This window comes from Pseudomonas sp. DVZ6, from assembly GCF_024259445.1.
In the GTDB taxonomy this organism is placed as follows: Bacteria; Pseudomonadota; Gammaproteobacteria; order Pseudomonadales; family Pseudomonadaceae; genus Aquipseudomonas; species Aquipseudomonas peradeniyensis.
Genome location: NZ_JANCLM010000015.1, coordinates 1 through 57671 on the forward strand (window position 1 = coordinate 1; position 57671 = coordinate 57671).

The following is a 57671-nucleotide window of genomic DNA, read 5'->3' on the forward strand; positions in this document are numbered from 1 at the left end:
CTGCTGTCAACTGCCTTTTTCACCGCTGCCGATCGTGAGACCGAAGCACCTCCGCCACCCTCTTCAACAATCAACTCTTTGATATTCAAGGAGTTTTTCGTTCCGATGTCGCTGGAAGTGGGGCGCATTATAAGGGGATCTGACAGGGCGTCAACCGTTAATTTCATTAAAGTGAAATATCGGGGGAAAAGACCGTGTCAGGGCCTCCAGGTGTTCGCCACAACCCTTGCAGCGCCTATGAGACCGAGCGCCGCCCGCGCGGCGCATCGCGGCACAAGGCCGCTCCTACATCTGTTTCGGGCCAATTATGCCTGTGAAAGTATCGGCGCCTGCCTTGGTGCATGCCTCGAGTCGTGCGCAGCGGCAGTGGTGACCACGCTGAAAACGCGTCGTACCAACAAGGCGGACCAGGTAATGGCACAGGATTGACTGGCCCGAAACAAATGTGGGAGCGGGCTTGTCCCGCGATGCGCCGCGCGGGCGGCGCTCGATCTCATAGGCGCCAGAGAATCTTCGGCGAACACCTCTGAGACACAACGCAATCCCACGGCGAACACCTCTGGAACACAACGCAACCCCAAGGCGAACACCTCGCACACACAACACAATCCCAAGACAGGCACCTAACAACACCAACCCCATTCCCAACCGACCCTCAAGCCGCCCTCCCCCGCCCGACCAATCGTGGAACACGCCGCCACACCGGGGGAATGCGCAGCACCAGAAGGAAAACCCCAACAGCGGCATACACCGCCCACTCCTTCAGGTCCGAGCGCACGATCCACAGGAAGTGCAACAGCCCCAACCCGAGAATCACATAGACCAGGCGGTGCAGCTTCTTCCACCGCGCGCCAAGACGCCGCTGGCTATACCGGTTGGAAGTGACCGCCAGCGCCAGCAGGCCAAGAAAACCCAAGGCGCCGACAATGATGTAGGGCCGCTTGCGCAACTCCACCCCGAACTGCCCCCAATCCAGCCCCAGGATGAACACCATGTACGCCGTCATGTGCAGCACTATATAAGCAAAGCACCACAACCCCAGCTGACGCCGCACCACGATCCAGCCCGACCACCCCGTCAGCCGCTGCAGCGGCGTCATGCTCAGGGTGATCAACAGGAAGACCAGCGCCCCCAGGCCAAGACGGTCCACCATGATCTTGCCCGGATCCGGCCCGAGCAGCCCCATGGCCGCCTCGTACAACCACCATACGGGGAACAGGCAGCCGCTCACGAAGATCGCCAGGCGCAGCCAGGGATAACGCATCAGTAGTTCTTCCGCAGGTCGAGGCCGGTATACAGCGACGCCACTTCATCGGCGTAGCCGTTAAACATCAGCGTATCGCGCACATTGGGACTGAACAGCCCGCTGGGCAGGCGACGCTCCCGGGCCTGGGTCCAGCGTGGGTGGTCGACCGTCGGGTTGACGTTGGCATAGAAGCCGTACTCGTCCGGCGCCAGCCCCTGCCAGGTGGTCTGCGGCTGCTCCGCCACCAGGCTGATGCGCACGATCGACTTGATGCTCTTGAATCCGTACTTCCATGGCACCACCAGACGCAGCGGCGCGCCATTCTGGTTGGCCAGCTCACGGCCATACATGCCCACCGCCAGAATCGCCAGCGGGTTCATCGCCTCGTCCAGGCGCAAGCCCTCCACATACGGCCAGTCGATCAGGGCAAAGCCGGACCGCTGGCCGGGCATGCTCTTCGGGTCTTCCAGGGTTTCGAAACGGATATAGCGCGCCTTCGAGGTTGGCTCGACCTGCTTAAGCACCTGCGCCAAGGGGAAGCCCAACCAGGGAATCACCATCGACCAGGCCTCCACGCAGCGCAGGCGGTAGATCCGCTCCTCGAGCTGGTAAGGCTTGACGAAGTCCTCCAGCGCATAGCGCCCGGGCTTGGCCACCTCGCCATCCACCACCAGGCTCCAGGGCTCGGTCTTCAGGCTGCCGGCATTGGCCGCCGGATCGCCCTTGTCGGGCCCGAACTCGTAGAAGTTGTTGTAGTGGGTGGCGTCCTTGAACGGCGTGATCGCCTCACCGCTGACGGTAACCGCCTGCCAGCGCGTGGCGCCGAGCTTATCGGTGAACCAGCCCGGCGCGCTGCCCGCCTCGACATCGGCATAGCGGGAAACCTCCGCCGCGGCGCCCAACCGGGGCAAAGCACCCAGGGCTGCACCTGCAAGGCTGGCGCCCAGCAGCTTGCGACGGGAGAGGTAGAAATCTTCGGGGGTGATCTCGGACGACTTGCAGTCGCTGGATCGGGGAAGCTTGATGAGCATGGCGGCTCCACAGTACGGGTCACTGATGTACACGTAAGACTATGGAGCCGGCAGGTTATTCCGCGATTAAATCCTTGTCAGGATTTACGACGGCGCGCCCGCAACAGGAACTGGATCGGCCCCGACGCGGCATAGGCGAGGAAGATCAGCAGCAGGATGCGCGGCGGGTCGCTGAACACCACGGCGAACACCAGCACCACGGCCAGGATCGCGACAAAGGGCACGCGGCCCTTGAGGTCGAGTTCCTTGAAGCTGTTGTACTTGATGTTGCTGACCATCAGCATGCCCGCGGCTGCCACCAGCAGCGCCACCAGGAACGACAGCTTGGAGCCCTGGATGCCGTAGTCGCTGAACGCCCAGACGGTACCGGCCACCACGCCGGCCGCCGCCGGGCTGGCCAGGCCGATGAAGTAACGCTTGTCGGCGGTGCCGACCTGGGTATTGAAGCGTGCCAGGCGCAGCGCAGCGCCAGCCACATAGATGAAGGCGACCATCCAGCCGACCTTGCCCATGTCGCCCAGGGCCCAGCCGAACGCCAGCAACGCCGGCGCCACGCCGAAGGCGACCATGTCCGACAGCGAGTCGTACTCGGCACCGAAGGCGCTTTGCGTATTGGTCATGCGCGCCACGCGACCATCGAGGCCGTCGAGGACCATGGCGACGAAGATCGCGATGGCGGCGAAGGCGAAATACTTGCTCGCCTCCCGTGGATCACCCGCGCTCAGGGCGCTCTGCGCGCTCATCGAGCTGATGATGGAATAGAAGCCGGCGAACAGGTTCGCGGTGGTGAACAGGTTGGGCAGCAGATAGATACCGCGGTGACGCACCTTGCGCCCTTCGGCGTCGTGACCTTCTTCAACGTGCTCATCGACAGGTAGCAGGCTTTCGGCGTCGGAGGGCTTGTTCGGCTCTTCGGGACGTTCGCTCATGAAAAGTACCTTGCAACAGGGTGGAATATGTTCGACATGGGCTCGGCAAAACCGTTCTAACAGCGAGCCACTGGTCGCTTTATACCAGAAGCTGACCGCGCAAACGAAAAAACGCGGCCGAAGCCGCGTTTTTCATTTATCGACGCAAGACTCAGTTCTTGGTCTTGTCGACGATCTTGTTGGCCGAGATCCACGGCATCATCGAACGCAGTTGCTCGCCGATGATTTCGATGCCGTGGGCGGCGTTGTTGCGGCGCTTGGCGGTCATCGAAGGATAGTTGGTGGCGCCTTCGCTGATGAACATCTTCGCGTACTCGCCGTCCTGGATGCGCTTGAGGGCATTGCGCATGGCCTTGCGGGATTCTTCGTTGATGACTTCAGGGCCGGTGACGTACTCACCGTACTCGGCGTTGTTGGAGATCGAGTAGTTCATGTTGGCGATACCGCCTTCGTACATGAGGTCGACGATCAGCTTCAACTCGTGCAGGCACTCGAAGTAGGCCATTTCCGGGGCGTAGCCCGCTTCGACCAGGGTTTCGAAACCGGCCTTGACCAGCTCGACGGTACCGCCGCACAGAACGGCCTGCTCACCGAACAGGTCGGTTTCGGTCTCGTCCTTGAAGGTGGTTTCGATGATGCCGGTACGGCCGCCACCGACGCCAGCGGCGTAGGACAGGGCGACGTTCTTGGCGTTGCCCGAGGCGTCCTGGTAGATGGCGATCAGGTCAGGGATACCACCGCCCTTGACGAACTCGGAGCGCACGGTGTGGCCCGGAGCCTTCGGCGCGATCATGATCACGTCGAGGTCGGCACGCGGAACGACCTGGTTGTAGTGGATCGAGAAGCCGTGGGAGAAGGCCAGGGTGGCGCCCTTCTTGATGTTCGGCTCGATCTCGTTCTTGTACAGCTGGCCCTGGAATTCGTCCGGGGTGAGGATCATGACCAGGTCGGCAGCGGCGACGGCGGTAGCCACGTCAGCCACTTTCAGGCCGTGGGCTTCTGCCTTGGCAACGGTAGCCGAACCTTTACGCAGACCGACGGTAACGTCCACACCGGAGTCCTTCAGGTTGCACGCCTGGGCGTGACCTTGCGAACCGTAACCGATGATGGCGACTTTCTTGCCCTGGATGATGGAAAGGTCGCAGTCTTTATCGTAGAAAACTTTCATGAAATACCCCTGTTATATCTCGGCCCCAGCGGAGCCATCGCTAGTTTTTGAAGTTAGATGCTGAGCACTTTGTCGCCACGGGCAATGCCGGTGACGCCACTGCGCACGGTTTCGAGAATCGATGCGGTGCCGATGGCCTGGATGAAGCTGTCCAGCTTGTCGCTGGTGCCGCTCAGTTGCACGGTGTACACGCTGGCGGTCACGTCGACGATCTGGCCACGGAAGATATCCGTGGTGCGCTTGATTTCGGCGCGCTGGGCACCGGTGGCCTTGACCTTGACCAGCATCAGTTCGCGCTCGATGTGGGCGCTTTCCGACAGGTCGACAAGCTTGACCACTTCGACCAGCTTGTTCAGGTTCTTGGTGATCTGCTCGATCACCTCGTCATGGCCAACGGTGGTCAGCGTCAGACGCGACAGGGTCGGGTCTTCGGTCGGTGCCACGGTCAGGCTTTCAATGTTGTAGTTGCGCTGGGAGAACAGGCCGACCACGCGAGACAAGGCACCGGGTTCGTTTTCCAGCAGCAAAGAGATGATGTGCCGCATATCAGGTACGCTCCGTCTTGCTCAGCCACATGTCACGCATCGAGCCGTCCTTGATCTGCATCGGATAGACGTGCTCGGTCCGGTCGACCGCGATGTCGATGAACACCAGGCGGTCCTTCATCGCAAAAGCCTCTTCCAGTTTCGGCTTGAGGTCTTTCAGGCTGGTGATGCGGATGCCCACATGGCCATAGGCCTCGGCCAGCTTGACGAAGTCCGGCAGCGACTCGACGTAGGAGTGCGAGTGGCGACCGTTGTAGGCCATGTCCTGCCATTGGCGGACCATGCCCAGCACACCGTTGTTCAGGTTGACGATCTTCACCGGCAGGCCGTACTGCATGCAGGTGGACAGCTCCTGGATGTTCATCTGGATGCTGCCTTCACCGGTAACGCAGGCCACGTCCTGGTCGGGGAAGTTGAGCTTGACGCCCATGGCCGCCGGGAAACCGAAGCCCATGGTGCCCAGGCCGCCGGAGTTGATCCAGCGGTTGGGTTTGTTGAAGCGGTAGTACTGCGCCGCGAACATCTGGTGCTGGCCCACGTCGGAGGTGACGAAGGCATCGCCGTTGGTCACTTCGCACAGGGTCTCGATCACCTGTTGCGGTTTGATGAGGTTGCCGTCGCCCTTGTCGTAGGGGAACAGCGCACCGTCGCCGCGCCATTCGTCGATCTGCTTCCACCAGGCATCCAGCGCCGCCTTGTCAGGCTGCTCGCCGATTTCCTTGAGGATGGTGAGCATCTCGCTCAACACGCTCTCGACCGGGCCGACGATCGGCACGTCGGCCTTGATCATCTTGGAGATCGACGCCGGGTCGATGTCGATGTGAATGATCTTGGCGTTCGGGCAGAACTTGGCCGGGCCGTTGACCACGCGGTCGTCGAAACGCGCACCGACGGCGAAGATCACGTCGGCGTGGTGCATGGCCATGTTGGCGGTATAGCTGCCGTGCATGCCGAGCATGCCGAGGAACTGGCGATCGGTGCCGGGGAAGCCACCGAGGCCCATCAGGGTGTTGGTGACCGGCAGGTTCAGCGTCTTGGCGATTTCGGTGAGGGCTTCGGAGCCGCCGCCGAGGATCACGCCACCGCCGGAGTAGACGATCGGGCGCTTGGCCGCCAGGAGCATCTCGGCCGCCTTGCGGATCTGCCCGGAGTGACCACGAACAGCCGGGCTATACGAACGCAGCTTGACCTTTTTCGGGTAGATGTACTCGAACTTCTCGGCCGGGTTGGTCATATCTTTTGGAATGTCGACCACTACCGGGCCGGGACGGCCGGACTGCGCAAGATAGAAGGCTTTTTTCAGGACTTCGGGGATTTCCGAAGCGTGCTTGATCATGAAGCTGTGCTTCACGATCGGCCGGGAGATACCGATCATGTCGGTTTCCTGGAACGCGTCGGTGCCGACCATGGTGCTGGGCACCTGGCCAGACAGGATGACCATCGGAATGGAATCCATGTAGGCGGTGGCAATGCCGGTGATGGCATTGGTCGCGCCCGGGCCGGAAGTCACCAGTACCACGCCGGCCTTGCCGGTGGCACGGGCGTAACCGTCCGCCATATGGGTGGCAGCCTGCTCGTGGCGGACCAGGATGTGCTGGACTTCCGGTTCCTTGAACAGGGCATCGTAAACATGAAGGAGAGCACCACCAGGGTACCCGTAGATGTGCTTAACGCCTTCGTCACGCAAGAAGCGGACGACCATCTCAGCGCCAGATAAAAGCTCCACGTTGTTCACCTCTAAAACGCCAGAATACCGCCCTCACTGAGCGGGTCTTAATAGGTTTACTGCCAAGCAGAGCATGAGCGAACGTCAGCACTGACTGAGCAAGTATTGGGAGTGCCCTGGTGTGTTGCGGGCCTTCCCACCCAGCGCGAGGTAACGCGTTGCGGGGTGTTACAAGTCGGCGCGGGTGTGCGCCTCATGATCTGCTTAGCGGGTCTGCTTCTGGCAGTCCCTCTACAGCGGAATCTGGATTCTTGTGATTCGGCGCGCACAAGTCAAGAAAAATTATTGCCAATTTTTCCGCAAGATGAATTGCTGCAACCACTAAAAAGGTGCTCAGCAGCAGATTTAAGAAGATTTCCATAAAAAAGGGCCACAATCTGCGGCCCTTGATGGAAAAAGAGAAGAAATCAGGCGGAGGGGCTGATCAATTGGTCGAATTCTGCCAACAGGCGCCGTAGCTCGCGGCTTTGTTCCGGACGGTCGACAAACACCGTCTCGGCCATCACCAGGATGCCCGAGGCATTGGGCAGCGGGTGGCCGTGCTCGAGAATGAGCGTCATCCGCGGCAGGAAGATCCACTGCAGCCACTGTTCGAAGGCCATGCTGTCGACGGCGAACGGCACCACGCTGGCCAGCGCCTCGGCGCTGGGTGCGGCATCACTCCACCAGCCCTGGACCTTGAGCTCGCGCTCGATCAGCAGCAGATGGTCGGCGATATCGAGAATGCGCTGTTCCATCACAGGTTGACCCGCGCCTTCTGCCGCGCCAGGGCCGCGCCGGCACTGTCACCCTGCTTCTCGCGGGCCTGGGCGATGGTGTTCCACAGCTGCGCCTGCAGGTCGGGGCGACCATTGGCGTAGGTCAGGGCGCGGCGCGCCAGTTGCTCGGACTGCGCGGCGTCGCCCTGCGACAGGCGCACCTGGGCCAGGCGGAACAGCACCTGCGGCTCACGCGGGGCAATGCGCTGGGCACGCTCCAGGCTCGACGCGGCGCCGTTGAAGTCGCCACTGCCCTGCTGCTGCTGGGCGGTGGTCAGCAGCGCCAGCACCGGGCCGTCGAGCTGTTCGTCGGCGGACAGGCCGCCGCCGGAGACGTTGCCCCGCGGAATCCCGGTGGGCGCGCTGGTGACCGGTGCCGGATTGCTCATCGAGGCGATGTCGAAGGGCTCGTCGGCGATCGGATTGGGGTTGGTGCTGATCGGGCCGCTGCTGACCGGACCCGGGGTGATCGGCCCGGTGCTGATCGGTGCCGAGCCGGTACCTGCCGGGAACGACTGGATCGGCGCGCCGCCGGTCCCTTGCGGGATCATCACGGTGACGCCGGAGTCTTCCGGCAACGACCGGGCCTGGCTGCTGCCGCCGCTGGTCGGATAGGCCGACGTGCGGTTGGCCGAGACGCGCTCGCTGTTGGAGACCCGGGTGCTCGAATCGACCACCGGAATGTTGCCACGCGGGACGCTGGCACAGCCGTGCAGCACGGTCACTGCCGCCACGGCAGGAATCCACCACTTGTTCACTTCACACCCTCTTCAGAAGCTCGCGCTCAATTCATCCAGCCCTTGACCCAGTCCATCACCTCTTCGGCCGGGTTCTGCTCGCCACCACAGGTGGCGCCAGCGGGTGGTTCACTGCCACGAATATACGGCATCTGCACCGCTCCCGGACAGCTGCCGTCGGAACCCTGGCCGCTGTAAGGATCGATCCAGGCCTGCACCACGTTGTCCGGCTGCGGCATGTCCAGCGGCAGCGGGTCGGCCTTCTTCATGAAGCTGGTCCACACCTGCAGCGCGCCGGTGGCACCGGTGAACGGCGTCTTGCCGTTGTCGTCGCGGCCCAGCCAGACCACCGCCAGCAGGTCCTGGCTGAAGCCGGAGAACCAGCTGTCGCGCGAGTCGTTGCTGGTGCCGGTCTTGCCCGCCAAGGTCAACGAACTTGGCAGCACGCTGTACACCGAACGACCAGTGCCTTCGCGCATTACCCGCTGCATGGCGTTCTGCACCAGGTAGATCGAGCCCGGGTCGAAGGTCTGCTGGATCTGGAACGGGTAGCGCTTGAGCGGCTCGCCTTCGGCGGTGAGCACGCTGCGGATACCGCGCATCGGCGTGTTGAAGCCGCCGTTGGCGATGGTCTGGTACATGGTCGCCACCTGCATCGGCGACATGCCGCCGGCGCCCAGCAGCATCGACGGGAACGCCGGCCAGTCGACCTGCACGCCGAGCCGACCGATGGTCTTGATCACGTTGGGCACGCCCACTTCCAGGCCGAGCTTGGCGGTCGACAGGTTGTAGGAGTTGGCCAGGCCCTGGTACAGGTAGATGGTGCCGTGCGGGCGGCGATCGTAGTTCTGCGGACGCCACACCTGGCCATCGGCGCCCTTGACCGAGAACGGCTCGTCCTGCACCCAGCTGGTCAGGGTGAACTTGCTCGGTTGCTCCAGCGCGGTCAGGTAGACCGCCGGTTTGACCAGCGAGCCGATCGGCCGCACCGCATCGATGGCGCGGTTGAAGCCGGCGAAGCCCGACTGGCGGCTGCCGATCAGCGCCTGCACCTCACCGGTCTCGGGGTTGGTGACGACCATCGCCGATTCCACTTCGTCGGCGCCCTTGCGCCCGGCCAGGCGCTTGAAGGTCTCGCTCATGGCGGTCTCGGCCTTCATCTGCAGGATCGGGTCGAAACTGGTGAAGATGCGCAGGCCTTCCTCGGTCAGGTCTTCGTCGCGGTAATCCTGGCGCAGCTGGCGCTTGACCAGGTCGAGGAAGGCCGGGAACGAGCTGTCGGCCAGGCTGCCGCGCTTGGTCACGCCCAGCGGCATCTTCTTCGCTGCATCGACCACCTCCTGGGTGGCCACGCCCTGCTCGGCGAGCAGGTCGAGCACCAGGTTGCGCCGTTGCAGGGCGCGCTCGGGGTGACGGCGTGGGTTGTAGTAGGACGGGCCCTTGACCATGCCCACCAGCAAGGCGATCTGGTGCAGCTTGAGTTCCTGCAGCGGCTGGCTGAAGAAGAACTGGCTGGCAAGGCCGAAGCCGTGCACCGCGCGCTGGCCGTCCTGGCCGATGAACACTTCGTTCAGATAGGCCTCGAGGATTTCACGCTTGTCATAGTGCACTTCCAGCAGCACCGACATCATCGCTTCGGTCAGCTTGCGACTGAGACTGCGCTCGTTGGTGAGGAAGAAGTTCTTCACCAACTGCTGGGTCAGGGTACTGCCGCCCTGGCGCATGGCGCCCGAAGAGGTGTTGACCCAGACGGCCCGGGCAATGGACTTGGGCGACACGCCGAAGTGGCTGTAGAAGTCGCGGTCTTCGGTGGCGATCAGGGTTTCCACCAGGTACGGCGGCACCTGGTCGATCTTGATCAGGATGCGGTCTTCGAGGTTCTTCGGGTAGATGCCGCCGATCATCAACGGCTCGAGGCGCACCACGTCGAGCTTGCCGCCATTGGCGCCGCTGAGGCCCGCGACATAGTCGCCGGAGAAGCGCACGCGCACGAACTGCGCCGGCTCCATGCCCTCGTAGAACTGGAAACCACGGGTGTTGAGGTCGACGTTGTTGCCATTGACCGACGCGGCGCCCGGGCCATTGGCCACGCCTTCCCGGCGATAGCCCAGGGCATCGAGTTCGGTGAGGAAGTCGTTCTTGCTCAGCTTCTGGCCGACGAACAGCTCCAGCGGCCGGGCATACACCTTGGCCGGGATGGTCCAGCGCTTGCCGGAGAACTTCTCCTGGACGGTCGCATCGAGGTAAACCGCGAAGCCGGCGATCACCACCAGGCCGACCAGGCTGAGCTTGAGTGCCCAGCCCAGCCAGGCGCGGGCGCGGCCGGTCGGGCGTTTTTTAGAGGTGCGGGAATTTCGGGTACGTGTCATGGCGGCGGATTATACGCACTTTGGAAAAGGGGGGCAGACGCCTACGGCGGTTTGCAGGGACGGCACCATTGACCATAATGTCCGATTCGAATTCCCTGACCCCTGAAGGATGATCCGTGAGCCAAGCCCTGATCAGCGCGCTGCAGAACCCCGCCCTCTATCCGCACCCTGTCGCGGGCTTCCAGCTCATCGAGACGCATATCTCCTGGGTTCTGCTCACCGGCGAGTACGCCTACAAGATCAAGAAGCCGATGAACTTCGGCTTCCTCGACTTCACCGGCCTCGACCAGCGCGGGCATTTTTGTAACGAAGAGCTGCGGCTGAACCAGCGCCTGACCGAAGGCCTGTACCTGGAAGTGCTGCCGATCACCGGCAGCGTCGAGGCCCCGCAGATCGGCGGCGAAGGCCCGGCGATCGAGTACGCGCTGAAGATGCGCCAGTTCCCTCAGGACCAGATGCTCAGCACCCTGCAGGCCAACGGCGAGCTGAACGCCGGTCACATCGACCAGATGGCCCGGCAGATCGCCGAGTTCCACCTGCAGGCGCCGAAAGTGCCAGTCGACCATCCGTTGGGCACCCCGGACGCGGTCATGGCGCCGGTGGAGCAGAACTTCGAGCAGATCCGCCCGTTCCTGACCGACAAGGCCGACCTGCAGCAACTGGACAACCTGCAGGCCTGGGCCCAGGACAGCTTCAAGCGCCTGCATGGTCTGCTCGAGGCGCGCAAGGCCGATGGTTTCATCCGTGAGTGCCACGGCGACATCCACCTGGGCAACGCCACCCTGATCGACGGCAAGGTGGTGATCTTCGACTGCATCGAGTTCAACGAGCCGTTCCGCCTGACCGACGTCTACGCCGACGTCGGCTTCCTGGCCATGGACCTCGAGGACCGCGGCCTGAAGTGCCTGTCGCGACGCTTCATCAGCCAGTACCTGGAGCTGACCGGTGACTACGAAGGTCTGGAGCTGCTGAACTTCTACAAGGCCTACCGCGCCCTGGTGCGGGCCAAGGTCGCGCTGTTCAGCCTGTCGCCCGACGCCGACGGCGTGCAGCGCGCCACCACCCTGCGCACCTACCGCAACTACGCCAACCTGGCCGAAAGCTACAGCGCCATTCCCTCGCGCCTGCTGGCCATTACCGAGGGCGTTTCGGCGGTGGGCAAGAGCCACGTGGCCATGCGCCTGGTCGAAGCGCTGGGCGCAATCCGCGTGCGTTCGGATGTCGAGCGCAAGCGCCTGTTCGGCAAGCAATCGGCAGACAACGCCGGCCAGCTCGAGGCAGGCATCTACGACAAGGAGGCCAGCGTTGCCACCTACAAGCGCCTGCATGAGCTGGCGGCGATCATCCTGCGCGCCGGCTTCCCGGTGGTGCTCGACGCCACCTACCTCAAGCAGCAGCAGCGCAAGGCGGCGGCGGACGTGGCCAACAAGACCGGCGCGCCATTCCTGATTCTCGACTGCCAGGCCCCCGACGCGGTGATCGCCAGCTGGCTGGCCCAGCGCCAGGCCGAAGCCATCGACCCTTCGGACGCCACCCTGGAAGTGATCCAGGCGCAGCAAGCCAGCCGCGACCCGCTGGATGCCGAGGAGCAGAAGCACAGCAAGCGCGTGAACACCCAGGAAAGCGCCAGCATGGACCAACTGATCGAGCAGATCCGCCAGCACCTGCCCGGCCTTTGACCCGCAAGGCGTGAAGCAGTCGACAGTTCACGCCTGAAGTCCGGCGTCCCTCCAGTGATGTCATTACAATATCATCACACCCCACGGAGGAGGCGCCGCCATGAATCAGCCCCGTCAGCTGGACAACGTCCTGTACTCGATGATCCGCGACGAGAAGATCGCGGCGTTCAACCGCGAGAAGCCCAGCGATTCGACTATCGACTTTCGAGGCGGTGATTTCCGCGGCCTGGATCTGCGCGACCTGGACGTACGCGGCATCGACTTCACCGACGCGTACTTTCGCGCTGCCGACCTGCGCGGGCTCGACCTGCGCGAGAACGGCCTGGAGGGCGCCAGCCTCGCCCATGCGCAGATCTCCGGGACCTACTTCCCGGCTGAGCTCAGCGCCGACGAGATCCTGATGTCGGTGAAGTTCGGGACGCGGATGCGTTATCGCAGCCAGCGCCAAGGGTAAGCGCCTGGCCTGCACAAGGCTGTGGGCGCGAACTTTGCTGGAGCGGGTGCGTGGGAGCGGGCTTGCCCCGCGATAGCATCGGCCCCTGCGATCGCCATCGCGGGGCAAGCCCGCTCCCACGCACCCGCTCCAGCAGGGTTCCATCCAGCGAAAGTACTGCATCCCGTCGGCCCCGATGGCAAAAGGCCGCGTTATTCACAACCCCCGCTACACTCCTCATTGACCTGCTCGCGATTTATCCCCACGACCCGTTCAGCCATCGCAAGGAGGCTCGATGAACGATGAATTGCAGCATCTGAAAAACCTTGGCAAGACCTCCGCGCAATGGCTGCACGCCGTCGGTATCCACAGTGCTTCGGACCTGCGCCGGCTCGGCGCGGTGGGTGCCTATCAAGCCGTGAGAACGCGAGGATTCCGGGCTTCGAAGGTGTTGTTGTACGCCATCGAGGGGGCCCTGCTGGACATGCACTGGAACGACCTGCCGGCCGAACGCAAGCAAGCGCTGAACCAACAGCTCGACGCGAAATGCCCGTCACAGAAAAACGAAAAATAATTGGAAAAGGCATTGACTCCGAAATGAGAATCGTTATGATTATCACAACTGGTCGCGAGACCGGTTGGGTAACCTGAATGCTCCCTGGTTCGGACGCTCAGATTATCTCCTCATCAGGCTAATCACGGTTATTGACCCGGCACTTTGCCGGGTCTTTTTTTGCCCGCGATTCAGTGCGCCTTGCGCAGTTGGGCGCAGTAGTCCTGCTCCGGCGTCGCCGGGGTGTACCAGACGAAGTCGGCCATGCCCGGCTCGACCGTCTCCCCCACTTCCGTCAGCAACAGCACCTTGCCCTCGGCCTTGGCGTCGAGGTCGGCCAGATGCAGGGGCACGCCCAGGTCCTTGCGCGCATGGTAGCTGCCGGTGAACAGCAGCGCCGGTTGCGGCGCGGCCAGCAGCCGCTCGGCGATGCGTCGGTCGCGCTGCTGCTGCACCGCCAACATCGCCGGCAGTTGGTTTTCCGGCAGCAGGTTGCAGTGGCCGGCGCGCACCTGTGCCAGCAGCGCCTGCACCACGGCCGGCGCATTGGAGCGCTCACCCGATGGTGTCACGGGCTGACGATAGGCCTGGCGGACTTCCTCCGGCGACAGGTTCGCGGCCAGCAACGGGTAAGGTTGGCCCAGGGCCTCGCGGACGATCGGCCCGTACAGCGCCCAGTCCCAACCGGGTTGCCAGTCGAGGGCCTTGGGCAGGTCGGCTGGCGGCGACGCCTTGCCCTTCTGCGCATCGACCAGGGCCTGCTGCTGCGGCTCAAGCATTTCCAGCAGCAGGCTGCCCTGCGGCCGGCGGCTCTCCAGGGCGCGCAGCAACCAGAGCTGCAGGCGGTGATGGTCGGGGTTGTCGTGCTTTTCACCCACCAGTACCCGTGGCGCATCGGCCAGGCGCTGGACCAACTGCCCGGGGCTCAGTGCCTGGCCGCTGGACAACTCGATGATCTGCCCCAATTGGGCGCTGTCGCGGCCCTCGATACCCTGCCAGGCCGGCACGGGTGGCAGGCTCGCCTGGCAACCACCCAGCGCCAGCGCCAGGCAGATCGACAGGCCAGACAGCACAGGATGGCGCATGGTGAAAGGCTCCTAGCGAGTGATGATCAGCGGGTGGCCGCGCTCCGGGTGAGGCTGGACCAGGACATCGATACCAAATACCGCCCGCAGCGCCGCCGGTGTCAGCACCTGCTGCGGGGTGTCCAGGGCGTGGCAGCGGCCCTGCTCCAGCAGCAGGATATGGTCACAGTAGCGCGCCGCCAGGTTCAGGTCATGCAGGATCACCAGCACCGCCGCACCACGGTCGGCGAAGCTGCGCACCGCCTGCAGCGTGGTGTGCTGGTGCAGCGGGTCGAGCGCGGAGGTGGGCTCGTCGAGCAGCAGCGTGGTACCCGGCTCGCCGGGCCACAGCTGGGCCAGCACCCGCGCCAGGTGCACGCGCTGGCGTTCGCCGCCGGATAGCGCCAGGTAGCTGCGCTCGACCAGGTGCCCCGCATCCGCCGCGGCCAGCGCCGCCTCGACGATCTCCCGGTCGCGCTGACGGCCGCTGGCGTGAGGCAGGCGACCGAGGCCGACCACCTCCTCGACACTGAACGCGAAGCCCAGGCTGGACACCTGCGGCAACACCGCCAGCCGGCGGGCCCGTTCCTGCCCCGACCAGCCCTCCAGACCGCGACCATCGAGGTGGACCTGCCCGGCGCTGGGCGCCAGTTCGCCACACAGGGCGCCCAGCAGGCTGCTTTTGCCAGCGCCGTTGGGCCCGAGCACGCCGAGAACCTGCCCGGGCCGCAGCGTCAGGTTGATGTCGTGCAGCACCTGGCTACCACCGCGCTTGAGGGACAGCCCTTGGACGTCGAGCATCAGCTACGTACCTTCACCAGCAGGAACAGGAAGAATGGCGCCCCGATGAAGGCGGTGACGATGCCGATCGGCAATTCCGCCGGGGCCAGGGCCAGACGCGCAATCAGGTCGGCGAACAGCAGCAGGGTACCGCCCGCCAGCAGCGACGCCGGCAACAGCACCCGGTGATCCGGCCCCGCCACCAGGCGCACCAGGTGCGGCACCACCAGGCCGATAAAGCCGATCAGGCCGGCAGCGGCAACCGCCGCCCCCACGCCCAGCGCGGTGCAGAACACCAGTTCGCGCTTGAGCGCTTCGACCTCGATGCCCAGGTGTCGGGCTTCCGACTCGCCCAGCAGCAAGGCGTTGAGCGCCTGCGCCCGGCGCGGCAGCCACAGGGCCACGGCCGCCGCCACCAGCAGCAAGGGCCATAGCCGCTCGTAGCTGGCACCGTTGAGGCTGCCCAGGTTCCAGAACGTCAGGGTGCGCAGGGTGGCGTCGTCGGCCAGGTAGGTGAACAGGCCCACCGCCGAGCCGCCCAGCGCGGTCATGGCGATACCGGCCAGGAGCATGGTGGCCACATTGGTCTGCCCGTCACGCCGCCCCAGGCGGTAGACCATCGCCGTCACGCCCAGCCCACCGACGAAGGCGCAGAGCGACAGCAGGTAAGGCGCGAACCAGTCGGCAATGCCCCCCAGCCAACTGCCGCCGACGATCGCCACCGCCGCGCCCAGGGCAGCGCCACTGGCGACGCCGACCAGGCCCGGATCGGCCAGCGGGTTGCGGAACAGCCCCTGCATCGCCACGCCGGACAACGCCAGCACGGCACCGACCGCCAACCCCAGCAAGGTGCGCGGCAGGCGGATCTGGCCGAGGATCATCTCGGCCTGCTCCAGGCCTACGCCGGATACCGGCAAGCCGATCAGGCGCAAACCGGCGCGCAGGGTGTCGAGCAACGGCAGGCTGACCGGGCCCAGCGCCAGCGATAGCCAGACCGCGAGCAGGCACAGCAGCGCCAGGGTAATGAACAAGGTACGTGGTCGAATCCGCTGCCTCATGGGTTGAAGCTGGCCTTGGCGGCAGGGTAGAAGCTGGCGGCCAGCTCATGCAGGGTGGCGGGCAGGCGCGGGCCCAGGCCGCCGACCAGCAGCGTCGGGTCGAGGGACAGCAGGCGTTTGTCGCGCACCGCGCGCGAAGTCGCCAGGGCCGGGTTTTCCTTGATCAGCGCCTGCAGGGCTTGCTCGCCGCTGAGGGCCCGGTCGGAGAACACCACCACGTCCGGATTCAGCGCGGCGAGGGCCTCCACCGAGAAGTTCTTGTAGCCCTGGTGATCGGCGAGGTTGCGCCCTCCCGCCTGGCGCAGCACCCAGTCCCCGGCGGTGCCCTGCCCGGCGATCATCGGCTTGGCGCCGGCATGGCCGACCAGCAGCAGGACACCGGGCGCCTTGTGCCCGGCCTGGACCTGCTCGACCTGCTTGTGCAGCGCCTCCAGTTGCCGGCGATAGTCAGCGGCCAGCGCCTCGGCCTTCTGCTCGTTACCCAGCAATGCCCCCAAATGCTTGAGGTTCTCGTCCACCGCGCCGACCTCGGCCTTGCTGGAGAACAGCTCGACCCGCACCCCGGCCTTGCGGATCTGCGCCAGCACCGGCGGTGGTCCCATCTCCTCGGTACCCACCAGCACATCGGGGCGCAGGCTGAGGATGCCCTCGGCCGACAACTGGCGCTGGTAGCCGATGCTGGGCAGTGCCTTGAGCGACTCGGGGTGCTGGCTGGTGGTGTCGACACCGACCAGCCGCTGCTCGCCGCCCAGGGCGCTGATCCACTCGCTCAGGGCACCACCGGCGCTGACCCAGCGCTGCGGCAGCTCGGCGGCCATGGTTTGGGCGGACAGGGCAAGACCGGCGCACAGGGCAATCAAGGCAGCGGGACGGCGCATCATCGGATTCCTTTGCAGAGGGCGGGCAGCACACCTTGTGGCGGGCGGCACAAGTGCGCACCATAGACAGCCTGGCGCGGCGAATGCGGGCAATTTGATAATTATTCGCATTGAAGCGTCAAGCCATCCCTTTGTCACACGGCTTAACCGGAAACTCCGCTGCAATGCATTTTCTCTGCGCCTCCAACGACCTCGCCGAGGGCCACAGCCGCGCCTTCAGCGTAGCCGGCGTGCCGCTGTTCGGCGTGCGCCGCCAGGGCAAGGTCCACCTCTACCGCAACCGCTGCCCGCACCGGGGCATCCCGCTGAACTGGGCGGCGGACAACTTTCTCGACGACAGCGCGAGCCTGATCCAGTGCGCCCATCACGGGGCCCAGTTCCTGATAGAAAGCGGCGAATGCATCACTGGCCCCTGCGCGGGCGAATGGCTGGAGGCCCTGGACTGCCGGGAAGACAGCCAGGGCATCTGGCTCACGGAGTGAGCAGCACCGGCAGCGGACGGTCGATGACCAGTTGCTGCGCATCCAGCCGGGTGCCGTAGGCCAGTACCTCGACCCCTTGCGCCACGGCGGCGCGCAGGGCCTGGGCATAGGCGGCGTCGATCTCCTCGGCAGGGCGCACGGCCTCGATACCGGTCAGGTTCACGCAATACAGCTGCACCGCGCGGATACCCTGGCGCGCCAGGGTGGCCAGCTCGCGCAGGTGCTTGGCGCCGCGCTGGGTGACAGCGTCGGGGAAGGCCGCCACCGGCGTGTCGGGGTAACCCAGGGTTACGCTCTTGACCTCGACATAGGCCTGGGTGCCGTCGGCATACTCCAGATAAAAGTCGATCCGGCTGCGCTCCTCGCCATAGGCCACCTCACGCTTGAGCGTGGTGAAGCCAGTCAGTTCGCTGATCACCCCGGCGCGCAGCGCCTCTTCCACCAAGGCGTTGGCACGCCCGGTATTGACGCAGGCCAGCCGGCCCTGGGGCGTTTCGCTGATCTCCCAGGTACCGGGTAACTTGCGCTTGGGGTCGTTGGAGCGGCTGAACCACACCTGCCCGCCCTCGCGCATGCAGTTGAGCATTGAGCCGGTGTTGGGGCAATGAATGGTGATCTGCTCACCACTGGCCAGCTCGATGTCGGCCAGGAAGCGTTTATAGCGGCGCAGCAGGCGCGCCTGTTCCAGGGGCGGAAACTGCATCGGTCAGCCCTGCCAGCTCTGCAGGCCACGGGCGATGCGCTGTACCGCCTCTTCCAGGCGCGGCAGGCTCTGGGTATAGGCGAAACGCACATGGTGACTGGCCTGGTGCCGGCCGAAGTCCAGACCCGGGGTGAATGCCAGGTGCTCGGTTTCCAGGAAGTGCCGGCAGAACGCGAAGGCATCGCCGCCGAACGCGCTGATATCGGCATACAGATAGAAGGCCCCCTGCGGCTCCACGGCGATGCCGAAGCCCAGCCCGCGCAATGCCGGCAGCAGATAGTCGCGGCGACGGGCGAACTCGGCGCGGCGCTCTTCGAGGATGGCCAGGGTTTGCGGCTCGAAGCACGCCAGCGCGGCGTGCTGGGCCATGCTCGGGGCACTGATGTAGAGGTTCTGCGCCAGCTTTTCCAGGTCTGCCACCGCCGACGGCGGGGCCACCAGCCAGCCCAGGCGCCAGCCGGTCATGCCGAAATATTTGGAAAAACTGTTCAGGACGAATGCCTCATCGTCCACTTCCAGCACGCTCGGCGCATCCATGCCGTAGGTGAGGCCGTGGTAGATCTCGTCCACCACCAGATGCCCGTGACGCTCGCGGGTGGCCCTGGAAAGGCTGGCCAGCTCGTCGCGGTCGAGCACGGTGCCGGTCGGGTTGGCCGGTGAGGCGACCAGGGCGCCGACAGTGTCCTTGTCCCAATGACGCTCGACCAGATCAGCGGTCAGCTGATAATTGACGTCCGGGCCCACCGGCACCAGCTGCGCGCCACCTTCGACCAGGCGCAGGAAATGCCGGTTGCACGGATACCCCGGGTCGGCCAGCAGCCAATGCTTGCCCGGATCGACCAGCAGGCTGCTGGCCAGCAGCAGGGCGCCGGAGCCGCCAGGGGTGATGAGCACGCGCTCCGGATCGAGGTCCACACCGTAACGCTGGCCATAGAACCCGGCAATCGCCTCGCGCAGTTGCGGCAGGCCACGGGCCGCCGTGTAGCGGGTGTGCCCGGCGGCCAGGGCGGCCTGGCCTGCGGCGACGATCGGCGCGGCGGTGGTGAAGTCCGGCTCGCCGATCTCGAGGTGGATCACGTCGTGGCCCGCGGCCTGCAGCTCGTTGGCACGGGCCAGCAGGGCCATGACGTGGAAGGGTTCGATGGCGCGACTGCGCGCACTGTGTGGCTGAGCCATGGGCCTTCTCTCAATTGGGTCTAAACTGGTGATTCTACCTGTGCACGCCAACGAACGCGCCGGTCAAGCCGCTGTCAAAAGCAGGCATAGGGCGGGGTAGCGCACCCCGGATCTATCTGGTAAGTTCGGCGGCTCGCAGTCGCAGGGCCGGCGGGCGCCGGAGATGGAAGCAAGCCTGCGCATTGGATCAGATGAGTGAGAGGCGGTCTATTCATGTCCACCGTAGAAAAGCAAAAAGTCCAGACCATGTACGGTGTCGAGCCCTACGTAGAGGCCAAAGGTGAAGAGTACATGGGCGAGCCCATGAAGAAGCACTTCATCAAGCTGCTCAGCGCCTGGAAAGGCGAGCTGATGGTCAGCGTGGATCGCACCGTGGACCACATGAAGGACGAAGCAGCCAACTTCCCCGACCCGGCGGACCGTGCCAGCCAGGAAGAAGAATTCGCCCTGGAGCTGCGCAACCGCGATCGCGAGCGCAAGCTGATCAAGAAGATCGACAAGACCCTCGACAAGATCAAGGCCGACGAGTACGGCTGGTGCGACTCCTGCGGCATCGAGATCGGCCTGCGCCGCCTCGAGGCCCGTCCGACCGCCGACCTGTGCTTCGACTGCAAGGAAATTGCAGAGAAGAAGGAAAAGACTGTCGGTAAAGGCTGATCCCGGACCCTCGCAGACGGGGCGTATCGGTTGTGGAAGCGGGCTTGCCCGCTTTCTACGACGGGTACGCCCCGTCTTCATTTATATAGCTGTGCAACCCATGAACGACTCCCGCTACATCGGCCGCTTCGCCCCCACCCCCAGTGGCTTCCTGCACTTCGGCTCGCTGGTCGCCGCCCTCGCCTCCTGGCTTGACGCCCGCGCCGTGAACGGCCGCTGGCTGCTGCGCATGGAAGATACCGACCCGCCCCGGGAGATGCCCGGCGCCCGTGACGCGATCCTGCAGACGCTGGAGCGCTACGGGCTGGAGTGGGACGGCGAGGTGGTGTTCCAGAGCCAGCGCCACGATGCCTATGCCGCGGTGGTCGACCGCCTGTTCAACATGGGCCTGGCCTATGCCTGCAGCTGCTCGCGCAAGCAGCTGGAAGGGCACAACGGCATCTACCCAGGCTTTTGCCGCAACGCCGGGCACGCCCGCGAAGGCGCGGCGATCCGCCTGCGGGTGCCGGAGCTGATCTATCGATTCAGCGATCGGGTCCAGGGCACGTTCGAGCAGCACCTGGGCCGCGAGGTGGGCGACTTCGTCATCCAGCGTCGCGACGGGCTGTATGCCTACCAGCTGGCGGTGGTGCTGGACGATGCCTGGCAGGGGGTTACCGATATCGTGCGCGGCGCCGACCTGCTGGACAACACGCCGCGCCAGCTGTACCTGCAGGAGTTGCTGGGGTTCTCGCAGCCGCGTTACCTGCACATTCCATTGATCGTGCAGCCGGACGGGCACAAGCTGGGCAAGTCGTACCGCTCGCCACCGCTGGAGGCGGACCAGGCGACGCCGTTGCTGCTGCGTGCCCTGCGGGCATTGGGGCAGCAGGCCGATCCGGCACTGGCGGGGGCCAGCCCGGCCGAGGTGCTGGCGGTGGCCCGGCAGCAGTGGCGGCCGGAGAATATTGCCCGGCAAATGACAGTGCCCGAAGCTGAATTGCGCTGATGCCCTGGTTCGACCGGCCAACGCGATCCCTGTAGGAGCGGCCTTGTGCCGCGATGGGCTGCAAAGCAGCCCCGGCAATATCTGAGGCAACACTGAAAACCTGGGGCCGCTACGCGCCCCATCGCGGCACAAGGCCGCTCCTACAGGGACCGCGCAAGACAGCAAGCCCTGCGTTTCAGCAAAATCAAAAGCCCAACAAATTCAACCCCTTGGCGAACCGCACCGATTCCCGCTAGCATCGCCCCAGCCATTTGCGCCAATAATAAGTCCAAGCCCGCAGCGCCCAACCCATCGAGGCCAGCATGTACATCTATCGTTTGGTCCTGCTTCTGGTCGTGGGGATCTACCTGTTCTCCCCGGCCATCATGGACTGGTGGATCGAGCCGACCGGAGCCTGGTACCGCCCCTACCTGCTCTGGCTGATCCTGATCGTCGTCACCTTCATCCTGCAGAGCCAAAGAGATGCCGATGAGCTTTAGCCTGACCCAGATGATCCTGATCAGCGCCGCCTACCTGCTGGTGCTGTTCGGCGTGGCCTGGATCAGCGAACGCGGGCTGATCCCGCGCGCGGTCATCCGCCACCCCCTGACCTACACCCTGTCGCTGGGCGTCTACGCCAGTGCCTGGGCCTTCTATGGCTCGGTCGGCCTGGCCTACCAATACGGCTACGGCTTCCTCGCCTGTTACCTGGGGGTGTCCGGGGCCTTCCTGCTGGCACCGGTGTTGCTCTACCCGATCCTCAAGATCACCCGCACCTACCAGCTTTCGTCGCTGGCCGACCTGCTGGCGTTTCGCTTTCGCAGCACCTGGGCCGGCGCGCTGACCACCATCTTCATGCTGATTGGCGTGCTGCCGCTGCTGGCCCTGCAGATCCAGGCGGTGGCCGACTCGATCAGCATCCTCACCGGCGAACCGGTCAAGGCGCGGGTGGCGTTCGCCTTCTGCGTGCTGATCGTGCTGTTCACCATCTTCTTCGGCTCGCGCCATATCGCCACCCGCGAGAAGCATGAAGGCCTGGTGTTCGCCATCGCCTTCGAATCGGTGATCAAGCTACTGGCCCTCGGCGGCGTCGGCCTCTACGCGCTGTACGGCGTGTTCGGTGGGCCGCACGGCCTGGAAGTCTGGCTGCTGCAGAACCAGACCGCCCTCGCCGCCCTGCACACCCCACTGCAGGAGGGGCCGTGGCGCACCCTGCTGCTGGTGTTCTTCGCCTCGGCGATCGTCATGCCGCACATGTACCACATGGCCTTCACCGAGAACCTGAGCCCACGCTCGCTGGTCAGCGCCAGCTGGGGCCTGCCACTGTTCCTGCTGCTGATGAGCCTGGCCGTGCCACTGGTGCTGTGGGCCGGCCTGCGCCTGGGCGCCAGCACCAACCCTGAGTACTTCACCCTGGGCCTGGGCATTGCCGCCAACAACGAAGCGCTGGCGCTGCTGGCGTATGTCGGCGGGCTGTCGGCCGCCAGCGGGCTGATCATCGTCACCACCCTGGCGCTGTCGGGCATGGCCCTGAACCACCTGGTACTGCCGCTGTACCAGCCGCCGGCCGAAGGCAACATCTACCGCTGGCTGAAATGGACCCGCCGGGCGCTGATCGTCGCCATCATCACCGCCGGTTTCGTCTTCTACCTGACCCAGAACACCCACCAGAGCCTGGCCAACCTGGGCATCGTCGCCTTCGTCGCCACCCTGCAGTTCCTGCCCGGCGTGCTTTCGGTGCTGTACTGGCCGACCGCCAACCGCCGCGGTTTCATCGCCGGGCTGCTGGCCGGCATGCTGGTGTGGATGGTGACCATGCTGCTGCCGCTGCTGGGCAACCTGCAGGGCTTCTATATCCCGCTGCTGGACATGATCTACGTGCTGGACGACACCAGCTGGCACATGGCGGCCATCGCCTCGCTGGCAGCCAACGTCCTGCTGTTCACCCTGATCTCGCTGTTCACCAACGCCAGCAGCGAAGAGGTCAGCGCCGCCGAGGCCTGCGCAGTGGATAACGTGCGTCGCCCGCAGCGCCGCGAGCTGCATGCCGCCTCGCCCCAGGAGTTCGCCACCCAACTGGCCAAGCCGCTGGGCGCCAAGGCCGCACAGAAAGAGGTGGAACAGGCCCTGCGCGACCTCTACCTGCCCTTCGACGAGCGCCGTCCCTACGCCCTGCGCCGCCTGCGCGACCGCATCGAGGCCAACCTCTCCGGCCTGATGGGCCCGAGCGTGGCCCAGGACATGGTCGAGACCTTCCTGCCCTACAAGTCCGGCAACGAGAACTACGTCACCGAGGACATCCACTTCATCGAGAGCCGACTCGAGGATTACCACTCACGCCTGACCGGCCTTGCCGCCGAGCTCGACGCCCTGCGTCGCTACCACCGCCAGACCCTGCAGGAACTGCCCATGGGCGTGTGCTCGCTGGCCAAGGACCAGGAGATCCTGATGTGGAACAAGGCCATGGAGGAGCTCACCGGGATCGCCGCCAAGCACGTGGTCGGTTCTCGCCTGGTGACCATCGGCGAACCCTGGCGCGGCCTGCTGCAAGGTTTCATCAACGTGCCCGACGAGCACCTGCACAAGCAGCGCCTGGCCCTCGATGGCCAGCCGCGCTGGCTCAACCTGCACAAGGCGGCCATCGACGAGCCGCTGGCCCCGGGCAACAGCGGCCTGGTGCTGCTGGTCGAGGACCTCACCGAGACCCAGGCGCTGGAAGACAAGCTGGTGCACTCCGAACGCCTGGCCAGCATCGGTCGCCTGGCGGCGGGCGTGGCCCACGAGATCGGCAATCCGATCACCGGCATCGCTTGCCTTGCGCAGAACCTGCGCGAGGAGCGCGAGGGCGACGGCGAGATCATCGAGCTGTCCAGCCAGATCCTCGAGCAGACCAAGCGCGTGTCGCGCATCGTCCAGTCGCTGATGAGCTTCGCCCATGCCGGCGGTAGCCAGCAGAACAGCGAAGAGCCGGTGTGCCTGGCCGAAGTCGCGCAGGACGCCATTGGTCTGCTGGCATTGAACCGGCGCAATTTCGAAGTACAGTTCTTCAACCTCTGCGACCCGCAACACTGGGTCGAGGGCGACCCGCAGCGCCTGGCCCAGGTGCTGATCAACCTGCTTTCCAACGCCCGCGACGCCTCCCCGCCCGGCAGCGCCGTGCGCGTGCGCAGTGAAGTGAACGAACACACCGTCGACCTGATCGTCGAGGACGAAGGCAGCGGCATCCCGAAAAGCATCATGGACCGCCTCTTCGAACCCTTCTTCACCACCAAGGACCCGGGCGAAGGAACCGGACTGGGGCTCGCTCTGGTCTATTCCATCGTGGAAGAGCATTATGGGCAAATCACCATCGACAGCCCGGCCGACATCGAGCGCCAACGTGGTACCCGGATCCGCGTGACCCTGCCCCGGCATGTCGTAGCGACGTCCCCTGAAATTCGAGACCGTCGAGAGAATTGAATCAATGCCGCATATTCTGATCGTCGAAGACGAAACCATCATCCGTTCAGCCCTGCGTCGCCTGCTCGAACGGAACCAGTACCAGGTCAGCGAAGCCGGCTCGGTGCAGGAAGCCCAGGAACGCTTCAGCATTGCCACCTTCGACCTGATCGTCAGCGACCTGCGCCTGCCGGGCGCCCCGGGCACCGAGCTGATCAAGCTCGGCCAGGGCACCCCGGTGCTGATCATGACCAGCTACGCCAGCCTGCGCTCGGCGGTGGACTCGATGAAGATGGGCGCGGTGGACTACATCGCCAAGCCCTTCGACCACGACGAGATGCTCCAGGCCGTGGCCCGCATCCTGCGCGACCGGCAGAACGCTCCAGCCGCCGCGCCTGCCGCCGAGCCACGCGCCGGTAACGGCAAGGCCGCCAGCGACAAGGCAGGTAGCGCGGCCGCCAACGGCGAGATTGGCATCATCGGCTCCTGCCCGCCCATGCAGGACATGTACGTCAAGATTCGCAAGGTCGCCCCGACCGACTCCAATGTGCTGATCCAGGGCGAGTCGGGCACCGGCAAGGAGCTGGTCGCCCGAGCCCTGCACAACCTCTCGCGCCGGGCCAAGGCACCGATGATCTCGGTGAACTGCGCGGCGATCCCCGAGACCCTGATCGAGTCGGAACTGTTCGGCCACGAGAAGGGCGCGTTCACCGGCGCCAGTGCCGGGCGCGCGGGCCTGGTCGAGGCCGCCGACGGCGGCACGCTGTTCCTCGACGAGATCGGCGAACTGCCCCTGGAAGCCCAGGCCCGCCTGCTGCGCGTGCTACAGGAAGGCGAGATCCGCCGGGTCGGCTCGGTGCAGTCGCAGAAGGTCGATGTGCGCCTGATCGCCGCGACCCACCGCGACCTGAAGAACCTGGCCAAGGCCGGGCAGTTCCGTGAAGACCTGTACTACCGCCTGCACGTGATCGCCCTGAAACTGCCAGCCCTGCGCGAGCGCGGCAGCGACGTCAACGAGATCGCCAATGCCTTCCTTGCCCGCCAGAGCGCACGCATCGGCCGCGACGACCTGCACTTCTCCCACGAGGCCGAGCAGGCCATCCGTCACTACAGCTGGCCGGGCAACGTGCGCGAACTGGAAAACGCCGTGGAGCGCGCAGTGATTCTCAGCGAGAGCGCGGAAATTTCCGCCGACCTGCTGGGCATCGATATCGAGCTGAGCGACCTGGAAGACGATGACGTGCTGGACAGCCTGCCAAGCCTGGCCAGCGCCAACAACGCCAGCCACGAGCCGACCGAGGACCTGTCGCTGGAGGACTACTTCCAGCATTTCGTCCTCGAGCACCAGGACCACATGACCGAGACCGAGCTGGCGCGCAAGCTGGGCGTCAGCCGCAAATGCCTGTGGGAACGCCGCCAGCGCCTGGGTATCCCGCGACGCAAGAGCAACGCCACCAGCGACAATTGATTCTATGTAATCCGATCGCGGGGCCAGCCCGCTCCCACGCCAGCCTTGCCTGGTCCGTGGGAGCGGGCTAGCTCCGCGATGCGTTTGTGCGGTAACACATCAGTTCCCGCAAAAATCTGTTACCCACCCTGTCAGCCGTAACATCCCCCGAGGCGTAAGGTAACGAAATTTCTACATTTGCCCCGCCCAAAAACCTGTCTGAACCGCTGAAACCCCCGATTTCATTGGGTTTTCAAAAGTTGGCACGGCACCTGCTATATGTCTGGTACAAGAACAATAACAAGCACTGCAACTCAGAATAAGAACAAGACGAAACGGCTCACGCACAATAAGAACAAGACGGCGGAGGCGCAGCTAACTGATTCTTTTGGAGAGGCGTTGTGTTTGGGGCTTGCCCCACGATCAGGCAGAGAACAACAAAAACTGCACTAAAAAGCAGCACCTGAACTGATTGGATCGACAGATCAGCATCAACTCGGCGACCAAAGCAATCCGTTTGCTCTTCACCCCCGGTTTGGGGGTCGTCCACAAGCTTCGAGATTTGTGGACAGGGCATTCAACAAAAACAAGAAGCCCGGCAAAAAAACAATAAGAGCACGCAACGACTTTGATGGGGAGCTTCGGCTCCCCATGTCGTTTCTCCCTTTCGCATCGCCCTTGCCACACCGCCTACACCATTCCCCCAGTAAATGCTAGAATCCCCGCCCATCATGCGGCCATTCTCCTATCCTTGGCCGATCATTCCTTCAAACAGTGCATCCCATGCTGAAGAAGCTGTTCCAGTCGTTCCGCCCGCCCGTCCGTGGCCAGCACCACAGGCGCACCACGCCTGAAGTGATCAACAAGAGCCAGCACTCGCTGCAGCGCAGCCAGTTCAGCCGCCATGCCGTGGGCATCGTCGAGCGTCTGCAGGCAGCCGGTTACCAGGCCTACCTGGTCGGTGGCTGCGTGCGCGACCTGCTGCTGGGCATCACGCCCAAGGACTTCGACGTCGCCACCAGCGCCACCCCCGAGCAGATCCGCGCGGAGTTCCGCAACGCCCGCATCATCGGCCGGCGTTTCAAGCTGGTGCACGTGCATTTCGGCCGTGACATCATCGAGGTCGCGACCTTCCGTGCCCCGCACTCGGATGAAGACCAGTCCGATAGCCACCGCTCGTCGCACAATGCCAGCGGCCGCATCCTGCGCGACAACGTGTACGGCACCCTGGAAGAAGACGCGCAACGCCGCGACTTCACCATTAACGCCCTGTACTACGACCCGGTCAGCGAGCGCATCCTCGACTACGCCAACGGTGTCCACGACATCCGTAACCGCCTGCTGCGCCTGATCGGCGACCCGACGCACCGCTACCAGGAAGACCCGGTACGCATGCTGCGCGCCGTGCGCTTCGCCGCCAAGCTGGACTTCGGCATCGAGAAGCACACTGTGCAACCGATCCGCGAACTGGCGCCCATGCTGCGTGACATTCCGCCGGCACGCCTGTTCGAGGAGTGCCTCAAGCTGTTCCTCAACGGCCAAGGCGCGATCACCTTCGAGATGCTGGTCGACCTGCAACTGTTCGAGCCGCTGTTCCCGGCCAGCAGCCAGGCCCTGGAAGAACGCCCGACCTACACCCACACCCTGATCAGCCAGGCCCTGAGCAACACCGACCTGCGCGTCAAGCAGGGCAAACCGGTGACCCCGGCATTCCTCTTCGCCGCCCTGCTCTGGCCGGCCCTGCCGGGCCGCGTGCTGTACCTGCAGAGCCAAGGCGTGCCGCCGATCCCTGCCATGAACGGCGCGGCCCACGACCTGATCGCCGAACAATGCGCACGCATTGCCATCCCCAAGCGATTCACCCTGCCGATCCGCGAGATCTGGGACATGCAGGAGCGCCTGCCACGACGCAGTGGCAAACGCGCCGACATGCTGCTGGACAACCCGCGCTTCCGCGCCGGCTACGACTTCCTCCTGCTGCGTGAAAGCGCCGGCGAGGAAACCGACGGCCTGGGCGAGTGGTGGACCGACTACCAGGACGCCAACGACAGCCAGCGCCGCGACATGATCCGCGAGCTCGGCAGCCGTGACGACGGCGGCACTGCCGGCCCACGCAAGCGCAAGCGAAGCGGCGGCAAACGCAAGCGTGATGACGAGCAGGCCTGGGACTGAGCATGAACACCCGTGCGTTCATCGGCCTGGGCAGCAACCTGGATGAACCCGCCGAGCAGCTGCGCAGCGCCCTGCAGGCGCTGGACCTGATAACCGACACCCGCCTGGCGGCGGCCTCGGCGCTCTACACCAGCGACTCCCTGCTGCCTGGCCAGCCGCGCTACACCAATGCCGTGGCAGCCATCGACACGACGTTGGCACCGCTGGCGCTGCTCGACGCCCTGCAGTCCATCGAGAACGACCAGGGCCGCGTGCGCAAGGAACGCTGGGGGCCGCGCACCCTCGACCTGGATATGCTGCTATTTGGTGACCAGGTCATCGATGTGCCACGTCTGAAAGTGCCGCACTACCACATGCATGCACGCCCCTTCGTGCTCTACCCGCTCGCCGAGCTGGTGCCCGCCGAATTCCGCCTCGCCGACGGCCGCGCCCTGGCGCAGTTGCTCGAAGACTGTCCGTTCGTCGGCCTGGAACGCCTGTAATTCGGGCGTTTCCGACGGCGGTAACGCCAGTAACACCGGTACCGTAACAATGCGGTAACACGGCTGGTTGACTTCCCCCACCTCGCTCACGACTATAGGCGTCCCGCGGCGCCACTCTGCCGCAATCACCCATTTAGGCCCGGACGGACCTGTGCCCGAACATCACAGACGATGATGTGCCGCTCCGGAAGATGAATACACGCGTTGTACGCAGTTGTTGTTCACAGCGCCTGAACGAGGATTCCCCTACATGCCTGAAGTAACCCTGACCACCCTGCATGGCCTGAAGGCCAAGGGTGAAAAAATCACCATGCTGACCTGCTATGACGCGACCTTCGCCAAGGCCGCCAGCCAGGCCGGCGTGGAAGTCCTGCTGGTGGGCGACTCCCTGGGGATGGTCCTGCAGGGCCATGACAGCACCCTGCCGGTCACCAACCGCGACATGGCCTACCATACCGCCTGCGTCAAGCGCGGCAACGATGGCGCGCTGATCCTCGCCGACCTGCCGTTCATGGCCCACGCCACTCCCGAGCAGGCCTTCGCCAACGCCGCCGAACTGATGCGCGCCGGCGCCCACATGCTCAAGATCGAAGGCGCCGCCTGGCTGGGCGAGACCATCCGCCTGCTGGCCGAGCGCGGTGTGCCGGTGTGTGCGCACATGGGACTGACCCCGCAGACGGTCAACGTGCTGGGTGGCTACAAGGTCCAGGGCCGCCAGGAAGCCCAGGCCCGCCAGATGCGCGCCGACGCCATCGCCCTGGAGCAGGCCGGCGCGGCCATGCTGCTGCTCGAGTGCGTGCCCAGCGAGCTGGCGGCGGAGATTACCCAGGCGGTGGGCATTCCGGTGATCGGCATCGGCGCCGGCAGCGCCACCGATGGCCAGGTGCTGGTCCTGCATGACATGCTCGGACTGTCGCTCAGCGGCCGCGTGCCGAAGTTCGTGAAGAACTTCATGGCCGGCCAGCCGGACATCCAGAGTGCCCTGGCCGCCTATGTCCGTGCGGTCAAGGACGTCAGCTTCCCTGGCAGCGAGCATGGGTTCAGCGCATGAATACCGTCAAGACCGTCCGTGAACTGCGTGCCGCCGTGGCCCGCGCCCGAGGCGAAGGCAAGCGCATCGCCTTCGTGCCGACCATGGGCAACCTGCACAGCGGCCATGCCGCCCTGGTGACCAAGGCCGCCCAGCGCGCCGACTTCGTGGTCGCCAGCATCTTCGTCAACCCGCTGCAGTTCGGCGCGGGCGAGGACCTGGACAAGTATCCCCGCACCCTCGCCGCCGACCAGGAAACACTGCTGCAGGCCGGCTGCCACCTGCTGTTCGCACCCACTGTCGAGGAAATGTACCCCGACGGCATGGCCGTGCAGACCCGGGTGAGCGTGCCGCAGCTGTCCGAAGGCCTGTGTGGCGCCAGCCGCCCCGGGCACTTCGAAGGCGTGGCGACGGTGGTCAGCAAGTTGTTCAACATGGTCCAGCCAGACCTGGCCGTGTTCGGCGAAAAGGACTTCCAGCAACTGGCGGTGATCCGCGCCATGGTGCGCGACCTGAACATGCCGATCCAGATCATCGGCGAGCCGACCGTGCGCGCCGAGGACGGCCTGGCGCTGTCGTCGCGCAATGGCTACCTGACGCCGGAGCAGCGTGCCACCGCCCCGGTGCTGTACCGCACCCTGAGCGGCATCGCCGACGCCCTGCGCCGTGGCCAGCGCGACTACCCGGCGCTGATCGCCGAGGGCCAGGGGCAACTCGAAAGCGCCGGGTTCCGTAAGGATTACCTGGAAGTGCGCCACGCCGTCACCCTGCGCCCGGCGCAAGTCGATGACCGTGACCTGGTGGTAATCGCCGCGGCTTACCTGGGTAACACCCGGCTGATCGACAATCTCTACCTGCACCTCGAAGAGCAGAGCGCCTGATATGACCCGTGGGAGCGGGCTTGCCCCGCGATAGTGCCTGCCCAGGCAACCGCAATCGCAAGGCAAGCCCGCTCCCACGACGCTCAACCTCATGAAGTCTGCTGTCACAAAGCCAGCTCTCACGATCACCCTCGTGACAATTTTCATCCTCCTCGCTTGCCTCACCCATTCCCGGTTTCCTGCCAATGCCTATAATGTCCAGCTTGCAACCGGCAACGAATGCCGCTGTCCAAGCCTGACCATGCACCAAGGAAACCACCCGCAATGGCGTATTACCGTACCCCCCACGATGTGACGGCGCTGCCCGCCTGGCAGGCGCTTCAGCAACACCGCGACGCCATGCAGGGCTTCAGCATGCGCGAAGCCTTCGCCGCCGACGGCAAGCGCTTCGAGCAGTTCTCCTTGAGCAGCTGCGGCCTGTTCCTCGACTACTCGAAGAACCTGATCACCGAGCAGACCCGTGACCTGCTGGTGAACCTGGCCAAGGACGTCGACCTGGAAGCGGCCATCAAGTCGATGTTCAGCGGCGAGATCATCAACGCCTCCGAAGGCCGTCCGGTGCTGCACACCGCCCTGCGCCGCCCGGTCGGCGACAAGCTCAGCGTGAACGGCGTCAACGTGATGCCGGAAGTGCACAAGGTGCTGAACCAGATCACCGAACTGGTCGGCCGCATCCACGACGGCCTGTGGCGCGGCTACAGCGAAAAACCGATCACCGACGTGGTCAACATCGGCATCGGCGGCTCGTTCCTCGGCCCCGAGCTGGTCTCCGAGGCGCTGCTGCCCTACGCCCAGCGCGGCGTGCGCTGCCACTACCTGGCGAACATCGACGGCAGCGAGTTCCATGAGCTGTCGGCCAACCTGCGCGCCGAGACCACCCTGTTCATCGTCTCGTCGAAGTCGTTCAACACCCTGGAAACCCTGAAGAACGCCCAGGCCGCGCGCACCTGGTACCTGGCCCAGGGCGGTTCGGAAGCCGAGCTGTACCGCCACTTCATCGCCGTATCCAGCAACAAGGCCGCGGCCGTGGCCTTCGGCATCCGCGAAGAGAACATCTTCCCGATGTGGGACTGGGTCGGCGGGCGCTACTCGCTGTGGTCGGCCATCGGCCTGCCGATCGCCCTGGCCATCGGCACCGCCAACTTCAAGGAACTGTTGTCCGGCGCCTACACCATGGACCAGCACTTCCAGACCGCGCCGTTCGAGAAGAACATGCCGGTGCTGCTGGCCCTGCTGGGCGTGTGGTACGGCAACTTCTGGGGCGCCCAGGCCCACGCGATCCTGCCGTACGACCATTACCTGCGCAACATCACCAAGCACCTGCAGCAACTGGACATGGAGTCCAACGGCAAGAGCGTGCTGCAGGACGGCAGCCCGGTGAAGACCGACACTGGCCCGGTGATCTGGGGCGGCGTCGGCTGCAACGGCCAGCACGCCTACCACCAGTTGCTGCACCAGGGCACCCAGCTGATCCCGGCCGACTTCATCGTGCCGGTGGTGAGCTTCAACCCGGTGGCGGACCACCATCAGTGGCTGTACGCCAACTGCCTGTCGCAGAGCCAGGCGCTGATGCTCGGCAAGACCCGCGAGGAAGCCGAGGCAGAACTGCGCGCCAAGGGCCTGAACGAGGCCGATATCGCCAAGCTGGCGCCGCACAAGGTGATCCCGGGCAACCGCCCGAGCAACACCCTGGTGGTCGAGCGCATCAGCCCGCGCCGCCTCGGTGCGCTGGTGGCGATGTACGAGCACAAGGTGTTCGTGCAGAGCGTGGTCTGGGGCATCAACGCCTTCGACCAGTGGGGCGTGGAGCTGGGCAAGGAACTGGGCAAGGGCGTGTACCAGCGCCTGGTGGGCGCCCAGGAGGACAACGCCGAGGACGGCTCCACCCAGGGCCTGATCAACTACTTCCGCGGCCGTCACCGCGGCTGACGCTACACAGCCGCTCTTTGTGTAGGAGCGGCCTTGTGCCGCGAAAGGGCCGCACAGCGGCCCCGGCAATCATCATGGGGCCGCTTCGCGGCCCTTTCGCGGCGCAAGGCCGCTCCTACACGGACACCATGATCCTCAAGGAACATCACCTCTAGCTACACTGTCCATCGAATAGCCGTTGCAGTCCCTCGCCCCTAACAAGAGCAGGACCACCCGCCATGTTCGATATCCGCGACTATCCCCAGGCCCTGGCCGTGAGCCAGTCCGCCACCCTCAGCGACGACGACTACCGCCGCCTCTACCGCCAGTCGGTGGATGACCCCGACACCTTCTGGGCCGAACAGGCCAGGCGCCTGGACTGGATCAAGCCCTGGTCAAGCGTGCAGCAATGCGACCTGAAGACCGGCACTGCCCGCTGGTTCGACGGCGCCCAGCTCAACGTCAGCCATAACTGCATCGATCGCCACCTGGCCACGCGCGGCGAACAGACCGCCCTGCTCTGGGAAGGTGACAATCCCGACGACAGCAAGGCCATCAGCTACCGCGAACTGCATCGCCAGGTCTGCCGCCTGGCCAACGCGTTGAAAGCCCGTGGCGTGAAAAAGGGCGACCGCGTGTGCATCTACATGCCGATGATCCCCGAGGCCGCCTACGCCATGCTCGCCTGCACGCGCATCGGCGCCATCCACTCGGTGGTGTTCGGCGGCTTCTCCCCCGACGCCCTGCGCGACCGCATCCTCGACGCCGACTGCCGCACCGTGATCACCGCCGACGAAGGCGTGCGGGGCGGCAAGCGCATCCCGCTCAAGCAAAACGTCGACAAGGCCCTCGCCAGTTGCCCGGCGGTAAGCAGCGTGTTCGTGATCAAGCGTACCGGCGCTGAGGTGGCCTGGAGCGAAGGCCGCGACCTCTGGTACCACGAGGTGACGGAAAAGGCCGCTGACGACTGCCCGGCCGAACCGATGAACGCCGAGGATCCGCTGTTCATCCTCTACACCTCGGGCAGCACCGGCAAGCCCAAGGGCGTGCTGCACACCACCGCCGGCTACCTGCTGCAGGCGACCATGACCTTCAAGACCGTGTTCGACTACCGCGACGGCGAGGTGTTCTGGTGCACCGCCGACGTCGGCTGGGTCACCGGCCACAGCTATATCGTCTATGGCCCACTGGCCAACGGCGCGATTTCGCTGATGTTCGAGGGCGTGCCCAACTACCCCGACACCTCGCGCTTCTGGCAAGTGGTCGACAAACACCGGGTGAACATCTTCTACACCGCGCCCACCGCCCTGCGCGCGCTGATGCGCGAAGGTGCCGGCCCCTTGCAGGGCACCTCACGCGAGACCCTGCGCCTGCTCGGCAGCGTCGGCGAGCCGATCAACCCGGAAGCCTGGGAATGGTATTTCGAAGAGGTCGGCAAGAAACGCTGCCCCATCGTCGACACCTGGTGGCAGACCGAGACCGGCGGCATCATGCTCACCCCCCTCCCCGGCACGCCACGGCTCAAGCCGGGCTGCGCCACCCAGCCGATGTTCGGCGTGCAACCGGTACTGCTGGACGACAAAGGCAAGCTGATCGAAGGCCCCGGCGCCGGGCTGCTGGCGATCAAGGCCAGCTGGCCCGGGCAGATCCGCAGCGTCTACGGCGACCACCAGCGCATGGTCGACACCTACTTCAAGCCGATGCCCGGCTACTACTTCACCGGCGACGGCGCCCGCCGCGATGCCGATGGCGACTACTGGATCACCGGGCGCATCGACGATGTGATCAATGTTTCCGGCCACCGTATCGGCACCGCCGAGGTGGAGAGCGCCCTGGTGCTGCACGACAGCGTCGCCGAGGCCGCCGTGGTGGGTTATCCCCACGACCTCAAGGGCCAGGGTGTGTATGCCTTCGTCACTCCCATGAACGGCGTGACGCCGGACGACGCGCTCAAGGCCGAACTGCTGGCCCTGGTCAGCAAGGAGATCGGCAGCTTCGCCAAACCCGAGCTGATCCAGTGGGCCCCTGCCCTGCCCAAGACCCGCTCGGGCAAGATCATGCGGCGCATCCTGCGCAAGATCGCCTGCAATGAACTGGACAACCTGGGCGACACCTCCACCCTCGCCGACCCGAGCGTGGTCCAGGGCCTGATCGACAAACGCCTGAACCAATAGGCCGCTTCGCAGGGCGGCCGCTGCCGGCCGTCCTGCGGTGAATTGACATATCGGTAAATACCGATATTATCGCGTCATGGAACTGCTCGACGTATTCAAGGCACTCTCGAACCGCACACGCCTCGAGATCCTCAAAGGCTTGAAAGACCCGGTGAAACACTTTCCTCCACAGGACGAAGGTGACGTTCACACCGTGGGTGTCTGTGTGAGCAGTATCCAGGAAGGCGTGGGGCTGTCGCAGTCAACGGTGTCCGACTACCTGGCCACCCTGCAGCGTGCAGGCCTGGTCGAGGTCCGCCGCATTGGCCAGTGGACCTACTACAAGCGCAACGAAGCAGCCATCAGCGCGCTCGCCGAGCTGATCGGGAGCGACCTGTAGGGTTTGCTTTTACCTCGATATATCGATATTTCCCGATATCCCGTTTTAACGAAATCAAGGAGCAATCCCCGAGGTGCCTGCCAGGCGCCCAGAAACAGAAAGGCAGCTTGATCTCACTTTATATATCGACATTTCTCGATATCCCTTTTTATAGAAGCGAGGAAACACCATGAAAGCGTTGATACTGGATGCCTTCGGCGGCCCGGATGCATTCGTCTATCGTGACATCGCCAAGCCGGTGCCAAAGGCCGGGCAGGTACTGGTCAGGGTGCATGCCACCTCCGTCAATCCGCTGGACTACCAGGTGCGTCGCGGCGACTATCCCGACCTGGTGCCGCTGCCGGCCATCACCGGGCACGACGTCTCCGGCGTCGTCGAGGCCGTCGGGCCTGGGGTGACGGCGTTCAGCCCCGGTGACGAGGTGTGGTACACCCCGCAGATCTTCGAGGGCGCCGGCAGCTATGCCGAATACCACGTCGCCGCCGAAGGCATCGTCGGCCGGAAGCCGCCGTCGCTGAGCCATCTCGAGGCGGCAAGCCTGAGCCTGGTCGGCGGCACGGCCTGGGAGGCGCTGGTGGTCCGCGCGGCGCTCAGGGTGGGCGAGAGCATCCTGGTGCATGGCGGTGCCGGCGGCGTCGGCCATGTGGCGATCCAGCTGGCCAAGGCCATGGGCGCCAGGGTCTTCACCACGGTACGCGAAGCGAATGCCGAATTCGCGCGACGCATGGGCGCCGATGTGGTCATCGACTACGAGCGCCAGGACTATGTCGATGTCATCCTCAAGGAAACCGCAGGCCATGGCGTCGACGTGGTATTCGACACCATTGGCGGCGATACCCTGTCTCGCAGCCCGGACGCCCTGGCCCAGTTGGGGCGCGTGGTGTCGATCGTGGACATCGCGCAACCACAGAACCTCATTCAGGCCTGGGGCAAGAACGCGAGCTATCACTTCGTCTTCACCCGGCAGCAGCGCGGCAAGCTCGATGAGCTGAGCGCGCTGGTCGAGCGCGGACAACTGCGGCCACATGTGGGCGCCATCTATCCCCTGGCCGACGTTGCGCTCGCCCATGCCCGGCTGCAAAGCCCCAACAATGGCCTGCAAGGAAAGATCGCCATTGCGGTCGTGCCTGCGGCCGAACCCAGCAACGCTTGACGCCCCCTCGCCCAACCCAATCATGAGGACCGCCATGATCTACGAAATCGCCATTCTTCCCATCCAGCAGGCGCGCATCGACAGTTTCAGGCACGCCTTCGCCGAAGTCGCCCCTCTGCTCAGTCGGGCCAAAGGGTACCTCAGCCACCTGCTCGCGCAAGGGATCGAAACACCCCATCACTTCAACCTGATCGTACAGTGGCAATCCCTCGAGGATCACACGCCTGGCTTCGAGACCAGCGAAGACCACCAGGTCTTCATGGCCCACCTCACACCGTATTTTTCCGAGGAGCCCACGGTTTATCATATCCACGGAGGCGCGCTCGAGACGCACGCCCCCGCCGGCCCGGGAGACGCCAGGCCAATGGACATACGCCTCAATTCATAGACGGCCGCCATGGCGGCCAGCACAGGTCGCCATGGAAGTCCTACGTCGTCGCATCGAAACCCAGGTCATGAGCCTCACCGGGCTGGCCCTCGGCCAGCTCGACCTGGAATCGCCCAAGGGTGATCCCGGCCTGTTCGGCCCAAAGAGCATCAGCTGGCAGGTACATGGCGACTTCCCCAGCATGTTGGTGGGCGGGATCAGCGCGTTGATGCTGCAACTGCTGCACCCGCTGGCACTGGCCGGGGTGTGGGACCATTCGAACTTCCGCCAGGATCTGCTCGGACGCCTGCGCCGTACCAGCCAGTTCATCTCCGGCACCACCTTCGGCTCGACCCGCGACGCCGAGTGGCTGATCGACAAGGTTCGCACCATCCACCTCAAGGTGACCGGCACCGCGCCCGATGGCCGTCCCTATGCGGCGAGCGACCCCGACCTGCTGACCTGGGTGCATGTGGCCGAAGTCAGCAGCTTCCTCGCCGCCCACCTGCGTTATCGCAATCCTCGCCTGCCACGCGCCGAGCAGGACGCCTACTACGACGAGATCGCGCTGATCGCCGAGCGCCTCGGCGCACGTGACGTGCCACGCTCCTGCGCCGAGGTCGACGAGTACCTGCGGCGCATGCGCCCGCAACTGCAGTGCGACGCGCGCAGCCTGGAGGTGATGGACATCCTGCTCAAGGCCCCGGCGCCCAGCCGGATGGCCGAGCCGGTGGGCAAGCTGATGCTCAACGCCGGCATCGACCTGCTGCCCGAATGGGCCAGCGAAATGCTCGGCGTGCACCAGGGCGCGTTCGAGCGGCGCATGATCCGCCTGGGCCTTAACAACACCGCCCCGGTGCTGCGCTGGGCCATGCGCGACGGTTCGGCGCACCGCGCACGGCGGCGCATGGGCATCGAATGAGGTATTTTGCTCCGTTCATCGGAACCGATTTAACGTGCCATACTCCAAGCACTCCAGCCTGATACAGACGATGCGACACATGCCCAAAGGATTGACCCGCGCTATCGGCGCACTGCTGGCCCTCGTGGCCCTGTACGGCCTGCTCGGCTTTTTCATTCTCCCCGGTGTCGCCCTGCGCATCGCCAACCAGCAACTGGCGCAATACGCCACGGTGCCGGCGCACCTGCAGCGCATCGAGCTCAACCCGTTCAGCCTTGAACTGACCCTCTGGGGCCTGCAGATCGGCGAGCCCGGCAAGGAGCAGGTCGGCTTCGAGCGCCTGTATGCCAACCTGTCCCTCGACAGCCTGTGGACCAAGGCCCTGCGCCTGGACGCCGTGGAGCTGGACAAGCCGCGCACCGAGCTGCTGTTCGCCAAGGACGGTAGCCTCAACCTGGCCCAGTTGTTCAAGATCCCGCCCAGCGAGCCCAAGCCGGAGGAGCCGCCAAGCGACCCATTCCCGCTGCGCATCGCCAGCATCAAGCTCAGCGAAGGCTACCTGCATTTCCAGGACCTGCGCCCGAGCGAGCCAATCGAGTTCCTTTACGACTCGATGAACCTGGAGCTGAAGAACCTCAGTACCCTGCCCGACGACAACGCCGACATGACCCTGGTGGCCAACGGCCCGGCTGGTGGGCGCATCGACTGGAGCGGCACCCTGAGCCTGTCGCCGATCGCCTCCGAAGGCACCCTCAAGGTCACCGACGGCAAGATGAAGCTGTTCTGGCCTTATGTGCGCGACGCCGTGCCGCTGGTGCTGGAAGACGGCATGGTCAGCCTCGACACCCACTACAAGCTCAACCTCGCCAAGGAAACCGAGCTGCTGCTCGACAACACCTCGGTGCGGGTCGCGCCCTTCGCCATCCAGGCCCCGGACGGGCGCCCGCTGGCCCGCCTGGCCAGCCTGGAGGTGAGCGAGACCTCCATCGACCTGGCCAAACAGCTGGTCACCGTCGGCAAGATCCGCAGTGAGAAGCTGGAGACCTGGGCGGCCCTGGAGAAGGACGGCCAGCTCGATTGGCAGAAGCTGTTCGCCAGCCAGCCGGCCAAGCCCACGCCCAAGGAAAAGGCAGAACCCGCAGCCGCCGAACCGACTCCGGAACAACAGGCCGCCAAGGAGCCGAGCAAACCCTGGCAGGTGCTGCTCAAGGACGTGCAGGCGCGCAACTACCTCATTCACCTGGCTGACCGTAGCCAGAAAGAGCCCGTGGCCCTGGATGTCGGCCCACTCAACCTCGACCTGCAGAACTTCGACAGCCTCAACCAGTCACCCTTCACCCTCAAGCTCGACACCGGCGTGGGCAAGCAAGGCAAGTTGCAGGCCGCGGGTCAGGTCAACCTGGCGCCAGTCAGCGCGAAACTCGACGTCGCCACCCGCGACATCGACCTGCGGGTTGCCCAGGCCTACATCAGCCCGTTCATCCGCCTGGAACTGCGCAGCGGCATGCTCTCCAGCGACCTCAAGGTCGACCTCAAGAGCACCGAGCCACTGGCCTTCAGCATCACCGGCAAGGCCCAGGCCAACCAGCTGCACACCCTGGACACCATCAAGAACCGCGATTTCGTCAAATGGCAGCAGGTCAACGTCGACGGCCTGTCCTATGTGCACGGCGATGCCCTGTCGATCGACAAGGTTACCCTGCTGCAACCCTATGCGCGCTTCATCATCAACGAAGACCGCACCACCAACGTCGACGACCTGCTGATCCCGCAACCCGCGGACAAGCCAGCCGCGGCGCCGAGCAAGCCGGCCGCGTCCAGCGGCGGCAAGGAACTGGGCATCCGTATCGGCCAGATCAGTATCAACGATGGTTCGGCCAACTTCGCGGACCTGACCCTGACCCCCAACTTCGCCACTGCCGTACAGCAGCTCAACGGCCAGATCGGTACCATCGACAACCGCAAGCCGTTGCCGGCCAAGGTGGATATCAAGGGCAAGGTGGACCGCTACGCACCGGTCACCATCAAAGGTGCGCTCAACCCGTTCAACCCGCTGGCCAGCCTGGACATCGCCACCAGCTTCAAGCGTGTCGAGCTGACCACGCTCACCCCCTACTCCGGCAAGTTCGCGGGCATGCGCATCCGCAAGGGCCGGCTGAACCTCGACCTGCACTACCTGATCACCAACGGCCAGCTCAAGGCCGAGAACAAGGTAGTGATCGAGCAATTGCAACTGGGCGAGAAGGTCGACAGCCCGGACGCCGTGGACCTGCCGATCCGCCTGGCCGTCGCCCTGCTCAAGGACACCGAGGGCAGGATCTCCATCGAGTTGCCGGTATCGGGCGACCTCAACAACCCGCAGTTCAGCGTGATGCCGATCGTCTGGCAGACCCTGCGCAACCTGGTGCTGCGCGCGGCCCAGGCGCCGTTCAAGCTGCTCGGCGGGCTGGTCGCCGGCGGCGGTTCGGAAGATTTGGGCAACGTTTCTTTCGCGGCGGGCTCCAGCGACCTTACCCCTGAAGTGCAGGCGTCCCTGGACAAGCTCGCTTCGGCCCTGAAAGAGCGCCCTGAGCTGCGCCTGGAGATCGAGGGCACCGCCGCCCAGAGCAGTGACGGCCCGCTGATCGCCCAGCAGCGCCTGGAGCGCGAGTACCAGGCCACCTGGTACAAGATCCTCCAGCGCCGCGGCGACAAGGTACCGGCCAACGCCTCGCTGCTGGTGGTGGACGATAGCGACAAGCCGGCGATGCTCGAAGGCATCTACCGTACCCGTCTCAAGCAGCAGCCACCGGCCGAGTGGGAGAAGCTGGGGCGTGACGAACGCAGCGCCAAGCTGCGCGAGGCGGTTATCAAGTCCTGGGCGGAAAGCGCCGCGCTGCTGCGCACCCTCGGCCAGGAACGCGCCAGCAGCATCAAGGACTACCTGGTGGACAAGGGCCAGCTGGAGGATGACCGGGTGTACTTCATCGACACCAATCTCGGCCAGGCAGAGAGCGATGGCCGAGTGGTGACACCGATGCATCTGGATGCCGAGTAACCCTTCACGACCGCGACGCCCTCATCGCCGGCTTGCCGGCGATGAGGGCAGCACAGGCGATCAATCCCATCAGACCAGCCGCTGCCCCGACACCGCCGGGTGATACAACGGCTGCACCTTGTTCCCCGCAGGGTCCAGCAAATGGAAGCTGCGGGCACCATCGCCATGATTGAAGGGGCGATCCAGCAGCGTCACGTCGTGGGCCTTGAAGTACTGATACCAGGCTTCGAGTTCCTCCACGCTGTCGACGATGAATCCATAGTGATCCAGGGTCTGCAGCCCGTTGGCCGCTCCGGCGCCACGTCCCAGCGACAGGTTATCGTTACCGCAGGTGAGGTAGACCAGGTCTTCGTTGGCGCGGTTCAGCACCTCCATGCCCAGCACATCCACGTAGAAGCGCTCGCATTCCTCCAGGTTGGGGACCAGCAAGGCAATATGACGCAGGCCATTCAGGCGACCTGGGCGGGCAGGTAGTTCGGACATGAGCAAGGCTCCTTTTTTGTATACAATTCAAAACAGAATCTAAAACAAAAGGAGCTTCCTGTGTACTGCCTGTTTATCAAGACACGTGTGAAACCCGGTACTGACGAAGCTTTCCTGACGGCGATCAAGGCCAATGCCGCCGCTTCGGTGGCCACCGAGCCGGGCTGCCTGGTGTTCGATGTGGCCCAGGATCGGGAGAGTCCGGATGTGATCTACCTGTACGAGATCTACCAGGACGACGCTGCATATGAGGCCCATACCCAGACGGCGCATTTCCGGGACAGCAGGCCTTTGGTGGAGCCTTTGATCGTGGAACAGGTGTGCTTCGAGAGCGATGTGATCGCACGTAATCCGGCGCTATAACGCCTTGTGTAGGAGCGGCCTTGTGCCGCGAAAGGGCTGCACAGCAGCCCCGGCAATTCGATGGTGGCTCAGAACCTGGGGCCGCTGTGCGCCCCTTTCGCGGCACAAGGCCGCTCCTACAGGGAAGCGCAAGTAAAAGCCCCGGCAGATGCCGGGGCTTGTGCTTGAAGGGGTGGCCAAATCCTTTTGGCCGACGGGACATTCCTTACTCGGACTTCAGGCCATCAGCCGAGACGGCTTGGACGCCCTTGATCTTCTTGGCGATGGCGACTGCCATATCCTTCTGCGCGTCGGTAATGGCCACGTCCGAGGACAGGGACACTACGCCTTTGTTGGTTTCGACCTTGATGTCACTGCCTGGCACGCCTTTCTCGGTCATCAGGTCAGCCTTCACCTTGGTGGTGATCCAGGTGTCGGAAGTAGCTTCCTTGGCTTTGGTCACCTCACCGGCCGCCAGCGTCATCGGGGCCTGGGTGGACTGGGCAGCGAACGCCGCGTTAGCCATGGTCAGGGTCAGAGCGGTGGCAGTAGCGGCAGCAATGGCGAACTTCTTCATGTGGGTCACTCCTGTTTTTCGAAAGGTCTGCGCCGTAGTTCCTGGCGTCAGGTAGAAGTGATGTTGCAGGGCGTGTGCCAGCTTTCCTAATAAATATTAATTCTTATAAATCAACAGCTTATCAATTCTAACCGACAGCGATGATCGTGCAATTTGCAAGCCCGGGCAAAATCCTGCATGCAAGATGCAAGTCCACAAGACAAAGCCACAGGCATAAAAAAAGGACCCCGAAGGGTCCTTCCTGTCAGCCTGGTGAGGCTTAGACGCCCGATGCCTTGGCAGCGGCAACGTCCTTGATCGACAGTTTGATACGGCCGCGGTTGTCCACGTCCAGTACCAGCACTTCGACTTCCTGGCCTTCCTTCAGCACGTCGGTGACCTTCTCGACGCGAGCATCGCTCAGCATGGAGATGTGCACCAGGCCGTCCTTGCCCGGCAGGATGTTGACGAAGGCGCCGAAGTCGACGATGCGCTCGACCTTGCCGACGTAGATCTTGCCGATCTCGGCCTCGGCGGTGATGCCCAGGATGCGCTGCTTGGCAGCGTCCGCGGCTTCCTTGGTCTCGCCGAAGATCTTGATCGAGCCGTCGTCTTCGATATCGATCGAAGCCTTGGTCTCTTCGCAGATGGCGCGGATGGTGGCGCCACCCTTGCCGATGACGTCACGGATCTTGTCGGTGTCGATCTTCATCGCGATCATGGTCGGGGCGTTGGCCGACAGCTCGGTACGCGACTCGCCGATGATCTGGTTCATCTGGCCGAGGATGTTCAGGCGCGCTTCCAGGGCCTGGCCCAGGGCGATCTCCATGATCTCTTCGGTGATGCCGTTGATCTTGATGTCCATCTGCAGCGCGGTGACGCCCTTGGCGGTACCGGCTACCTTGAAGTCCATGTCGCCCAGGTGGTCTTCGTCACCGAGGATGTCGGTCAGGACGGCAAACTTCTCGCCTTCCTTGACCAGACCCATGGCGATACCGGCAACCGGGGCTTTCATCGGCACGCCGGCATCCATCAGGGCCAGCGAGGCGCCGCAGACCGAAGCCATGGAGCTGGAACCGTTGGACTCGGTGATTTCCGACACCACGCGGATGGTGTACGGGAACACGTCGGCGGCCGGCAGCATGGCCTGGACCGAACGACGGGCCAGACGGCCGTGGCCGATTTCGCGACGGCCGGCACCGCCCATGCGACCACACTCGCCCACCGAGAACGGCGGGAAGTTGTAGTGCAGCATGAAGGGGTCTTTCTTCTCGCCTTCGAGGGTGTCCAGCAGCTGGGCGTCACGGGCAGTACCCAGGGTCGCGACGACCAGGGCCTGGGTTTCGCCGCGGGTGAACAGCGCCGAACCATGGGTCTTCGGCAGAACGCCGACTTCGATGTTCAGCGGACGCACGGTCTTGGTGTCGCGACCGTCGATACGCGGCTTGCCGTTGACGATGTTTTCGCGAACGGTGCGGTATTCGATTTCGCCGAAGATGTCTTTGACTTCACCAGCCGAAGGCTGGCCTTCTTCACCGGAGAACTTGGCGATCGCCTGATCGCGCAGCTCGCCCAGGCGGGCGTAACGGTCAGCCTTGACGGTGATGGTGTAGCCCTGGGAAACGGCTTCGCCGAACTCGGCACGGATGGCGTTGAACAGCTCGGTGTTGGCCGCAGCAGGTTTCCAGTCCCAGGTCGGCTTGGCCGCTTCGGCAGCCAGCTCTTTGACAGCCTGGATGACAGCCTGGAATTCGTCGTGGGCGAACAGTACGGCACCCAGCATCTGGTCTTCGGTCAGCTCTTTGGCTTCCGACTCAACCATCAGTACCGCATCGGAGGTACCGGCAACGACCATGTCCAGGCTCGAGGCAGCCAGTTGCTCGTAGGTCGGGTTCAGCAGGTAGCCGGTGCTTTCATGGAAGGCCACGCGGGCGGCGCCGATCGGGCCTTCGAACGGAATGCCGGAGATAGCCAGGGCAGCCGAGGTACCGATCATCGCGGCGATGTCCGGATCGGTCTTCTTGCTGGTGGAAACCACGGTGCAGACGACCTGGACTTCGTTCATGAAGCCTTCAGGGAACAGCGGGCGGATCGGACGGTCGATCAGGCGCGAGGTCAGGGTTTCCTTCTCGGAAGGACGGCCTTCACGCTTGAAGAAACCGCCTGGGATCTTGCCGGCGGCGTAGGTCTTTTCCTGGTAGTGCACGGACAGCGGGAAGAAGCCCTTGCCCGGATCAGCCTGCTTGGCGCCAACCACGGTCACCAGCACGGTGACATCGTTGTCGACGGTGACCAGCACGGCGCCGGTGGCCTGACGGGCGATGCGGCCCGTTTCGAGGGTTACGGTCGATTGACCGAACTGGAATTTCTTGATTACCGGGTTCACGGTTTCCTACCTTCTTCAGTGGCTCTTGGGGGAACTGGTTCTTGCGAATTCTTGGGCAGAACGGGGAATCGGCCCCATTGACCGTCCAGATACAACACGAGGCTGGGAGCCTGGCGCCGGGCGGATAAACCGCACGACGGACCAGGCTGCCAACCTCGCTGATCGCGTGGCGTGTCCAACGCCAGGGTTGCCGGGCAACCCTGCCGATGCATGCGACACGCCATGCAACACCACTGGCCAGACCGCTATTAGCGACGCAGGCCCAGGCGACCGATCAGGGCGCTGTAACGAGTGGTGTCTTTGCCCTTCAGGTAATCCAGCAGCTTACGACGCTGGTTGACCATACGGATCAGACCACGACGGGAGTGGTGGTCTTTATCGTTGGCCTTGAAGTGGCCTTGCAGCTTGTTGATGTTGAAGGTCAGCAGAGCAACCTGCACTTCCGGGCTACCGGTATCGCCGGCGGCTTGCTGGTAATCGGCAACAATTTGAGCTTTTTCTTCGACGCTGAGGGCCATTTGGCTTCTCCTGATAAACGGATCCCGCGAGCGGGGTCCAATAGGCCAGGGACAAGTCCCCGTATTAAAAAGAAGAGGTGTGACCGTGCCTAATAACAGCCAACCTCGTATCCACCGGTTTCAGCATAAGCCTCTACCCGTGGTTCCGGTCATTCCGACCGAATCAGTCGACGCGGCGCAACGCGCCCGTCTTCGCTCACTTCACCGATACCGATGAAGCGACCATTGTGATCCTGTACCCGGACCATGCCGAACTGCGGCGCGTCCGGCGCACGTACTGCCTGACCATGCAGCCAGTAGAACGCGCTGTGCTCGGACAGCAGCACCAGTGGCCAGTCCTGCAGCCCGCTGTCAGAAGGCATCAGGAAGCGATCGAGCGCTTCGTTGCCGCCTTCGGCGTGGGCTTGTTCGAGTTCCTCGAGCGTCACGGTCTGTGCCAGCTCGAAGGGGCCCGCCTGGGTACGACGCAGTTCGGCGACGTAGGCACCACAGCCCAGCGCCTCACCGATATCCTCCACCAGGGTGCGGATATAGGTGCCTTTGCTGCATCCAACCGAAAGGCGCGCACGGGTGCCTTCGCACTCGAGCAACTCCAAGCGGCTAATAGTAACAGAACGCGCCTCGCGCTCCACTACCTCTCCTGCACGAGCGAGCTTGTACAGCGGCTGGCCATCACGCTTGAGGGCCGAGTACATCGGCGGCACCTGGAGGATTCCACCCTTGAAACGCGGGATCACGGCCTCGATGTCGGCGCGACCAACGGTCACTTCGCGGGTCTGCAAGACTTCGCCTTCGGCATCTGCGGTGCTGGTAGTCTGCCCCATCTGCATGACCGTCTCGTAGCCCTTGTCGGAATCGAGCAGGTACTGCGAGAACTTGGTCGCCTCGCCGAAGCACAGCGGCAGCACGCCGGTGGCCAGCGGGTCGAGGCTGCCGGTGTGGCCGGCCTTTTCCGCGTTGAGCAACCAGCGAACCTTCTGCAGCGCGGCGTTGGAGGTGAACCCCAGCGGCTTGTCGAGCAGGATGATGCCGCTGACGTTGCGGCGGATACGTTTGACCTGGGCCACCGCTTACTCCTTGGCGTCCAGCTCGTCGGCATCCTTGTGCAGGCGGTCTTCGGCCACCGCACGTTCGATCAGTGCCGACAGGTGGACACCACGGCTGACGCTCTCATCGAAGTGGAAGTGCAACTGCGGCACGCTGCGCAGCTGCATCGAGCGACCCAAGTGCAGGCGCAGGAAGCTGGCGGCACTGTTCAGCGCCTTGAGCGACTGCTTCACGGCGTCGGGCGTTTCTTCGCCCATGACGGTGATGAAAACCTTGGCATGGCCCAGGTCGCGGCTGACGTCCACGGCGGTGATGGTCACCAGGCCGACACGCGGGTCTTTGACTTCACGGCGGATCAGCTCTGCCAGCTCACGCTGCATCTGATCGCCGATACGTTGGGTACGGCTGTATTCTTTTGCCATTCTTGCTACCTGTAACGTAAAGCGGCAAACGCCCGGTCAGGCTGAAGCCTGACCGGGCGCTACCTTGTGAGGCGCCGCCAGCCGCCTTACGACGGGGCCTGCGCCACGCTCGCCCCTTACAGGGTACGAGCCACCTGGACTTTCTCGAAGACTTCGATCTTGTCGCCGACCTTGACGTCGTTGTAGCTCTTGACGCCAATACCACACTCCATGCCGTTACGCACTTCGGAGGCATCGTCCTTGAAGCGACGCAGCGATTCCAGCTCGCCTTCGAAGATCACCACGTCATCGCGCAGTACGCGGATCGGACGGTTGCGGTACACGGTACCCTCGATGACCATACAGCCAGCGATGGCGCCGAACTTCGGCGAACGGAACACGTCGCGCACTTCGGCCACACCCAGGATGTTCTCGCGAACATCGCTGCCGAGCATGCCGGTCAGGGCCTTCTTGACGTCTTCGATGATGTCGTAGATCACGTTGTAGTAACGCATATCCAGACCTTCCTGCTCGACGATCTTGCGCGCGCCGGCATCGGCACGCACGTTGAAGCCGAACAGCACCGCGTTCGAGGCCAGTGCCAGGTTGGCGTCGCTCTCGGTGATACCACCGACGCCGCCACCAATGACGCGTACCTGAACTTCGTCGTTGCCCAGGCTGCCGAGCGAACCCTGCAGCGCTTCGAGGGAACCACGCACATCGGTCTTGAGGACGATGTTGAGGGTCTTCTTCTCTTCCTGACCCATGGTCTCGAAGATGTTTTCCAGCTTGCCGGCGTGCGCACGGGCCAGCTTGACCTCGCGGAACTTGCCTTGACGGAACAGCGCAACTTCACGCGCTTTCTTCTCGTCGGCAACCACCGACATCTCTTCGCCGGCGTCGGGCGTGCCGTCCAGGCCAAGGATCTCGACCGGGATCGACGGGCCGGCTTCCTTCACAGGCTTGCCGTTCTCGTCGAGCATGGCACGTACGCGGCCATAGTTCGAGCCGACCAGGACCATGTCGCCCTGACGCAGGGTACCGTCCTGAACCAGGATGGTGGCCACCGGGCCGCGACCCTTGTCCAGACGCGACTCGACCACGACACCGCGACCAGGAGCGGTCGGAGTGGCCTTGAGTTCGAGGATCTCGGCCTGCAGCAGGACAGCTTCGAGCAGTTCGTCGACGCCGGTACCCATCTTCGCCGAAACCTTGACGAACGGCGTGTCACCACCCCAGTCCTCGGAGGTCACGCCTTCGACCGACAGCTCGTTACGGATGCGATCGAGGTCGGCACCCGGCTTGTCGATCTTGTTCACCGCGACAACCAGCGGAACGCCAGCAGCTTTCGCGTGCTGAACGGCTTCGCGGGTCTGTGGCATCACACCGTCGTCCGCCGCCACCACCAGGATGACGATGTCGGTCGCCTTGGCACCACGGGCACGCATCTGGGTAAACGCAGCGTGGCCGGGGGTGTCGAGGAAGGTGACCATGCCGCGGTCGGTTTCGACGTGGTAGGCACCGATGTGCTGGGTGATACCACCGGCTTCGCCAGCGGCCACCTTGGCACGACGGATGTAGTCGAGCAGCGAGGTCTTGCCGTGGTCAACGTGGCCCATGACGGTCACGACCGGAGCACGCGAGGTGGTCTCACCTTCGAACTTCAGCGATTCGGCCAGGGAGTCTTCCAGGGCAGTGTCGCTGACCAGGGTGACCTTGTGGCCCAGCTCTTCGGCAACCAGCTGAGCGGTTTCCTGGTCGAGCACCTGGTTGATGGTGACCGGGGTGCCCAGCTTGAACATGAACTTGACGACTTCAGCGGCCTTGACCGACATCTGTTGCGCCAGTTCCGAGACGGTGATGGTCTCGCCGATGGTCACGTCACGAATGACCGGACCAGTCGGGCTCTGGAAGCCGTGCGCATTGCGCTTCTTGCCCTTGCCCTTGCCACCGCGGCCACGACGGAAGCCATCGCTTTCTTCGTCGGTGGTGCGAGGTGCGGCACGCGGAGTCGGAGCCTTTTCCTTCTCCTTGACCTTGACCTTGACCGACATGCGCGGCGCTTCGCCACGACCGGCCGCAGCCGGGCCACCACCGCGACGATCATCATCACGGGTACGGCTTTCGTTGCGACGGGTCTCGTCTTTCTTGCGCTCGGCGGCACGGGCGGCGGCGTCTTCGGACACCGGCGCGTTGGCCACTACCGGGGCAGCAGCCGGGGCAGGCTCGGCCTTGGGCGCTGGCGCCGCGGCCGGGGCCTCGGCAGCCTGACGGCGTGCCTGCTCCTCGTTGCGCTGGCGAACTTCGGCGTCAACCTTCTCGCGCGCTGCATTTTCGGCGGCGCGGCGCTCTTCCTGCTCGCGTTTCTGCTCAGCCTGGATCTCTTCCGGGCTGCGCTGCACGAATACTTTCTTCTTGCGTACTTCTACGCTGATGCTCTTGCTACCGGCGACACGCAGAGTGCTGGTGGTCTTGCGCTGCAAGGTGATCTTGCGCGGCTCTTCCGCCTTGCTCTTGTGGCTGCTCTTCAAATGAGTCAGCAGGGTCTGCTTCTCATTGTCGGTCACTACCTGACCGGCGTCGGTGTGCGGCAGACCTGCCTCACGCATCTGCTGCAGCAGGCGCTCTACCGGTGCCTCGACCTCTTGGGCCAGTTCTTTCACCGTGACTTGCGTCATGCACTTCTCTCCTCAGGCCGCGCCTAATTACTCGAACCAGTGGGCTCGGGCGGCCATGATCAACTTGCCGGCACGCTCTTCGTCGATGCCGTCGATGTCGAGCAGGTCGTCAATCGACTGCTCGGCCAGGTCTTCGCGGTTAACCACGCCGCGCACCGCCAGTTCCGCCGCCAGGTCCTTGTCCATGCCCTCGAGAGAGAGCAGGTCTTCAGCCGGATGGGCGTCTGCCAGTTTTTCTTCGGTAGCGATGGCCTTGGTCAACAAACGGTCCTTGGCTCGAGCGCGGAGCTCATTGACGATGTCCTCGTCAAAGCCATCGATGTTGAGCATTTCTTCCAACGGTACGTAGGCAATTTCTTCAAGGCTGGTGAAGCCTTCGTCGACCAGCACTTGTGCCAGCTCCTCGTCGACTTCCAGTTCCTCGATGAAGTTGCGCAGGATGTCGCCTGTCTCAGCCTGTTGCTTGGCCTGGATGTCCTTCTCGGTCATCACGTTCAGGGTCCAGGCAGTCAGCTGGCTGGCCAGGCGGACGTTCTGGCCGCCACGTCCGATGGCCTGTGCCAGGTTGTCCTCGGCCACGGCGATGTCCATCGCATGGGCATCTTCATCAACGATGATCGCGGCAACCTCTGCCGGCGACATGGCGTTGATAACGAACTGCGCCGGGTTCTCGTCCCACAGGACGATATCCACACGCTCGCCACCCAACTCGCCGGATACGGCCTGGACGCGCGAACCACGCATGCCGATACAGGCGCCTTGCGGGTCGATGCGCTTGTCCTTGGAGCGGACGGCGATCTTGGCGCGCGACCCCGGATCACGGGAGGCGGCCATGACTTCGATGAGGCCTTCGGCGATTTCCGGCACTTCGATGCGGAACAGCTCGATCAGCATCTGCGGCGCGGTGCGCGACAGGATCAGCTGAGGACCGCGGTTCTCGGTGCGGATTTCCTTGAGCAGCGCACGCAGGCGCACGCCGACACGGAAGGTCTCACGGGGAATGATGTCTTCGCGGGCCAGCAGCGCCTCGGCGTTGTTGCCCAGGTCGACGATGACGTTGTCGCGGGTGACCTTCTTCACGGTACCGGAGATGATCTCGCCCACGCGCTCGCGGTAAGCATCGACCACCTGGGCGCGCTCAGCTTCGCGAACCTTCTGCACGATGACTTGCTTGGCGGTTTGCGCAGCGATGCGACCGAACTCGATAGACTCGATCTTCTCTTCGATCACGTCGCCAACTTTGGCTTCAGGATGACTTTCCTGAATCTTTGCTGGCCAGACCTCGATTGCCGGATCATCCAGATCCGCTTCTTCGACGACCGTCCAGCGACGGAAGGTCTCGTAGCTACCGGTGTGGCGGTTGATTTCCACACGCAGGTCGACTTCGTCTTCAAAACGCTTTTTGGTTGCAGTGGCCAGGGCCACTTCCAGCGCTTCGAAAATGACGCCGGGCGGTACACCCTTTTCGTTGGATACCGATTCAACAACCAGCAGTACTTCTTTGCTCATCGTACGCCTCGCCTTGCGCAAGCCATTGGCCCCGGATCTTTCACCGGGCCCGGCACGTCTCAGTCAAAACTGGGAATAATATTGGCCTTGTCGATCGAGTCGATCGGCAACAGGAACTCGTGCTGGTCCACCTGCACCACCACATCCTGCTCCTCCACACCGCGGAGAAGGCCCTGGAAGTTACGACGGCCCTCGAAGGGCGTACGCAGCTTGATCTTCACCTGCTCGCCGGCATGCGCAGCAAACTGTTCTAAGGTGAACAGCGGGCGGTCCATGCCTGGAGAGGACACCTCGAGGGTATATTCAGAGCTGATCGGATCTTCCACATCGAGAATGGCGCTTGCCTGACGGCTGACGGCTTCGCAGTCGTCCACCAGGATCCCGTCTTCCTTGTCGATGTAGATACGCAGTACCGAATGCTTGCCTTGGGAGACGTATTCGATCCCCCAGCATTGGTAGCCCAGGCCCTCGACCACCGGGGCCAACAAGGCCTGCAACTGTTCTAGCTTGCTCGACACCTGAACCCCCTCGTGCATGCTGTGCAAATAAAAAATGGGCGAAGCGCCCATCCCTGAAAGCGCCGTTGGACAACGACGCCGAAAACTGTTCGGCTAGCAAAAAGCCCCTGAAAAGGGGCTCTGCTGAAGCTGGTTGCGGGGGCTGGATTTGAACCAACGACCTTCGGGTTATGAGCCCGACGAGCTACCAAGCTGCTCCACCCCGCGACAAAGCTGGGGCGAAAGTATAAGACTGAACCCTTTGCCGGGTCAATCCGACCTCCACCTGCAAGAAAGCCCGCTAAAGCGGGCTCTCATGCTTCAATTGGTACCGAGAAGGGGACTCGAACCCCTACACCCTATGGGCACAACCACCTCAAGGTTGCGTGTCTACCAATTCCACCACCTCGGCAATACTACTTGAAACCCGTTACTGCTGCTCTTTGGCTGGAGGAGGTACGTCACCAGTATTGGTGGTTTCACTCTTCTGCTGCTGGAGCACCGGTACATCATCATTGACTGCCGGCTTTGGCTCTTTGACTTCCAGCACTGCTGGATCTGGCAGACCAACTTGAGTCAGCTGGTGAGCCTGCTGCTTGGCGAAGTATCCTAACCCAAGTGCAGTCAAAAAGAAAGTGGCAGCAAGTATAGCAGTAACTTTACTCAAAAAGGTAGCGGAACCTTGGCTTCCGAACACAGTATTTGAAGCACCTGCGCCGAAAGATGCACCGGCTTCCGCACCTTTACCCTGTTGCAGCAGCACCATTACAACCAGTGCCAACGCTGCCAACAGATGAAAAACAACTACGACTGTTTCCAGCATTTGTTCAGTTTCCTGCGGCGCGACAAATTGCACCGAATTCGTCTGCGTTCAGGGACGCTCCACCAATGAGCCCCCCATCGATATCCGGCATGCCGAACAGTTCAGCCGCATTGGCCGCCTTCACGCTGCCGCCGTAGAGAAGTTGCACTTTTTCGGCAACTTCGGCGTCCTTCGCCGCCAACTGCTTGCGGATGGCTGCATGCACATCCTGGGCTTGCTGTGGCGAGGCCGTCAAACCAGTACCAATGGCCCAAACAGGCTCATAGGCAATAACCGCATTGGCGAAAGCCTTGATACCGAACGCGTCGATAACACTGCTTAGTTGACGCCCTACAACTTCGAGCGTCTCGCCTGCCTCACGCTCTGCAAGAGTTTCCCCTATACACAGCACTGGCGTCAAACCACTTTTCTGTGCGGCTGCAAACTTTTGATTCAGCACTTCGTCTTTTTCACCAATAATCTGGCGACGTTCGGAATGCCCAATCAAGACATATTTGCAACCGACTTCAGCCAACTGACTCGGAGCAACTTCGCCGGTCAGAGCGCCTTGTTCAGGCTGTACTGCAGAATTCTGTGCGCCTACGTTGATTCCCTTACCTTCCAAGCCATCAATCACTTGATTGATGAACAGGGATGGTGGAAACACCGCGACTTCCACTCCGCTCGGCAGGGACAATTTGCCCAAGCCCTGGGTCAGCTCTACGACGCTGGCGCGGGTACCGTGCATCTTCCAGTTACCAGCTACCATGGGGCGACGCATGCTTTACCTCGTCGGTCAAAGTGGGCGCAGATCTTACCCAACCAGATCTGCGCTGGCAAGCCTCTTTCAGGCACAAACTTCTTCGACCAGCTTGGCCAGAGCTTCGGCATGGCCACGCACCTGGTTTTCATCATCGCCTTCGACCATCACCCGCACCAGCGGCTCGGTACCGGACTTGCGCAACAGCACCCGCCCACGACCGGCCATCGCCTCGGTGGCCTTGGCGCTGGCTTCCTTGACCAGGGGGTTCTCCAGCGGGTCGTTCTTGCCGGCCGCGAAGCGCACGTTGATCAGCACCTGCGGGCATTTGCGCACGGCCTGGCGGGCCTGGGCGAGGTTTTCGCCACGGCGTTTGAGCGCCATCAGCACCTGCAGCGCGGCGATGATCGCATCACCAGTGGTGGTGTGACTGCCACAAACGACATGACCGGAATTTTCACCACCCAGCAGCCATTCGCGCTCAAGCAGTTCGGCCATGACATAGCGATCGCCCACCTTGGCCCGCACGAACGGGATATCCAGTTCCTTGAACGCCAGCTCCAGGCCCAGGTTGCTCATCAAGGTACCGACCACGCCGCCCTGCAGCTTGCCACGCTCCTGCATGTCGCGACCGATGATGAACAGCAGCTCGTCCCCGTCGACGATGGCACCGGTGTGATCGACCATCAGCACGCGGTCGCCGTCGCCGTCGAAGGCGATGCCGAGATCCGCATGGCCGACCAGGACCGCCGCCTGCAGCGATTCGATATGGGTCGAACCGCAGCCCTCGTTGATGTTCAGACCATCCGGGGCGGCGTGCAGCACGGTGACATCGGCACCCAACTCACGGAACACGCTCGGCGCGACCTTGTAGGTGGCGCCATGGGCGCAGTCCACGACGATCTTCAGGCCTTCGAAGCTGGTGCTGCTGGGCACGCTGCTCTTGCAGAACTCGATGTAGCGCCCCGCCGCGTCATTGATGCGCGAGACCTTGCCCAGCTTGCTGGACTCGACGACATTCATCGGCTGGTCGAGCAGCTCCTCGATCATCAGCTCGACTTCGTCCGGCAGCTTGGTGCCAGCACCGGAGAAGAACTTGATGCCATTGTCGTCATGGGGGTTGTGCGAGGCGCTGATGACGATACCGGCCTCGGCATGGAAGGTGCGGGTCAGGTAGGCGATGGCCGGCGTCGGCATCGGGCCGAGCAGCATCACGTCGGCACCGGCCGCGGACAGGCCTGCCTCGAGCGCGGATTCGAACATGTAGCCGGAGATCCGCGTGTCCTTGCCCACCAATACGCGGCAGGTGCCCTGCTTGCGGAAGGCCATGCCGGCGGCCCAGCCGAGTTTCAGCATGAAGTCCGGGGTGATCGGGAATTGGCCTACGCGACCACGGATACCATCGGTACCAAAGTATTTTCTGCTCATAGTGACTCCAATGTTCTTATTCGGCGTTCTGGACCGCGGCGATCATGCGCACGACATCGACGGTTTCGGCGACATCGTGTACCCGCAGAATACTCGCGCCCTTGGTCATGGCCAGGGCGGCCAGGGCCAGACTGCCGTAGAGCCGCTCGCCGACCGGACGGTCCAGCGCGAGGCCGATCATGCTCTTGCGCGAGACACCCACCAAGAGTGGCCGCCCCAGGCGATAGAGCGCTTCCATGTGTTTGAAAAGGCTGAGGTTATGCTCAAGGGTCTTGGCAAAGCCGAACCCTGGGTCGAGGATGATGCGCTCAGCCCCGATGCCGGCCGCCGCGCAGGCGGCCATACGCTGTTCAAGATAGCGCGTTACATCGGCTGTCACATCCTCGTACTGCGGATTGTCCTGCATGGTGCCCGGCTCGCCACGCATGTGCATCAGGCACACCGGCAGGCCGGTATCGGCCGCCGCATCGAGGGCGCCATCGCGCTCCAGGGCGCGCACATCGTTGATCAGCCCCGCACCAAGGCGGGCCGTCTCGCGCATGACCGAAGGCGTGGAGGTGTCGACCGAGATGATCACATCGAGCCGACTGCTGATCGCTTCGACGATCGGCGCTACACGCTCCAGCTCCTCGATGGGCGATACCGCACGCGCCCCCGGACGGGTGGACTCGCCACCTACGTCGATCAGGGTCGCACCGGCCGCTACCATCTCCTCGGCATGGCGCAAGGCCACATCGCGCTGGCTGAAGCGCCCACCATCGGAGAACGAGTCTGGGGTGACGTTGAGGATACCCATGACATGGGTACGGGACAAATCAAGAACCCGGTTGCCGCAAGGCAACCGGGTCGGGTACTGCGTCAAGCTCATAGATACCCTTAGTGTTGAGCCGCTGGACCGCCGATCGGCGACTCCGGACGATCATCCTGGGAAGCCTGGTTGCCGGAGGTACCGGAATCATTGTCCCAGTCACGCGGCTCGCGCGGGGTACGACCTGCCATGATGTCGTCGATCTGGTCGGCATCGATGGTTTCGTACTTCATCAAGGCCTCGGCCATGGCGTCGAGCTTGTCACGGTTGTCGGTGAGGATCTGCTTGGCCGTGGCGTAGCACTGATCGATGATGCTGCGCACCTCGGAGTCGATCATCTTGGCAGTCTCGCCCGAGACGCTGGCATGCTGGCTCCCCGCGCTGCGACCGAGGAACACCTCGCCCTCTTCTTCGGCGTACATCAGCGGGCCGAGTTTCTCGGACAGGCCCCACTTGGTGACCATGTTCCGGGCGATCTGGCTGGCGCGCATGATGTCGTTGGAGGCCCCGGTGGTGACACCGTCGAAGCCCAGGGTCATCTCTTCGGCGATACGGCCACCGTACAGCGAGCAGATCTGGCTGATCAGCGCGCGCTTGGACAGGCTGTAGCGATCCTCTTCCGGCAGGAACATGGTCACGCCCAGGGCACGGCCACGGGGAATGATCGACACCTTGTAGACCGGGTCGTGCTCGGGAACGACGCGACCGACGATGGCGTGGCCCGCCTCGTGGTACGCGGTGTTCTGCTTCTCTTTCTCGGACATGACCATGGTCTTGCGCTCGGCGCCCATCATGATCTTGTCTTTGGCCAGTTCGAATTCCTTCATTTCGACCACGCGCTTGCTGGACCGCGCGGCGAACAACGACGCCTCGTTGACCAGGTTGGCCAGGTCGGCACCGGAGAAGCCTGGCGTACCACGGGCGATGACCGCCGCGTTGACGTTCTCGCCGATCGGCACCTTGCGCATGTGCACCTTGAGGATCTGTTCGCGACCGCGGATGTCCGGCAGGCCGACCACCACCTGGCGATCGAAGCGACCGGGACGCAGCAGCGCCGGGTCGAGCACGTCGGGACGGTTGGTCGCGGCGATGACGATGATGCCATCGTTCATTTCGAAGCCGTCCATCTCGACCAGCAACTGGTTCAGGGTCTGTTCGCGCTCGTCGTGACCGCCGCCCATGCCGGCGCCACGGTGGCGACCGACGGCGTCGATCTCGTCAATGAAGATGATGCACGGCGCGTGCTTCTTGGCCTGCTCGAACATGTCGCGAACACGGCTGGCACCCACGCCGACGAACATCTCGACGAAGTCGGAACCGGAAATGGTGAAGAACGGTACCTTGGCCTCACCGGCAATGGCCTTGGCCAGCAGGGTCTTACCAGTACCGGGCGGACCGACCATCAGCACGCCGCGAGGGATGCGGCCGCCCAGGCGCTGGAACTTGCCCGGGTCGCGCAGGAACTCGACCAGCTCGCCAACCTCTTCCTTGGCCTCGTCGCAACCCGCGACGTCAGCCAGGGTGGTTTTCACCTGGTCTTCGGACAACAGGCGCGCCTTGCTCTTGCCGAAGCTCATCGGCCCGCCCTTGCCACCAGCGCCGCCCTGCATCTGGCGCATGAAGAACATGAACACGGCGATGATCACCAGGATCGGGAAGCTCGCCACCAGCAACTGGGTCCAGATGCTCTGCTGCTCAGGCTGCTTGCCTTCGACGGTGACGTGGTTGTCCACCAGGTCGCCGATCAGGCCGTTATCCGTGATGGCTGGGCGGACGGTCTTGAAGTTGTCGCCGTCAGTGCGCTTGCCGGTAATGATGTAGCCGTCGACGGTCACGCGCTCGACCTTGCCATCCTTGACCTGCTGGATGAAGTCGGAATAGTTGAGGGTCTGCGGCTCGTTAGGGCTCGAGAAGTTGTTCATCACCGTCACCAGGACGGCGGCGATGATCAACCAGAGGATCAGATTCTTTGCCATGTCGTTCAATTCGCTACCCTCTGAGGCCGGCGCACGACGCAGCCGTGCCTCGCATGATATTCATCGCCCTAACTTACTACATTACCCACGCATCCGCAGGCACCGTCTGTAACCCTTTGTGAAAGCTAGACTACACGAAGTTCGGACGATCCAGACGGGGCCGCCGATTGGAAATAACTATCGGCAACCCCGCAACACGCCTTTCATGCGCCCTTGAAACCCTTGCCCAGTAGGTACTGTTCGCGGGAGCGATCCCGCGAGGACGACGGCTTGCGCATCTGCACCTTGTCGAACTTGCTGCGCACGTCCTTCAGGTACATGTCGAAACCCTCGCCCTGGAAGATCTTGATCAGGAAATCCCCGCCGGGCTTGAGCACGCGGGTCGCCAGATCCAGGGCCAGTTCGCAGAGGAACATGGCGCGCGGCATGTCCACCGCGGGCGTACCACTCATATTGGGGGCCATATCGGAAATCACAAGGTCTACATGCGAATCACCGACCGCCTGCAGGATCTGCTGCAGCACTTCGTCCTGGGTAAAGTCGCCCTGGATGAAGGTAACGTCCGGGATCGAGTCCATTTCCAGGATGTCCGAGGCGATCAACCGCCCTTGGCCACCAATCAGACGACTGGTCACCTGCGACCAGCCACCGGGTGCTGCGCCGAGGTCGATCACGCTCATGCCGGGGCGGATCAGGCGGTCTTTTTCCTGGATCTCCAGCAGTTTGTAGCTCGCACGCGAGCGGTAGCCATCCTTCTGCGCCTGTTTCACAAAAGGATCGTTGAAATGCTCTCGCAGCCAGTTTGCGCTGCTTTTGGAACGTTGTACCACGGGGCACCTCGATGATATGCGTCGTGTTTGACTGGGCGGAGCCAGGGGCCCTCGGGTAAAATGCCCGTCAATTTTACAGAATCAGACGAAAAGGGTCAGATTATGCCGCTCAATAACGAGCAGAAGAAGCAATACAAGTCCATTGGTCATGACCTGAAGCCGGTCCTGATCGTTGCTGGCAACGGTTTGAATGAAGGGGTGATCGCCGAACTGGAACGCGCCCTGGTCGATCACGAGCTGATCAAGGTCGAGATTCGCTCGGAAGATCGCGAGGAACGCGCCGAGACCATCGCCGCACTGTGCAAGGCCGGCCGCGCCGAACTGGTGCAGACCATCGGCAAG

At 63.7% G+C, this 57671-nt stretch carries 53 protein-coding genes and 2 tRNA genes (1 of these 55 running past the window's edge); 23 read left to right on the top strand and 32 right to left on the bottom strand.

The window, feature by feature from the left end; genetic code table 11:
• Positions 1-429: hypothetical protein (locus NMG10_RS10725; RefSeq protein WP_254464322.1), on the top strand; the 429-nt coding region annotated here is incomplete at its 5' end.
• Positions 430-655: 226 nt separating this feature from the next.
• On the opposite strand, the gene msrQ is transcribed toward NMG10_RS10725, so the two are convergent.
• From msrQ to mrcB, 9 genes are all read right to left on the bottom strand, one after another.
• Entirely contained in the window at positions 656-1264 is a 609-nt protein-coding gene (gene msrQ, locus NMG10_RS10730) for a protein-methionine-sulfoxide reductase heme-binding subunit MsrQ (protein WP_254464323.1), read from the bottom strand.
• Positions 1264-2277 carry a protein-methionine-sulfoxide reductase catalytic subunit MsrP gene (msrP, locus tag NMG10_RS10735; RefSeq protein ID WP_254464324.1) on the bottom strand — a complete coding sequence of 338 codons (1014 nt, stop codon included), beginning with the start codon at positions 2275-2277 and terminating at the stop codon, positions 1264-1266. The genes msrQ and msrP overlap by 1 nt, the downstream gene beginning before the upstream one ends.
• 77 nt (positions 2278-2354) lie before the next feature.
• Positions 2355-3206, bottom strand: coding sequence for a CDP-diacylglycerol--serine O-phosphatidyltransferase (gene pssA / locus NMG10_RS10740; RefSeq protein ID WP_028691215.1), 852 nt, complete (start codon positions 3204-3206; stop codon positions 2355-2357).
• Positions 3207-3357: 151 nt separating this feature from the next.
• Positions 3358-4374, bottom strand: a complete 1017-nt coding sequence (gene ilvC / locus NMG10_RS10745; RefSeq protein WP_027917653.1) for a ketol-acid reductoisomerase — start codon at positions 4372-4374, stop codon at positions 3358-3360.
• Between the two features lie 53 nt (positions 4375-4427).
• Positions 4428-4919: an acetolactate synthase small subunit gene (gene ilvN / locus NMG10_RS10750; RefSeq protein ID WP_003250040.1), complete on the bottom strand. Its 492-nt coding sequence runs from the start codon at positions 4917-4919 to the stop codon at positions 4428-4430.
• A gap of 1 nt (position 4920) precedes the next feature.
• Positions 4921-6645, bottom strand: a complete 1725-nt coding sequence (locus tag NMG10_RS10755) for an acetolactate synthase 3 large subunit (RefSeq protein WP_232857782.1) — start codon at positions 6643-6645, stop codon at positions 4921-4923.
• 407 nt (positions 6646-7052) lie between these two features.
• Positions 7053-7385 carry a YqcC family protein gene (locus NMG10_RS10760; protein ID WP_203648060.1) on the bottom strand — a complete coding sequence of 111 codons (333 nt, stop codon included), beginning with the start codon at positions 7383-7385 and terminating at the stop codon, positions 7053-7055.
• Positions 7382-8161: a M48 family metallopeptidase gene (locus NMG10_RS10765; RefSeq protein ID WP_203648061.1), complete on the bottom strand. Its 780-nt coding sequence runs from the start codon at positions 8159-8161 to the stop codon at positions 7382-7384. The genes NMG10_RS10760 and NMG10_RS10765 overlap by 4 nt, the downstream gene beginning before the upstream one ends.
• Before the next feature lie 26 nt (positions 8162-8187).
• Positions 8188-10509: a penicillin-binding protein 1B gene (gene mrcB, locus NMG10_RS10770; protein WP_203648062.1), complete on the bottom strand. Its 2322-nt coding sequence runs from the start codon at positions 10507-10509 to the stop codon at positions 8188-8190.
• 116 nt (positions 10510-10625) lie between these two features.
• On the opposite strand from mrcB, the gene NMG10_RS10775 reads away from it, so the two are divergent.
• The 3 genes from NMG10_RS10775 (at position 10626) to NMG10_RS10785 (ending at position 13195) form a co-directional block, all read left to right on the top strand.
• Positions 10626-12188 (top strand): bifunctional aminoglycoside phosphotransferase/ATP-binding protein, encoded by a 1563-nt coding sequence (locus NMG10_RS10775; RefSeq protein WP_234563019.1) that lies wholly within the window; start codon positions 10626-10628, stop codon positions 12186-12188.
• A 100-nt stretch (positions 12189-12288) separates the two neighbouring features.
• Positions 12289-12642: a pentapeptide repeat-containing protein gene (locus NMG10_RS10780; RefSeq protein WP_254464325.1), complete on the top strand. Its 354-nt coding sequence runs from the start codon at positions 12289-12291 to the stop codon at positions 12640-12642.
• Positions 12643-12916: 274 nt separating this feature from the next.
• Entirely contained in the window at positions 12917-13195 is a 279-nt protein-coding gene (locus tag NMG10_RS10785; RefSeq protein WP_203648064.1) for a TfoX/Sxy family protein, read from the top strand.
• Positions 13196-13365: 170 nt separating this feature from the next.
• On the opposite strand, the gene NMG10_RS10790 is transcribed toward NMG10_RS10785, so the two are convergent.
• Genes NMG10_RS10790 through NMG10_RS10805 form a run of 4 tightly spaced genes read right to left on the bottom strand, consistent with a single transcriptional unit; the run spans position 13366 to position 16957 of the window.
• Complete coding sequence (locus NMG10_RS10790) at positions 13366-14259, bottom strand: ChaN family lipoprotein (RefSeq protein ID WP_254464326.1); 894 nt, start codon at positions 14257-14259, stop codon at positions 13366-13368.
• 12 nt (positions 14260-14271) lie between these two features.
• Positions 14272-15039 carry a heme ABC transporter ATP-binding protein gene (locus tag NMG10_RS10795; RefSeq protein ID WP_254464327.1) on the bottom strand — a complete coding sequence of 256 codons (768 nt, stop codon included), beginning with the start codon at positions 15037-15039 and terminating at the stop codon, positions 14272-14274.
• Entirely contained in the window at positions 15039-16022 is a 984-nt protein-coding gene (locus NMG10_RS10800; RefSeq protein WP_254464354.1) for an iron ABC transporter permease, read from the bottom strand. The genes NMG10_RS10795 and NMG10_RS10800 overlap by 1 nt, the downstream gene beginning before the upstream one ends.
• 50 nt (positions 16023-16072) lie before the next feature.
• Positions 16073-16957, bottom strand: coding sequence for a hemin ABC transporter substrate-binding protein (locus NMG10_RS10805; RefSeq protein ID WP_254464328.1), 885 nt, complete (start codon positions 16955-16957; stop codon positions 16073-16075).
• Positions 16958-17118: 161 nt separating this feature from the next.
• Between NMG10_RS10805 and NMG10_RS10810 the strand changes: the two genes are divergently transcribed.
• On the top strand, positions 17119-17436 hold the full coding sequence (locus tag NMG10_RS10810) for a Rieske 2Fe-2S domain-containing protein (RefSeq protein ID WP_203648068.1): 318 nt from the start codon (positions 17119-17121) through the stop codon (positions 17434-17436).
• On the opposite strand, the gene sfsA is transcribed toward NMG10_RS10810, so the two are convergent.
• Positions 17426-18139 carry a DNA/RNA nuclease SfsA gene (gene sfsA, locus NMG10_RS10815; protein ID WP_254464329.1) on the bottom strand — a complete coding sequence of 238 codons (714 nt, stop codon included), beginning with the start codon at positions 18137-18139 and terminating at the stop codon, positions 17426-17428. The two genes, NMG10_RS10810 and sfsA, sit on opposite strands and share 11 nt — an antisense overlap.
• Positions 18140-18142: 3 nt before the next feature.
• On the bottom strand, positions 18143-19315 hold the full coding sequence (locus tag NMG10_RS10820; RefSeq protein WP_203648070.1) for a pyridoxal phosphate-dependent aminotransferase: 1173 nt from the start codon (positions 19313-19315) through the stop codon (positions 18143-18145).
• A 213-nt stretch (positions 19316-19528) separates the two neighbouring features.
• Here NMG10_RS10820 and dksA point away from each other — a divergent pair, with 213 nt between their 5' ends.
• The 16 genes from dksA (at position 19529) to NMG10_RS10900 (ending at position 40308) form a co-directional block, all read left to right on the top strand.
• Positions 19529-19972 (top strand): RNA polymerase-binding protein DksA, encoded by a 444-nt coding sequence (gene dksA / locus NMG10_RS10825; RefSeq protein ID WP_203648071.1) that lies wholly within the window; start codon positions 19529-19531, stop codon positions 19970-19972.
• 100 nt (positions 19973-20072) lie between these two features.
• Positions 20073-20960 carry a tRNA glutamyl-Q(34) synthetase GluQRS gene (gene gluQRS, locus NMG10_RS10830; RefSeq protein WP_203648072.1) on the top strand — a complete coding sequence of 296 codons (888 nt, stop codon included), beginning with the start codon at positions 20073-20075 and terminating at the stop codon, positions 20958-20960.
• A 302-nt stretch (positions 20961-21262) separates the two neighbouring features.
• Entirely contained in the window at positions 21263-21439 is a 177-nt protein-coding gene (locus NMG10_RS10835; RefSeq protein WP_003250005.1) for a hypothetical protein, read from the top strand.
• Positions 21423-24398, top strand: a complete 2976-nt coding sequence (locus NMG10_RS10840; RefSeq protein WP_028691233.1) for a sensor histidine kinase — start codon at positions 21423-21425, stop codon at positions 24396-24398. The genes NMG10_RS10835 and NMG10_RS10840 overlap by 17 nt, the downstream gene beginning before the upstream one ends.
• A 4-nt stretch (positions 24399-24402) precedes the next feature.
• Positions 24403-25845, top strand: coding sequence for a sigma-54 dependent transcriptional regulator (locus NMG10_RS10845; RefSeq protein WP_203648074.1), 1443 nt, complete (start codon positions 24403-24405; stop codon positions 25843-25845).
• 762 nt (positions 25846-26607) lie between these two features.
• Positions 26608-27996, top strand: coding sequence for a polynucleotide adenylyltransferase PcnB (locus NMG10_RS10850; protein WP_203648075.1), 1389 nt, complete (start codon positions 26608-26610; stop codon positions 27994-27996).
• A gap of 2 nt (positions 27997-27998) precedes the next feature.
• A complete protein-coding gene (gene folK / locus NMG10_RS10855) occupies positions 27999-28478 on the top strand; it encodes a 2-amino-4-hydroxy-6-hydroxymethyldihydropteridine diphosphokinase (protein WP_254464330.1) in 480 nt (159 codons plus the stop codon).
• 250 nt (positions 28479-28728) lie between these two features.
• A complete protein-coding gene (gene panB / locus NMG10_RS10860) occupies positions 28729-29529 on the top strand; it encodes a 3-methyl-2-oxobutanoate hydroxymethyltransferase (protein ID WP_110735118.1) in 801 nt (266 codons plus the stop codon).
• Complete coding sequence (gene panC, locus NMG10_RS10865) at positions 29526-30389, top strand: pantoate--beta-alanine ligase (RefSeq protein WP_254464331.1); 864 nt, start codon at positions 29526-29528, stop codon at positions 30387-30389. The genes panB and panC overlap by 4 nt, the downstream gene beginning before the upstream one ends.
• Positions 30390-30653: 264 nt before the next feature.
• On the top strand, positions 30654-32318 hold the full coding sequence (gene pgi / locus NMG10_RS10870) for a glucose-6-phosphate isomerase (RefSeq protein ID WP_234560864.1): 1665 nt from the start codon (positions 30654-30656) through the stop codon (positions 32316-32318).
• Between the two features lie 218 nt (positions 32319-32536).
• Entirely contained in the window at positions 32537-34471 is a 1935-nt protein-coding gene (gene acs, locus NMG10_RS10875; RefSeq protein ID WP_254464332.1) for an acetate--CoA ligase, read from the top strand.
• A 76-nt stretch (positions 34472-34547) separates the two neighbouring features.
• Entirely contained in the window at positions 34548-34850 is a 303-nt protein-coding gene (locus NMG10_RS10880) for a helix-turn-helix transcriptional regulator (protein WP_254464333.1), read from the top strand.
• A 169-nt stretch (positions 34851-35019) separates the two neighbouring features.
• A complete protein-coding gene (locus NMG10_RS10885) occupies positions 35020-36003 on the top strand; it encodes a zinc-dependent alcohol dehydrogenase family protein (protein ID WP_203648081.1) in 984 nt (327 codons plus the stop codon).
• 34 nt (positions 36004-36037) lie between these two features.
• The gene (locus tag NMG10_RS10890; RefSeq protein WP_203648082.1) at positions 36038-36391 is read left to right on the top strand and encodes an antibiotic biosynthesis monooxygenase; all 354 of its coding nucleotides are present in this window, start codon (positions 36038-36040) and stop codon (positions 36389-36391) included.
• A gap of 31 nt (positions 36392-36422) precedes the next feature.
• Positions 36423-37292, top strand: coding sequence for an oxygenase MpaB family protein (locus NMG10_RS10895; RefSeq protein ID WP_254464334.1), 870 nt, complete (start codon positions 36423-36425; stop codon positions 37290-37292).
• Positions 37293-37371: 79 nt separating this feature from the next.
• Entirely contained in the window at positions 37372-40308 is a 2937-nt protein-coding gene (locus NMG10_RS10900) for a DUF748 domain-containing protein (RefSeq protein WP_232856608.1), read from the top strand.
• A gap of 69 nt (positions 40309-40377) precedes the next feature.
• Here the strand turns inward: NMG10_RS10900 and NMG10_RS10905 are convergent, their stop codons facing one another.
• Positions 40378-40791 carry a VOC family protein gene (locus NMG10_RS10905; RefSeq protein WP_254464335.1) on the bottom strand — a complete coding sequence of 138 codons (414 nt, stop codon included), beginning with the start codon at positions 40789-40791 and terminating at the stop codon, positions 40378-40380.
• A 60-nt stretch (positions 40792-40851) separates the two neighbouring features.
• Here NMG10_RS10905 and NMG10_RS10910 point away from each other — a divergent pair, with 60 nt between their 5' ends.
• Entirely contained in the window at positions 40852-41154 is a 303-nt protein-coding gene (locus NMG10_RS10910) for a putative quinol monooxygenase (RefSeq protein WP_232856607.1), read from the top strand.
• A 205-nt stretch (positions 41155-41359) separates the two neighbouring features.
• Here the strand turns inward: NMG10_RS10910 and NMG10_RS10915 are convergent, their stop codons facing one another.
• The 16 genes from NMG10_RS10915 to rlmE all read right to left on the bottom strand — a co-directional run bounded on the left by NMG10_RS10915 (position 41360) and on the right by rlmE (position 57329).
• Entirely contained in the window at positions 41360-41710 is a 351-nt protein-coding gene (locus NMG10_RS10915) for a BON domain-containing protein (RefSeq protein ID WP_050706982.1), read from the bottom strand.
• A 259-nt stretch (positions 41711-41969) separates the two neighbouring features.
• Positions 41970-44075 (bottom strand): polyribonucleotide nucleotidyltransferase, encoded by a 2106-nt coding sequence (gene pnp / locus NMG10_RS10920; protein WP_232856606.1) that lies wholly within the window; start codon positions 44073-44075, stop codon positions 41970-41972.
• A gap of 248 nt (positions 44076-44323) precedes the next feature.
• Complete coding sequence (gene rpsO / locus NMG10_RS10925; protein WP_203648087.1) at positions 44324-44593, bottom strand: 30S ribosomal protein S15; 270 nt, start codon at positions 44591-44593, stop codon at positions 44324-44326.
• Between the two features lie 149 nt (positions 44594-44742).
• Positions 44743-45660: a tRNA pseudouridine(55) synthase TruB gene (gene truB / locus NMG10_RS10930; RefSeq protein WP_203648088.1), complete on the bottom strand. Its 918-nt coding sequence runs from the start codon at positions 45658-45660 to the stop codon at positions 44743-44745.
• Between the two features lie 3 nt (positions 45661-45663).
• Entirely contained in the window at positions 45664-46062 is a 399-nt protein-coding gene (rbfA, locus tag NMG10_RS10935) for a 30S ribosome-binding factor RbfA (protein WP_028691251.1), read from the bottom strand.
• Between the two features lie 116 nt (positions 46063-46178).
• Positions 46179-48719 (bottom strand): translation initiation factor IF-2, encoded by a 2541-nt coding sequence (gene infB / locus NMG10_RS10940; RefSeq protein WP_110735084.1) that lies wholly within the window; start codon positions 48717-48719, stop codon positions 46179-46181.
• 27 nt (positions 48720-48746) lie between these two features.
• Complete coding sequence (gene nusA, locus NMG10_RS10945) at positions 48747-50228, bottom strand: transcription termination factor NusA (protein WP_050706987.1); 1482 nt, start codon at positions 50226-50228, stop codon at positions 48747-48749.
• A 59-nt stretch (positions 50229-50287) separates the two neighbouring features.
• Positions 50288-50746 (bottom strand): ribosome maturation factor RimP, encoded by a 459-nt coding sequence (gene rimP, locus NMG10_RS10950; RefSeq protein ID WP_036986186.1) that lies wholly within the window; start codon positions 50744-50746, stop codon positions 50288-50290.
• 130 nt (positions 50747-50876) lie between these two features.
• Positions 50877-50953, bottom strand: a tRNA-Met gene (locus tag NMG10_RS10955).
• A gap of 98 nt (positions 50954-51051) precedes the next feature.
• Positions 51052-51137, bottom strand: a tRNA-Leu gene (locus NMG10_RS10960).
• An 18-nt stretch (positions 51138-51155) separates the two neighbouring features.
• Complete coding sequence (gene secG / locus NMG10_RS10965) at positions 51156-51548, bottom strand: preprotein translocase subunit SecG (RefSeq protein ID WP_203648089.1); 393 nt, start codon at positions 51546-51548, stop codon at positions 51156-51158.
• 4 nt (positions 51549-51552) lie between these two features.
• Positions 51553-52308 (bottom strand): triose-phosphate isomerase, encoded by a 756-nt coding sequence (gene tpiA, locus NMG10_RS10970; RefSeq protein ID WP_203648090.1) that lies wholly within the window; start codon positions 52306-52308, stop codon positions 51553-51555.
• Between the two features lie 66 nt (positions 52309-52374).
• Positions 52375-53715: a phosphoglucosamine mutase gene (glmM, locus tag NMG10_RS10975; protein WP_203648091.1), complete on the bottom strand. Its 1341-nt coding sequence runs from the start codon at positions 53713-53715 to the stop codon at positions 52375-52377.
• A gap of 16 nt (positions 53716-53731) precedes the next feature.
• On the bottom strand, positions 53732-54583 hold the full coding sequence (folP, locus tag NMG10_RS10980) for a dihydropteroate synthase (RefSeq protein WP_203648092.1): 852 nt from the start codon (positions 54581-54583) through the stop codon (positions 53732-53734).
• Between the two features lie 8 nt (positions 54584-54591).
• Entirely contained in the window at positions 54592-56499 is a 1908-nt protein-coding gene (ftsH, locus tag NMG10_RS10985) for an ATP-dependent zinc metalloprotease FtsH (RefSeq protein WP_203648093.1), read from the bottom strand.
• Between the two features lie 203 nt (positions 56500-56702).
• Positions 56703-57329 carry a 23S rRNA (uridine(2552)-2'-O)-methyltransferase RlmE gene (gene rlmE, locus NMG10_RS10990; protein WP_011532133.1) on the bottom strand — a complete coding sequence of 209 codons (627 nt, stop codon included), beginning with the start codon at positions 57327-57329 and terminating at the stop codon, positions 56703-56705.
• A 102-nt stretch (positions 57330-57431) separates the two neighbouring features.
• Here rlmE and yhbY point away from each other — a divergent pair, with 102 nt between their 5' ends.
• Positions 57432-57671: the 5' portion of a ribosome assembly RNA-binding protein YhbY gene (yhbY, locus tag NMG10_RS10995; protein ID WP_050706991.1), read on the top strand. 69 nt of this gene lie beyond the right edge of the window; only the first 240 of its 309 coding nucleotides appear in the window; its start codon is at positions 57432-57434; the stop codon falls past the right edge of the window.

Coding starts and splice junctions, on each gene's coding strand:
- NMG10_RS10785 (WP_203648064.1), top strand. CDS start 12,917: ATGAACGATGAATTGCAGCATCTGAAAAACCTTGGCAAGACCTCCGCG.
- NMG10_RS10845 (WP_203648074.1), top strand. CDS start 24,403: ATGCCGCATATTCTGATCGTCGAAGACGAAACCATCATCCGTTCAGCC.
- NMG10_RS10850 (WP_203648075.1), top strand. CDS start 26,608: ATGCTGAAGAAGCTGTTCCAGTCGTTCCGCCCGCCCGTCCGTGGCCAG.
- pgi (WP_234560864.1), top strand. CDS start 30,654: ATGGCGTATTACCGTACCCCCCACGATGTGACGGCGCTGCCCGCCTGG.
- gluQRS (WP_203648072.1), top strand. CDS start 20,073: ATGAACGACTCCCGCTACATCGGCCGCTTCGCCCCCACCCCCAGTGGC.
- NMG10_RS10805 (WP_254464328.1), bottom strand. CDS start 16,957: ATGATGCGCCGTCCCGCTGCCTTGATTGCCCTGTGCGCCGGTCTTGCC.
- msrP (WP_254464324.1), bottom strand. CDS start 2,277: ATGCTCATCAAGCTTCCCCGATCCAGCGACTGCAAGTCGTCCGAGATC.
- NMG10_RS10795 (WP_254464327.1), bottom strand. CDS start 15,039: ATGCTCGACGTCCAAGGGCTGTCCCTCAAGCGCGGTGGTAGCCAGGTG.
- NMG10_RS10900 (WP_232856608.1), top strand. CDS start 37,372: ATGCCCAAAGGATTGACCCGCGCTATCGGCGCACTGCTGGCCCTCGTG.
- acs (WP_254464332.1), top strand. CDS start 32,537: ATGTTCGATATCCGCGACTATCCCCAGGCCCTGGCCGTGAGCCAGTCC.
- NMG10_RS10820 (WP_203648070.1), bottom strand. CDS start 19,315: ATGGCTCAGCCACACAGTGCGCGCAGTCGCGCCATCGAACCCTTCCAC.
- NMG10_RS10840 (WP_028691233.1), top strand. CDS start 21,423: ATGCCGATGAGCTTTAGCCTGACCCAGATGATCCTGATCAGCGCCGCC.
- NMG10_RS10905 (WP_254464335.1), bottom strand. CDS start 40,791: ATGTCCGAACTACCTGCCCGCCCAGGTCGCCTGAATGGCCTGCGTCAT.
- NMG10_RS10780 (WP_254464325.1), top strand. CDS start 12,289: ATGAATCAGCCCCGTCAGCTGGACAACGTCCTGTACTCGATGATCCGC.
- mrcB (WP_203648062.1), bottom strand. CDS start 10,509: ATGACACGTACCCGAAATTCCCGCACCTCTAAAAAACGCCCGACCGGC.
- rbfA (WP_028691251.1), bottom strand. CDS start 46,062: ATGGCAAAAGAATACAGCCGTACCCAACGTATCGGCGATCAGATGCAG.
- panC (WP_254464331.1), top strand. CDS start 29,526: ATGAATACCGTCAAGACCGTCCGTGAACTGCGTGCCGCCGTGGCCCGC.
- tpiA (WP_203648090.1), bottom strand. CDS start 52,308: ATGCGTCGCCCCATGGTAGCTGGTAACTGGAAGATGCACGGTACCCGC.
- NMG10_RS10890 (WP_203648082.1), top strand. CDS start 36,038: ATGATCTACGAAATCGCCATTCTTCCCATCCAGCAGGCGCGCATCGAC.
- folK (WP_254464330.1), top strand. CDS start 27,999: ATGAACACCCGTGCGTTCATCGGCCTGGGCAGCAACCTGGATGAACCC.
- NMG10_RS10880 (WP_254464333.1), top strand. CDS start 34,548: ATGGAACTGCTCGACGTATTCAAGGCACTCTCGAACCGCACACGCCTC.
- ftsH (WP_203648093.1), bottom strand. CDS start 56,499: ATGGCAAAGAATCTGATCCTCTGGTTGATCATCGCCGCCGTCCTGGTG.
- pssA (WP_028691215.1), bottom strand. CDS start 3,206: ATGAGCGAACGTCCCGAAGAGCCGAACAAGCCCTCCGACGCCGAAAGC.
- secG (WP_203648089.1), bottom strand. CDS start 51,548: ATGCTGGAAACAGTCGTAGTTGTTTTTCATCTGTTGGCAGCGTTGGCA.
- NMG10_RS10885 (WP_203648081.1), top strand. CDS start 35,020: ATGAAAGCGTTGATACTGGATGCCTTCGGCGGCCCGGATGCATTCGTC.
- sfsA (WP_254464329.1), bottom strand. CDS start 18,139: ATGCAGTTTCCGCCCCTGGAACAGGCGCGCCTGCTGCGCCGCTATAAA.
- rpsO (WP_203648087.1), bottom strand. CDS start 44,593: ATGGCCCTCAGCGTCGAAGAAAAAGCTCAAATTGTTGCCGATTACCAG.
- NMG10_RS10790 (WP_254464326.1), bottom strand. CDS start 14,259: ATGCGCCATCCTGTGCTGTCTGGCCTGTCGATCTGCCTGGCGCTGGCG.
- ilvN (WP_003250040.1), bottom strand. CDS start 4,919: ATGCGGCACATCATCTCTTTGCTGCTGGAAAACGAACCCGGTGCCTTG.
- folP (WP_203648092.1), bottom strand. CDS start 54,583: ATGAGCTTGACGCAGTACCCGACCCGGTTGCCTTGCGGCAACCGGGTT.
- NMG10_RS10835 (WP_003250005.1), top strand. CDS start 21,263: ATGTACATCTATCGTTTGGTCCTGCTTCTGGTCGTGGGGATCTACCTG.
- NMG10_RS10810 (WP_203648068.1), top strand. CDS start 17,119: ATGCATTTTCTCTGCGCCTCCAACGACCTCGCCGAGGGCCACAGCCGC.
- nusA (WP_050706987.1), bottom strand. CDS start 50,228: ATGAGCAAAGAAGTACTGCTGGTTGTTGAATCGGTATCCAACGAAAAG.
- msrQ (WP_254464323.1), bottom strand. CDS start 1,264: ATGCGTTATCCCTGGCTGCGCCTGGCGATCTTCGTGAGCGGCTGCCTG.
- dksA (WP_203648071.1), top strand. CDS start 19,529: ATGTCCACCGTAGAAAAGCAAAAAGTCCAGACCATGTACGGTGTCGAG.
- ilvC (WP_027917653.1), bottom strand. CDS start 4,374: ATGAAAGTTTTCTACGATAAAGACTGCGACCTTTCCATCATCCAGGGC.
- NMG10_RS10915 (WP_050706982.1), bottom strand. CDS start 41,710: ATGAAGAAGTTCGCCATTGCTGCCGCTACTGCCACCGCTCTGACCCTG.
- NMG10_RS10895 (WP_254464334.1), top strand. CDS start 36,423: ATGGAAGTCCTACGTCGTCGCATCGAAACCCAGGTCATGAGCCTCACC.
- glmM (WP_203648091.1), bottom strand. CDS start 53,715: ATGAGCAGAAAATACTTTGGTACCGATGGTATCCGTGGTCGCGTAGGC.
- panB (WP_110735118.1), top strand. CDS start 28,729: ATGCCTGAAGTAACCCTGACCACCCTGCATGGCCTGAAGGCCAAGGGT.
- infB (WP_110735084.1), bottom strand. CDS start 48,719: ATGACGCAAGTCACGGTGAAAGAACTGGCCCAAGAGGTCGAGGCACCG.